This window comes from Streptomyces sp. NPDC005551 (assembly GCF_042871785.1).
GTDB lineage: Bacteria > Actinomycetota > Actinomycetes > Streptomycetales > Streptomycetaceae > Streptomyces.
Window position 1 is genome coordinate 630997 of record NZ_JBIAJE010000002.1, and the last position, 57523, is coordinate 688519.

The 57523-nt window shown below is 72.8% G+C and carries 46 protein-coding genes and 1 pseudogene (1 of these 47 cut by a window edge); 24 read left to right on the forward strand and 23 right to left on the reverse strand.

Annotated features, from left to right (window positions below):
* The 7 genes from ACFYP4_RS06945 to iolC all read right to left on the reverse strand — a co-directional run.
* Nucleotides 1-2609, reverse strand: the 5' portion of a protein-coding gene (locus tag ACFYP4_RS06945) for an alpha/beta fold hydrolase (RefSeq protein ID WP_388783440.1). The gene continues 43 nt to the left of window position 1, outside the view; 2609 of the gene's 2652 nt are visible here — the first part of the coding sequence; its start codon is at nucleotides 2607-2609; the stop codon falls past the left edge of the window.
* Between the two features lie 137 nt (nucleotides 2610-2746).
* The gene (locus tag ACFYP4_RS06950) at nucleotides 2747-4144 is read right to left on the reverse strand and encodes an APC family permease (protein WP_388783443.1); all 1398 of its coding nucleotides are present in this window, start codon (nucleotides 4142-4144) and stop codon (nucleotides 2747-2749) included.
* 376 nt (nucleotides 4145-4520) lie between these two features.
* Complete coding sequence (gene mmsA, locus ACFYP4_RS06955; RefSeq protein ID WP_388783446.1) at nucleotides 4521-6023, reverse strand: CoA-acylating methylmalonate-semialdehyde dehydrogenase; 1503 nt, start codon at nucleotides 6021-6023, stop codon at nucleotides 4521-4523.
* A 13-nt stretch (nucleotides 6024-6036) separates the two neighbouring features.
* On the reverse strand, nucleotides 6037-7911 hold the full coding sequence (gene iolD, locus ACFYP4_RS06960) for a 3D-(3,5/4)-trihydroxycyclohexane-1,2-dione acylhydrolase (decyclizing) (protein ID WP_358849850.1): 1875 nt from the start codon (nucleotides 7909-7911) through the stop codon (nucleotides 6037-6039).
* Nucleotides 7908-8732, reverse strand: coding sequence for a 5-deoxy-glucuronate isomerase (gene iolB / locus ACFYP4_RS06965; RefSeq protein ID WP_388783450.1), 825 nt, complete (start codon nucleotides 8730-8732; stop codon nucleotides 7908-7910). The genes iolD and iolB overlap by 4 nt, the downstream gene beginning before the upstream one ends.
* Before the next feature lie 7 nt (nucleotides 8733-8739).
* Nucleotides 8740-9702, reverse strand: a complete 963-nt coding sequence (locus ACFYP4_RS06970; protein ID WP_358849848.1) for a deoxyribose-phosphate aldolase — start codon at nucleotides 9700-9702, stop codon at nucleotides 8740-8742.
* Entirely contained in the window at nucleotides 9699-10649 is a 951-nt protein-coding gene (gene iolC / locus ACFYP4_RS06975; protein ID WP_388783453.1) for a 5-dehydro-2-deoxygluconokinase, read from the reverse strand. The genes ACFYP4_RS06970 and iolC overlap by 4 nt, the downstream gene beginning before the upstream one ends.
* Before the next feature lie 122 nt (nucleotides 10650-10771).
* On the opposite strand from iolC, the gene ACFYP4_RS06980 reads away from it, so the two are divergent.
* Both ACFYP4_RS06980 and ACFYP4_RS06985 read left to right on the forward strand, forming a co-directional pair.
* Nucleotides 10772-11749 (forward strand): sugar phosphate isomerase/epimerase family protein, encoded by a 978-nt coding sequence (locus tag ACFYP4_RS06980; protein ID WP_388783456.1) that lies wholly within the window; start codon nucleotides 10772-10774, stop codon nucleotides 11747-11749.
* A 232-nt stretch (nucleotides 11750-11981) separates the two neighbouring features.
* Nucleotides 11982-12182, forward strand: a complete 201-nt coding sequence (locus tag ACFYP4_RS06985; protein ID WP_358849845.1) for a MerR family transcriptional regulator — start codon at nucleotides 11982-11984, stop codon at nucleotides 12180-12182.
* An 82-nt stretch (nucleotides 12183-12264) separates the two neighbouring features.
* Here the strand turns inward: ACFYP4_RS06985 and ACFYP4_RS06990 are convergent, their stop codons facing one another.
* Nucleotides 12265-13308, reverse strand: coding sequence for a zinc-dependent alcohol dehydrogenase family protein (locus ACFYP4_RS06990; RefSeq protein WP_388783460.1), 1044 nt, complete (start codon nucleotides 13306-13308; stop codon nucleotides 12265-12267).
* 118 nt (nucleotides 13309-13426) lie between these two features.
* On the reverse strand, nucleotides 13427-13984 hold the full coding sequence (locus tag ACFYP4_RS06995; protein ID WP_358849843.1) for a YcxB family protein: 558 nt from the start codon (nucleotides 13982-13984) through the stop codon (nucleotides 13427-13429).
* 186 nt (nucleotides 13985-14170) lie between these two features.
* Between ACFYP4_RS06995 and ACFYP4_RS07000 the strand changes: the two genes are divergently transcribed.
* Nucleotides 14171-14410: a heavy-metal-associated domain-containing protein gene (locus ACFYP4_RS07000; protein ID WP_358849842.1), complete on the forward strand. Its 240-nt coding sequence runs from the start codon at nucleotides 14171-14173 to the stop codon at nucleotides 14408-14410.
* A gap of 116 nt (nucleotides 14411-14526) precedes the next feature.
* Nucleotides 14527-16803 carry a heavy metal translocating P-type ATPase gene (locus tag ACFYP4_RS07005; RefSeq protein WP_388783464.1) on the forward strand — a complete coding sequence of 759 codons (2277 nt, stop codon included), beginning with the start codon at nucleotides 14527-14529 and terminating at the stop codon, nucleotides 16801-16803.
* Between the two features lie 669 nt (nucleotides 16804-17472).
* On the opposite strand, the gene ACFYP4_RS07010 is transcribed toward ACFYP4_RS07005, so the two are convergent.
* Together ACFYP4_RS07010 and ACFYP4_RS07015 are read right to left on the reverse strand one after the other, a co-directional pair.
* Nucleotides 17473-18762 carry a citrate synthase gene (locus tag ACFYP4_RS07010; RefSeq protein ID WP_358849840.1) on the reverse strand — a complete coding sequence of 430 codons (1290 nt, stop codon included), beginning with the start codon at nucleotides 18760-18762 and terminating at the stop codon, nucleotides 17473-17475.
* A gap of 264 nt (nucleotides 18763-19026) precedes the next feature.
* Nucleotides 19027-21285 carry an ATP-dependent RecD-like DNA helicase gene (locus ACFYP4_RS07015; RefSeq protein ID WP_388783468.1) on the reverse strand — a complete coding sequence of 753 codons (2259 nt, stop codon included), beginning with the start codon at nucleotides 21283-21285 and terminating at the stop codon, nucleotides 19027-19029.
* A gap of 225 nt (nucleotides 21286-21510) precedes the next feature.
* On the opposite strand from ACFYP4_RS07015, the gene ACFYP4_RS07020 reads away from it, so the two are divergent.
* Genes ACFYP4_RS07020 through ACFYP4_RS07030 form a run of 3 tightly spaced genes read left to right on the forward strand, consistent with a single transcriptional unit; the run spans nucleotide 21511 to nucleotide 22581 of the window.
* Nucleotides 21511-21843: a hypothetical protein gene (locus ACFYP4_RS07020; RefSeq protein WP_358849838.1), complete on the forward strand. Its 333-nt coding sequence runs from the start codon at nucleotides 21511-21513 to the stop codon at nucleotides 21841-21843.
* Complete coding sequence (locus ACFYP4_RS07025; protein ID WP_358849837.1) at nucleotides 21840-22286, forward strand: MerR family transcriptional regulator; 447 nt, start codon at nucleotides 21840-21842, stop codon at nucleotides 22284-22286. Before ACFYP4_RS07020 ends, ACFYP4_RS07025 begins: the two co-directional genes overlap by 4 nt.
* A 16-nt stretch (nucleotides 22287-22302) precedes the next feature.
* On the forward strand, nucleotides 22303-22581 hold the full coding sequence (locus ACFYP4_RS07030) for a hypothetical protein (protein WP_388783472.1): 279 nt from the start codon (nucleotides 22303-22305) through the stop codon (nucleotides 22579-22581).
* Between the two features lie 2 nt (nucleotides 22582-22583).
* Here the strand turns inward: ACFYP4_RS07030 and ACFYP4_RS07035 are convergent.
* The 3 genes and pseudogenes from ACFYP4_RS07035 to ACFYP4_RS07045 form a co-directional block, all read right to left on the reverse strand.
* Nucleotides 22584-22661: pseudogene (locus ACFYP4_RS07035) on the reverse strand (DUF397 domain-containing protein); the annotation flags it as partial.
* A gap of 32 nt (nucleotides 22662-22693) precedes the next feature.
* A complete protein-coding gene (locus ACFYP4_RS07040) occupies nucleotides 22694-22882 on the reverse strand; it encodes a DUF397 domain-containing protein (protein WP_358849836.1) in 189 nt (62 codons plus the stop codon).
* Nucleotides 22883-22888: 6 nt separating this feature from the next.
* On the reverse strand, nucleotides 22889-23725 hold the full coding sequence (locus tag ACFYP4_RS07045; protein ID WP_388783475.1) for a helix-turn-helix domain-containing protein: 837 nt from the start codon (nucleotides 23723-23725) through the stop codon (nucleotides 22889-22891).
* A gap of 223 nt (nucleotides 23726-23948) precedes the next feature.
* Here ACFYP4_RS07045 and ACFYP4_RS07050 point away from each other — a divergent pair, with 223 nt between their 5' ends.
* The 13 genes from ACFYP4_RS07050 to ACFYP4_RS07110 all read left to right on the forward strand — a co-directional run bounded on the left by ACFYP4_RS07050 (nucleotide 23949) and on the right by ACFYP4_RS07110 (nucleotide 40707).
* The gene (locus tag ACFYP4_RS07050) at nucleotides 23949-24368 is read left to right on the forward strand and encodes an ATP-binding protein (protein WP_388783478.1); all 420 of its coding nucleotides are present in this window, start codon (nucleotides 23949-23951) and stop codon (nucleotides 24366-24368) included.
* Nucleotides 24369-24510: 142 nt separating this feature from the next.
* The gene (locus ACFYP4_RS07055; protein ID WP_358849833.1) at nucleotides 24511-25527 is read left to right on the forward strand and encodes a LacI family DNA-binding transcriptional regulator; all 1017 of its coding nucleotides are present in this window, start codon (nucleotides 24511-24513) and stop codon (nucleotides 25525-25527) included.
* Nucleotides 25524-27062 carry a sugar ABC transporter ATP-binding protein gene (locus ACFYP4_RS07060; RefSeq protein ID WP_388783481.1) on the forward strand — a complete coding sequence of 513 codons (1539 nt, stop codon included), beginning with the start codon at nucleotides 25524-25526 and terminating at the stop codon, nucleotides 27060-27062. Before ACFYP4_RS07055 ends, ACFYP4_RS07060 begins: the two co-directional genes overlap by 4 nt.
* The gene (locus ACFYP4_RS07065) at nucleotides 27052-29004 is read left to right on the forward strand and encodes a substrate-binding domain-containing protein (protein WP_388783484.1); all 1953 of its coding nucleotides are present in this window, start codon (nucleotides 27052-27054) and stop codon (nucleotides 29002-29004) included. Before ACFYP4_RS07060 ends, ACFYP4_RS07065 begins: the two co-directional genes overlap by 11 nt.
* 235 nt (nucleotides 29005-29239) lie before the next feature.
* Nucleotides 29240-30139, forward strand: a complete 900-nt coding sequence (locus ACFYP4_RS07070) for a ribokinase (protein ID WP_388783487.1) — start codon at nucleotides 29240-29242, stop codon at nucleotides 30137-30139.
* A complete protein-coding gene (gene rbsD / locus ACFYP4_RS07075) occupies nucleotides 30136-30525 on the forward strand; it encodes a D-ribose pyranase (protein ID WP_358849829.1) in 390 nt (129 codons plus the stop codon). The genes ACFYP4_RS07070 and rbsD overlap by 4 nt, the downstream gene beginning before the upstream one ends.
* A gap of 455 nt (nucleotides 30526-30980) precedes the next feature.
* Nucleotides 30981-31313 carry a hypothetical protein gene (locus ACFYP4_RS07080; protein WP_358849828.1) on the forward strand — a complete coding sequence of 111 codons (333 nt, stop codon included), beginning with the start codon at nucleotides 30981-30983 and terminating at the stop codon, nucleotides 31311-31313.
* Between the two features lie 22 nt (nucleotides 31314-31335).
* Nucleotides 31336-31647 (forward strand): pore-forming ESAT-6 family protein, encoded by a 312-nt coding sequence (locus ACFYP4_RS07085; protein ID WP_388783491.1) that lies wholly within the window; start codon nucleotides 31336-31338, stop codon nucleotides 31645-31647.
* A 131-nt stretch (nucleotides 31648-31778) separates the two neighbouring features.
* Nucleotides 31779-32096: a hypothetical protein gene (locus ACFYP4_RS07090; protein WP_358849827.1), complete on the forward strand. Its 318-nt coding sequence runs from the start codon at nucleotides 31779-31781 to the stop codon at nucleotides 32094-32096.
* Between the two features lie 13 nt (nucleotides 32097-32109).
* On the forward strand, nucleotides 32110-33492 hold the full coding sequence (gene eccD, locus ACFYP4_RS07095; protein ID WP_388783494.1) for a type VII secretion integral membrane protein EccD: 1383 nt from the start codon (nucleotides 32110-32112) through the stop codon (nucleotides 33490-33492).
* 9 nt (nucleotides 33493-33501) lie between these two features.
* A complete protein-coding gene (locus ACFYP4_RS07100; RefSeq protein WP_388783497.1) occupies nucleotides 33502-35172 on the forward strand; it encodes a hypothetical protein in 1671 nt (556 codons plus the stop codon).
* Nucleotides 35173-35233: 61 nt separating this feature from the next.
* A complete protein-coding gene (gene eccCa, locus ACFYP4_RS07105) occupies nucleotides 35234-39223 on the forward strand; it encodes a type VII secretion protein EccCa (protein WP_388783500.1) in 3990 nt (1329 codons plus the stop codon).
* The gene (locus tag ACFYP4_RS07110) at nucleotides 39220-40707 is read left to right on the forward strand and encodes a DUF6177 family protein (RefSeq protein ID WP_388783503.1); all 1488 of its coding nucleotides are present in this window, start codon (nucleotides 39220-39222) and stop codon (nucleotides 40705-40707) included. The genes eccCa and ACFYP4_RS07110 overlap by 4 nt, the downstream gene beginning before the upstream one ends.
* A 19-nt stretch (nucleotides 40708-40726) precedes the next feature.
* Here the strand turns inward: ACFYP4_RS07110 and ACFYP4_RS07115 are convergent, their stop codons facing one another.
* Genes ACFYP4_RS07115 through ACFYP4_RS07125 form a run of 3 tightly spaced genes read right to left on the reverse strand, consistent with a single transcriptional unit; the run spans nucleotide 40727 to nucleotide 43859 of the window.
* Nucleotides 40727-41524, reverse strand: coding sequence for a sugar phosphate isomerase/epimerase family protein (locus tag ACFYP4_RS07115; RefSeq protein ID WP_388783853.1), 798 nt, complete (start codon nucleotides 41522-41524; stop codon nucleotides 40727-40729).
* Between the two features lie 35 nt (nucleotides 41525-41559).
* Entirely contained in the window at nucleotides 41560-42711 is a 1152-nt protein-coding gene (locus tag ACFYP4_RS07120) for a dihydrodipicolinate synthase family protein (protein ID WP_388783506.1), read from the reverse strand.
* Nucleotides 42708-43859: a Gfo/Idh/MocA family oxidoreductase gene (locus ACFYP4_RS07125; RefSeq protein WP_358849820.1), complete on the reverse strand. Its 1152-nt coding sequence runs from the start codon at nucleotides 43857-43859 to the stop codon at nucleotides 42708-42710. The genes ACFYP4_RS07120 and ACFYP4_RS07125 overlap by 4 nt, the downstream gene beginning before the upstream one ends.
* 236 nt (nucleotides 43860-44095) lie before the next feature.
* Between ACFYP4_RS07125 and ACFYP4_RS07130 the strand changes: the two genes are divergently transcribed.
* From ACFYP4_RS07130 to ACFYP4_RS07140, 3 genes are all read left to right on the forward strand, one after another.
* Nucleotides 44096-45181 (forward strand): LacI family DNA-binding transcriptional regulator, encoded by a 1086-nt coding sequence (locus tag ACFYP4_RS07130; RefSeq protein WP_358849819.1) that lies wholly within the window; start codon nucleotides 44096-44098, stop codon nucleotides 45179-45181.
* 367 nt (nucleotides 45182-45548) lie between these two features.
* Nucleotides 45549-46349, forward strand: a complete 801-nt coding sequence (locus ACFYP4_RS07135) for a sugar phosphate isomerase/epimerase family protein (protein WP_358849818.1) — start codon at nucleotides 45549-45551, stop codon at nucleotides 46347-46349.
* Between the two features lie 229 nt (nucleotides 46350-46578).
* Nucleotides 46579-48426 carry a glycoside hydrolase family 3 protein gene (locus ACFYP4_RS07140; protein WP_358849817.1) on the forward strand — a complete coding sequence of 616 codons (1848 nt, stop codon included), beginning with the start codon at nucleotides 46579-46581 and terminating at the stop codon, nucleotides 48424-48426.
* Between the two features lie 148 nt (nucleotides 48427-48574).
* On the opposite strand, the gene ACFYP4_RS07145 is transcribed toward ACFYP4_RS07140, so the two are convergent.
* Nucleotides 48575-49045, reverse strand: coding sequence for a carboxymuconolactone decarboxylase family protein (locus ACFYP4_RS07145; protein WP_358849816.1), 471 nt, complete (start codon nucleotides 49043-49045; stop codon nucleotides 48575-48577).
* Complete coding sequence (locus ACFYP4_RS07150) at nucleotides 49042-49707, reverse strand: class II aldolase/adducin family protein (RefSeq protein ID WP_388783511.1); 666 nt, start codon at nucleotides 49705-49707, stop codon at nucleotides 49042-49044. Before ACFYP4_RS07150 ends, ACFYP4_RS07145 begins: the two co-directional genes overlap by 4 nt.
* 139 nt (nucleotides 49708-49846) lie before the next feature.
* Here ACFYP4_RS07150 and ACFYP4_RS07155 point away from each other — a divergent pair, with 139 nt between their 5' ends.
* A complete protein-coding gene (locus ACFYP4_RS07155; RefSeq protein ID WP_358849945.1) occupies nucleotides 49847-50236 on the forward strand; it encodes a MerR family transcriptional regulator in 390 nt (129 codons plus the stop codon).
* 257 nt (nucleotides 50237-50493) lie between these two features.
* Here ACFYP4_RS07155 and ACFYP4_RS07160 read toward each other — a convergent pair whose 3' ends face one another.
* The 4 genes from ACFYP4_RS07160 to ACFYP4_RS07175 all read right to left on the reverse strand — a co-directional run bounded on the left by ACFYP4_RS07160 (nucleotide 50494) and on the right by ACFYP4_RS07175 (nucleotide 57399).
* Nucleotides 50494-51942: a S28 family serine protease gene (locus ACFYP4_RS07160; RefSeq protein ID WP_358849814.1), complete on the reverse strand. Its 1449-nt coding sequence runs from the start codon at nucleotides 51940-51942 to the stop codon at nucleotides 50494-50496.
* A 167-nt stretch (nucleotides 51943-52109) separates the two neighbouring features.
* Entirely contained in the window at nucleotides 52110-52496 is a 387-nt protein-coding gene (locus ACFYP4_RS07165; RefSeq protein WP_358849813.1) for a hypothetical protein, read from the reverse strand.
* Nucleotides 52497-52588: 92 nt separating this feature from the next.
* On the reverse strand, nucleotides 52589-56341 hold the full coding sequence (locus ACFYP4_RS07170) for an ABC transporter ATP-binding protein (RefSeq protein WP_358849812.1): 3753 nt from the start codon (nucleotides 56339-56341) through the stop codon (nucleotides 52589-52591).
* A 134-nt stretch (nucleotides 56342-56475) separates the two neighbouring features.
* Nucleotides 56476-57399 carry a serine hydrolase gene (locus ACFYP4_RS07175; protein WP_358849811.1) on the reverse strand — a complete coding sequence of 308 codons (924 nt, stop codon included), beginning with the start codon at nucleotides 57397-57399 and terminating at the stop codon, nucleotides 56476-56478.
* Between the last annotated feature and the right edge of the window lie 124 nt (nucleotides 57400-57523).

Genomic DNA, 57523 nt, shown 5'->3' on the forward strand with positions numbered 1-57523 from the left:
CGCCGGTGGGGGCCGACCGACCGCACGGGCACATCGAGCCGTACGAGTTCGACGACCAGGTTCTCCGCGCTTGCCCCGGTGGCGAGCCGGACCAGGAGTCCGTCGTCGGTGACGGCGGCGGAGGTCACGCCGGGCAGCGCGCCGACCTTCTCGGCGAGCGGCTCGGCCACGGGTGAGCCGGTGCCGACGAGGAGGGTGTCGCCGGAGCCGATGATCTCGTGCACGGGACCGGCCTGGACCAGCCTGCCGCGGTCCATGACCACCAGGTGGGTGCAGGTCTGCTCGACCTCGGCCAGGAGGTGGCTGGAGACGATGACGGTACGGCCGGCCGCGGCGTAGCGGATCATGACCTCGCGCATCTCGCGGATCTGGGGCGGGTCGAGGCCGTTGGTCGGCTCGTCCAGGATCAGCAGGTCCGGCAGGCCCAGCATGGCCTGGGCGATGGCGAGGCGCTGGCGCATGCCCTGGGAGTACGTGCGCACCGCGCGGGCCAGGGCGTCGCCGAGGCCGGCGATCTCCAGGGCCTCGTCCAGGTGGGCGTCCTCGGGCGGGCGCCCGGTGGCCCGCCAGTACAGCTCCAGGTTCTCGCGGCCCGAGAGGTGCGGGAGGAACCCGGCGCCCTCGACGAAGGCGCCGACGCGGGAGAGCACCGGGGCGCCGGGCCGGATCGCGTGTCCGAAGACGCGGATCTCGCCGTCGTCGGGGCCGATCAGGCCCATGAGCATGCGCAGGGTGGTCGTCTTGCCCGCGCCGTTCGGCCCGAGCAGGCCGAGGATCTGGCCCCTCTCGACGCGGAAGGACAGGTCCCGTACCGCGTACCGGTCCGCCGACTTCGCGTACCGCTTGCTCAGTTCGGTGATCTGCAGGGGGACGTCGGCCAGTTCGGGGTCGGGCGGCCCGGCGGCGGCCCGGCGGCGGCCGGTGAGCAGCAGGACGAGCGCGGCCAGGGCGCCGGCCACGGGCAGCCACCACACCCAGGCGGGCAGCGGCGCCGCCGCGGTCCGCACGTCCGGCGCCGTCGGGACCCGGAGGTCGCCCTTCAGCGACACCGTGTACGTGGCGGGAGCGGCCGGGGACGCGTAGCCGAGGTCCGTGGAGGCGAGGGCCAGTCGCAGCCGGTGGCCCTTGCGCATCTCGTGGTCGATGGCGGGCAGGGTCAGCCGGACGTCCTTGCCGGCCTTCGCGCCCTCGACCCGTACGGGCGTCACCAGCTGGGCGGGCAGCGACTGCCGGGAGTCGCCGGGTCCGACGTCGTACACCTTCCCGAAGAGGACGGCGTCGTCGGTGGTCGACTTCACGTGCACGGTCGCCGTCGGAGATCCCGTGATCCGCAGGTCCTCGGTGAGCGGGGCGGAGGTGAACTTCGCGAACTGGCCCGGGAAGTCGACCGACACCCCGACGCCGAGGGAGGACAGCTGGGAGATGCCGCCGGAGTCGTCGAGGCCGGGGAGGGCGGAGATGGCGGGCGGGCTGGCCCCCGCCGGGTTGCGGACGCTCTGCTCGCGTCCGCTCAGCGCGACCTTCCGCGGTCCGCTCTCCAGGCCGGGGTAGGTGTCCGCGCTCGCGCCCCGCAGCTGTGCGGCGCCGTCCGTGGAGTCGATGCCCCCGGTGCGGGTGACCCGGAAGGCGGGGCCGGTGTCGGCGCTCTCGTCGTCCTTCAGGTAGCGGTCGAACCATGTGGCGACGCGGGCGTGGACCCGGTCGCTCTCCTTGTCGCCGCCGTCGTGGCCCCCGGAGATCCAGTCGACGCCGACCGGTGCGCCGTTGGCCCGGATCGCGTTGGCCGTCGCGTCGGCCTGGCCGAGCGGGAACAGCGAGTCGGTCTGGCCCTGCACCAGGAGCGTGGGCACCTTGATGCGGTCGCCGACGGCGGACGGGGAGCGGGCGTCGAGCAGGGCGCGCGCCCGCGCGTCCGGCTTCCCGGCCTCCGCGACCCGGTTGTACATGGCGCACAGCCGTGCCTCGAAGCGCTCGCAGCCGCCGCCGGAGTTGATGAACAGGCCGGCCCACAGCTTCTTGAGGACCCCGTTCGGGAAGAGGGCGTCCGCCAGGTTCCAGTAGGTGATCGACGAGGCGACCGCGTCGACCCGCCGGTCGTATCCGGCGGCCAGCAGGGAGACCGCTCCGCCGTAGGAGGCGCCGCTGAGGCCCACCCGCGGGTCGCCGCGTCCGTCCAGCTCGACCTCGGGCCGCTCGGCCAGCCAGTCGACGAGCCTCGAGACGTCGGCGACCTCGCCCTTGGGGTCGTTCAGGCCGATCTTCCCGGTGGAGCCGCCGAAGCCGCGCGCCGACCAGGTCAGCACCGTGTATCCGTCGCGGGCGAGCTGCTCGGCCTGGTCCCGCACGTCCGCCTTGCTGCCGCCGAAGCCGTGGGCCAGCAGCACGGCCGGGCGGCGGCCGGAGCCCGCGGTGAAGTACGACGTCTTGATCTTCACCCCGTCGCCCATGGCCATGGCACGGTCGGCGCGGTGCACGGGCGGGGGCTCGTCCGAGGCGGCGGCCGTCCAGGTGCCGGCACCGGCGAGCACGACGACGGCGGCCGCGGCGGCGGCCCACCGGCGCGGCCCTCGCGGTGCGGGCCCGTGCGGTCGGGGCAGTCGAAGATCCATGCGTCAACCGTAAGGGGGGCCGCCGGCAACCGATGCAGCCACCGGGCTGAACCCGGGCCCCTCCCCCGGGAGTACGGTCGCGCCCCCGCGTACCGCGCCCGTGGTACGCGGGGGGGGCGGGACCGCGGGGCCGCGGCTCAGGCCTCCCCGTCCTCCGGGATCGACACCAGCCAGCGGGTGTCACGGCGGGGACGCAGGTAGAAGGCCCAGTACAGGGTGGCGACGGCGGTGATGCCGCCGGTCCACAGGAGGTAGCCCGCCTCCTGCTGACTCAGGATGTAGGCGAGGACGCCGATCAGCAGGACGGGTACGGCGGGCCACAGGGGCATGCGCCAGGCGGCCGTGTGGGCGTGCGTTCCGCGCCGGGCGAGCAGGGCGGCCACCGCGACCAGCAGGTACATGGCGGTGACGGAGACCCCGGTGACGCCGTACAGGGTGTCCAGGTTCACGAAGCACAGGACGGCGCCGGGGACGCCCACGAGGAGGGTGGCGACCCACGGGGAGCCGAAGCGGCCGAGGCGGGACAGGCCGCGGTTGACCGGCTCGGGCCAGGCCTTGTCGCGGGCGGAGGCGAACAGGACGCGGGAGTTCTGGATGACCATGACGATGCCCGCGTTGATGATCGCGAGGGCCACGCACAGGCTGACGAAGGTGCCGACGGCGGAGTTCGACCAGGTGGTGACCATGGTGCTGATGTCGCCGCCGCTGAGGGCCGCCAGGTCCGGGGCGCCCATGGTGATCGCGACGACCGGCACCAGGATGATCACCGACGAGATGGCGAGGGTGGCGAGGACGGTACGAGCCACGTTGCGGCGCGGGTTCTCCAGCTCCTCGGAGAGGTAGACCGCGGTCGAGAAGCCCTGGGTGACGAAGAGGGCGATGGCGAGCCCGGAGACGATCAGCATGGCCGTGACGGTGTCCGTGTGACCGCCGGCGTCCGCGACCTGGAGGGAGACCAGGCTGCCCGCGCCGCGCTCACCGTGCGCGAAGCCGAGGACCGCCACGACGGCCGCGGCGATGACCTCGAGGACCAGGAAGACGCCGGTGATCCAGGCGTTGGCGCGCAGGTCGAGCAGACCGGCGAGGGTGGCGAGCAGCATGACCGCGGCGCCCGCGTAGGACGGGTCGAGGTGCACGATCGGGGCGAGGTAGTCCGCGGTGCCCATGGCGATCACCGGCGGCACGATCATGACGACCAGCAGGGAGAGCACGAAGACGAGCCAGCCGGCGAGGCGGCCCGCCATCGTCGAGACCATGGCGTACTCGCCGCCCGCGCTGGGGATGAGGGTGCCCAGCTCCGAGTAGCAGAACGCCACGGCGATACAGAGGAGCGAGCCGATCGCGATGGTGAGGGCGGTCGCCGTGCCGAGGGACGAGAAGAGGTCGGGGACGACCACGAAGAGCGTGGAGGCGGGGGTCACGCAAGAGAGCGTCAGCAGGGTGCCGCCGACGATTCCGATGGAGCGCTTGAGCTTGCGGGGGCTGCCCGGCGCCGTGGGGGCGGCGGTCTCGACAGGGCGGAGCGTGTCGGTCATGGAGCGGTTCCGATCGACTCGTGCGGCAGTGCTTGGGGCGGGAGCGATATCGCCTCCGGCGGCTCGCGTCGTTCATCTGTTCGTCCGCTCCCGGCGCTGCATGGAACCCCGACGAAAACCAGCACGTCAATGGCTGTTTACCTACGGAATCCGCAGTTGCGTGGCGACCGGCGTCACATGCCTTTCGCAGGCCCCAACGCGAAGAGATTGCAATCATCAAGCTCTTCACAAAGGTGACCTTGCTTTCCAAGGTCGAATCTTCTCGTGACCTGCGTCACCCGTTTCATCCCCTCTGAACGAGAACCGCAGCTCCGGCGTCAAAAAAACGTGAAGCCGTCCGCAATGCGGACGGCTTCACGGCCTGCTTCGATCACGCTCAGTGGTTGCGCGGGAACCCCAGGTCGACACCGGCGGGGGTGTCCGCCGGGTCGGGCCAGCGGGTGGTCACTACCTTGCCGCGCGTGTAGAAGTGCGTGCCGTCGTTGCCGTAGATGTGGTGGTCCCCGAACAGGGAGTCCTTCCAGCCGCCGAAGGAGTGGTATCCGACCGGCACCGGGATCGGCACGTTGACGCCGACCATGCCCGCCTCCACCTCCAGCTGGAAGCGGCGGGCGGCGCCGCCGTCCCGGGTGAAGATCGCCGTGCCGTTGCCGAACGGCGAGGCGTTGATGAGGTCGACGCCCTCCTCGTACGTGTCCACGCGCAGCACGCACAGCACCGGGCCGAAGATCTCGTCCCGGTAGGCGTCGGCGGTCACCGGGACCCGGTCGAGCAGCGAGAGCCCGATCCAGTGGCCGTCCTCGTGGCCCTCGACCGTGTAGCCGGTGCCATCCAGGACGACCTCGGCGCCCTGGGCCGCCGCGCCGCTCACGTACGAGGCGACCTTGTCGCGGTGGGCCGCCGTGATGAGCGGGCCCATCTCGGAGGCGGGGTCGTTGCCGGGACCGATCTTGATCTTCTCGGCGCGCTCGCGGATCTTCGCCACCAGCTCGTCGCCGACCGCGCCCACGGCGACGACCGCCGAGATCGCCATGCAGCGCTCCCCCGCCGAGCCGTAGGCGGCCGACACGGCGGCGTCGGCGGCCGCGTCCAGGTCGGCGTCGGGCAGGACCAGCATGTGGTTCTTGGCGCCACCGAGGGCCTGGACGCGCTTGTGGTTCGCGGCGGCCGTGGTGTGGATGTGGCGGGCGATGGGCGTCGAGCCGACGAAGGAGACGGCCGCCACGTCCGGGTGCTCCAGCAGCCGGTCGACAGCCACCTTGTCCCCGTGCACGACGTTGAAGACGCCGTCCGGCAGACCGGCCTCGGCCAGCAGCTCGGCGATCTTCATCGAGGCCGACGGGTCCTTCTCGGACGGCTTCAGCACGAAGGTGTTGCCGCAGGCGATGGCCATCGGGAACATCCACATCGGCACCATGGCCGGGAAGTTGAACGGCGTGATGCCGGCCACGACGCCCAGCGGCTGGCGGATGGACGACACGTCCACGCGGCTGGCGACCTGCGTGGACAGCTCGCCCTTCAGCTGGACGCTGATGCCGCAGGCCAGCTCGACGATCTCCAGGCCGCGCGCGACCTCGCCGAGCGCGTCCGAGTGGACCTTGCCGTGCTCGGCGGTGATCAGCTCGGCGATCGCGTCCCGGTTCGCGTCGAGCAGCGCCCGGAACCTGAAGAGGATGTTCGTGCGCTGCGCGAGCGAGGACTGCCCCCAGGTCGCGTACGCCTCCTTGGCGGCGGCGACCGCCGCGTCGACCTCGTCGGCGCTCGCGAAGGCGACCTTGGTGGTGACGGCGCCGGTCGCCGGGTCGGTGACCGGGCCGTACGTACCCGACGCGCCTTCGGTGGGCTTGCCACCGATCCAGTGGTTGACGATCTTCGTCATGCCAGTAACTCCCTCACAGATGGCGGCGTCGGGTGGAGACGTGCCGGTCGTACTCGTCGCGCGCCCTGACCGCCGACGGGCGGGTCGCGGTCTCGGCCACAGGTACATCCCACCAGGCCTGGGCCGGAGGCGCGCCCGACACTGTGTCTGCCGTTTCGGTCTCCACGTAGACACATGTGGGAGTGTCCGCGGCGCGTGCCTCGGACAGGGCGGCCCGCAGGTCGCGCACGGTCTTCGCGCGCAGCACGCGCATGCCGAGGCTGGCCGCGTTGGCGGCGAGATCGACGGGCAGCGGCGCCCCGGTGTAGGTGCCGTCGCCCGACCGGTAGCGGTACGCGGTGCCGAACCGCTCGCCGCCCACGGACTCCGAGAGGCCGCCGATGGACGCGTATCCGTGGTTCTGCAGGATCAGCACCTTGATCGGGACGTTCTCCTGGACGGCGGTGACGATCTCCGTCGGCATCATCAGATACGTGCCGTCGCCGACCAGCGCCCACACGGGCCGGCCGGGCGCCGCCATCCGCACGCCGATCGCGGCCGGGATCTCGTAGCCCATGCACGAGTAGCCGTACTCCACGTGGTACTGGTCCCGTGACCGCGCCCGCCACAGCTTGTGCAGGTCACCGGGGAGCGAACCGGCCGCGTTGATCAGAATGTCCTGCTCGTCCACCAGGGCGTCGAGCAGGCCGAGCACCTGCGGCTGGGTCGGCCGGAGGTCGGGGTCCTCCGCCTGGAACGCCGCGTCGACCCGGTACTCCCAGCGCTCCTTGTCGTCGGTGTACTCGGTGACGTAGGCGGGTGACGCGCGGTGGCCGTGCAGGGTGAGGGCCTCGGTCAGCTCCTCCAGGCCGGCGCGGGCGTCCGCGATCAGGGTCCGCCCGGCCAGCTTGTGCCCGTCGTGGGGCGCGATGTTCAGGTTGAGGAAGCGGACGCCCGGCCCCGCGAAGAGGGTGCCGGAGGCCGTGGTGAAGTCGGTCCAGCGGGTGCCGACGCCGATCACCAGGTCGGCGGTGCGGGCCAGTTCGTCGGCGGTCGCGGTGCCGGTGTGGCCGATGCCGCCGACGTCCTGGGGGTGGTCCCACCGCAGGGAGCCCTTGCCCGCCTGGGTGGAGGCGACCGGGATGCCGGTCGCCGCGGCCAGCTCCGCGAGCGCGTTCTCGGCGCGGCTGTGGTGGACTCCGCCGCCCGCGACGATCAGCGGACGCCGGGCCTCGCGGACGGCTTGTACGGCGGCGGACAGTTCACCGGAGTCGGGGGCCGGGCGCCGGACGGTCCACACGCGCTCCGCGAAGAACTCCTCCGGCCAGTCGAAGCTCTCCGCCTGCACGTCCTGCGGCAGCGCGAGGGTGACCGCGCCCGTCTCCACCGGGTCGGTGAGCACCCGCACCGCCTGGAGCGCGGCCGGGATCAGCGCCTCGGGGCGGGTGATCCGGTCGAAGTACTTCGACACGGGACGCAGGCAGTCGTTGACCGACACGTCGCCCGCGTGGGGGACTTCGAGCTGCTGGAGGACCGGATCGGCCGGGCGGGTGGCGAACACGTCACCGGGCAGCAGCAGCACCGGCAGGTGGTTGACCGTCGCGAGGGCGGCGCCGGTGACCAGGTTGGTGGCGCCGGGGCCGATCGACGTCGTCACGGCGTGCGTGGACAGCCGGTTGCGCTGCCGGGCGTACCCCACCGCCGCGTGCACCATGGACTGTTCGTTGCGGCCCTGGTGGTAGGGCATCTCGTCCGCGTACTCGACGAGCGCCTGCCCGATCCCGGCGACGTTCCCGTGGCCGAAGATGCCCCAGGTGGCGCCGATCAGCCGCTGCCGCTCACCGTCCCGTTCCGTGAACTGGGCGGCCAGGAAGCGCACCAGCGCCTGCGCGACCGTCAGACGGGTCATCGGTATCCCTCCGTGCTCTCCACGTGCTCGGGGTGGAAGCAGATCCGCCACTCCCGCTCGGGACCCGGGCCCGCCATCACGTTCAGGTAGTACATGGTGTGCCCGGGAGCCGCGACGGACGGGCCGTGCCAGCCGTCGGGCACGAGGACCGCGTCGCCGGTCCTCACCTCGGCCAGCACGTCGGCGCCCCCCTCGCGGGAGGGGAACACGCGCTGGTAGCCGAACCCGTTCGGACCCTCGATCTCGAAGTAGTAGATCTCCTCGAGCTGCGACTCGGCGCCGGGGCGGTGCTCGTCGTGCTTGTGCGGCGGGTACGAGGACCAGTTGCCGCCGGGGGTGATCACCTCGACGGCGATGAGCCGGTCGCAGTCGAAGGCGTCGGCGGAGGCGAAGTTGCGCACCCGGCGGGCGCAGGTGCCGCTGCCGCGCTCTTCGACGGGAACCTCCGGTGCGGGGCCGTAGCGGGCGGGGAGTCGGCGCTCGCACTTCGCTCCTGCCAGGGCGAAGCGGCCTCCCGCACCGGAGGCGATCAGTGTCCGGGCGTCACGGGGCACGTAGGCGAAGTCGGTGACTCCCGCGAACACGCTTTCCCTGCCGCGGAGATGGAACTCCTCGTCCTGCGTGCGCACCGTGCAGCCACCCTCCAGGGGCAGCACGATCCACTCGCTGTCGCCGCTGGTGAAGGTGTGTCCGCCGCCGGGGCCGAGTTCGACGACGCGCAGGCTGCTGTGCCGCCAGCCGGCCCGCCCGGGGTCGATGTCGACGGCGTACAGCGGGCCCGCCGTGGCGCCCTTCGGGACGTACAGGTCGTTGCTCGTCATCCGGTCCTCACAGAAGTCCTACGGCGGTGTCCACCGCTGCGGTCACGTCCCCGTCGGCCGGGTAGAGCAGGGAGCGGCCGACGACCAGCCCCCGCACGGTGGGCAGCCGGAGTGCACCGCGCCACTTCTCGTACGCACCGTCCTGGTCCTCGCCGACGTCACCGCCGAGCAGGACGGCCGGCAGGGTGGAGGTCTCCATGACGCGGGCCATGTCGTCCGGGTCGTCGGTGACGGGCACCTTCAGCCAGGTGTACGCCGAACTGCCGCCCAGGCCGCTCGCGATGGCGATGGACTTGGTGACGGCCTCCGCGCCGAGGTCGGTGCGCAGGGCGCCGCTCGCCGGGTCGCGGCGGCACAGGAACGGCTCGACGAACACCGGGAGCCGGCGCTCCGCCATCTCGTCGACGACCCGGGCGGCGGACTCCAGGGTCCGCAGCGAGCCCGGGTCGTCGTAGTCGATGCGCAGCAGCAGCTTCCCGGCGTCGAAGCCGAACCGCTCGATGTCGCGCGGACGGTGCCCGGTGAACCGGTCGTCGAGTTCGAAGGCGGCGCCGGCCAGTCCGCCGCGGTTCATGGAGCCGAGGACGACCTTGTGGTCCAGGGCGCCGAGCAGGAGCAGGTCGTCGAGGATGTCGGCGGTGGCAAGGACGCCGTCGACGCCGGGGCGGGACAGGGCGAGGCACAGCCGCTCCAGGAGGCCGGCGCGGCTCGCCATCGCGAACTTGCGGTCGCCGACGGCGAGGGCGCCGCGGGCCGGGTGGTCGGCGGCGATGATCATCAGACGGCGGCCCTCGTCCACCAGGGGGCGCCGGGCGCGGCGGACGGCGGCCTCGGCGATCGCCTCGGGGTGGTGGACGCGGGTGCGGACGAGTTCGGACACGTCCACCGGGGCGAGGACGCCCGGGGCGGCGGACCGGCCGCCACCGGCGCCCTCCTCGTGCCGCGCCCCGCCGACGTGGCCCGCCCTCACCGCACCGCTCCCGCGGCGAGCGCGTCCTCGACCTCGTCCGGGGTCGGCATGGCCGAGGAGCACTCCAGGCGGGAGGCGACGATGGCACCGGCCGCGTTCGCGTACCGCATGACGCGCTCCAGGTCCCAGCCGGCGAGCAGGCCGTGGCAGAGGGAGCCGCCGAAGGCGTCGCCGGCGCCGAGGCCGTTGAGGACGGTCACCGGCAGCGGCGGGACCTCGGCGGACGTGCCGTCGCGGTGGACGGCGAGAACACCTTTGGGCCCCTGCTTCACGACGGCGAGTTCGACGCCGGCCGCCAGCAGGGCGCGGGCGGCGGCGTGCGGGTCGCGCTCGCCGGTGGCGATCTCGACCTCGTCGACGTTGCCGACGGCGACCGTGGTGTGGCGCAGGGCCTCGGCGTAGAAGGGGCGGGCCGAGGCCGGGTCCCGCCAGAACACGGGGCGCCAGTCGAGGTCGAAGACGGTCGTACCGGCCGCGGCCCGGTGGGCGAGCGCCGCGAGTGTCGCGGTGCGGCTGGGCTCCTCGCTCAGGCCCGTGCCCGTCACCCAGAAGATCCCGGTCGCGCGGACGGCGTCCAGGTCGAGTTCGTGGGCGTCGATCTCCAGGTCGGGCGCCTTGGGCTGCCGGTAGAAGTAGAGCGGGAAGTCGTCCGGCGGGAAGACCTCGCAGAAGGTGACCGGGGTGGGCAGCCCGGCGACCGGCGTCACCCACCGGTCGTCGACGCCGAAGTCCCGCAGCGCCTCGTGGAGATACGTGCCGAAGGGGTCGTCGCCCGTACGCGTGATCACGGCCGTACGCCGCCCGAGCCGGGCCGCGGCCACCGCGACGTTGGCCGCCGAACCGCCGAGGAACTTCCCGAAGGACGAGACCCGGGCCAGCGGGACGCCCGTCTGGAGGGGGTAGAGGTCCACGCCGATCCGCCCCATGGTGATCAGGTCGTACGCCATCGAGATCCCTTCGCTTCGGCTGCCCCCAGGTCTAGCCCGGCCCGGGGAACCCTGTCAACGTTTTGTCCAGACATTCGGACCAGGCCTTGACACCTCTCCGGGGCGGTCCGAAGCTGACGGCCATGACGCCGTTGCCACCGCAGTCGCCGCCCGAGCCGTCACGCCCCGTCTCACCCCAGCCGTCGCCGCGGTCGTCGCCTCCGTCCTCACTGTCCCGCATCCGGATCGGTTCGGCCCCCGACTCCTGGGGCGTCTGGTTCCCCGACGATCCGCAGCAGGTCCCCTGGCAGCGCTTCCTCGACGAGGTCTCCGCGTCCGGGTACGAGTGGATCGAGCTGGGCCCGTACGGCTATCTGCCCACCGACCCGGCCGTCCTCGCGGAGGAGACCGCGCGGCGCGGGCTCGGCGTCTCGGCCGGCACGGTGTTCACCGGGCTGCACCGGGGGCCGGAGGTGTGGGAGTCCACCTGGGCGCACGTCTCGGCCATCGCGGCGCTCACCCAGGCGACGGGTGCCCGGCATCTCGTCGTCATCCCCTCGTTCTGGCGGGACGACAAGACGGGCACGGTGCTGGAGAGCAGCACGCTGACGCCGACGCAGTGGCGCAGCCTCACCGCGCAGACCGAGCGCCTGGCCCACGAGGTGCGGGAGCGCTACGGGCTGCGGATCGTCGTCCACCCGCACGCCGACACGCACATCGACAGCGAGGAGAACGTCACCCGCTTCCTCGACGCGACGGACTCCTCGCTCGTCTCGCTGTGCCTGGACACCGGGCACTACGCGTACTGCGGCGGCGACAGCGTCAAGCTCATCGAGACGTACGGCGAACGCATCGGCTACCTCCACCTCAAGCAGGTGGACCCGCTGGTGCTGGCGGAGGTCCGGGCCGGCGAGGTGCCGTTCGGGCCCGCCGTGGCGCGCGGCGTCATGTGCGAACCGCCGTCCGGCGTGCCGGCGCTGGAGCCCGTCCTCGCCGCCGCGCAGAAGCTCGGCGTCGACCTCTTCGCGATCGTCGAGCAGGACATGTACCCGTGCGCCCCGGACAAGCCGCTGCCCATCGCGCGACGGACGCGGGCGTTCCTGAGGTCCTGCGGGGCGTGACCCCTGGGGGCGGCTGCTCGTCCAATGCGTCACCGGTGTCACAAAAGACCGCTTCCTGTCACAGATGTCACGTATACGCGGGTCCTGGGTCACACCCGGGCGACAGGAACGGCTTCCCGGTCACGATGCGTCGCCGAACGGGCACAGGCTGGGTGATCGTCAGCGCAGTGCCCGGCTCCCCCGACGGCCGCCCCCCGGCCGCCGCTGTGGCGCGCGCAGGGAGGTGCCACCGATGACCGACAGAAGGCTCTGGTCGTACAAGGAGATCGCCGCGCACATCCGGGTGCAGGCGGACACCGTCAGGTCCTACCGCAAGCACGGTCTGCTGCCCCCGCCCGACCACGTGGAGGGCGGAAAACCGTACTGGTACGCGGACACCGTCCGCGCCTGGGTCGCCTCACGGCCACGGAACCGCGGGCGCAGAGAGGAGTGAGCGGGCCCGCGGGACCCGCCCCGCCGGTGCGGGGTACGGCCCGCGGGCCGCGGTGGATCCGGGCCCGGGGGCGGGGGCCTCGTCAGCTCCAGGGCTCGACGACCGTCACCCCGGCCCCCGGGGCCGTGCCCATCGCCGCCAGCGCCGCCGGTGCCGCGTCCAGGGGGATGGTGGAGGTGACGAGCAGGTCGGGGCGCAGCACCCCGGCCCGTACCAGCTCCAGCATCCGCGGGTAGGCGTGCGCGGCCATCCCGTGGCTGCCCAGGACTTCGAGTTCGAGGCCGATCACCCGTGCCATCGGGACGGGGGTGGAGCCGGTCGGCGACGGCAGCAGACCCACCTGCACATGGCGGCCGCGGCGGCGCAGACCGTTCACGGAGGCGGCGCAGGTGGCGGGGGAACCGAGGGCGTCCAGGGAGAGATGTGCGCCGCCGCCCGTCAGCTCGCGCACCACCTTCGCCGGGTCCGCGGTCCGCGAGGCGTCGACGCACTCGGCGGCGCCGAATCGCCGCGCCAGTTCCAGCGCCCGGCCCGAGACGTCCACCGCGACCACCCGGGCACCGCAGGCCGCCGCGATCATCACGGCCGACAGTCCGACGCCCCCGCACCCGTGCACGGCGACCCACTCGCCCGCCGCCACCCGCCCCTGCGCGGCCACCGCACGGAACGCCGTCGCGAACCGGCAGCCCAGCGCCGCCGCCGTCCCGAAGGACAGCTCCGCGGGTACGGCGACCAGATTCACCTCCGCGTGGTCCAGGGCGACGTACTGCGCGAAGGAGCCCCAGTGGGTGAAGCCCGGCTGGGTCTGGCGCTCGCACACCTGCTGGTCGCCCGCAGCGCACGCGGCACAGCTCCCGCAGGCGCAGACGAAGGGCACGGTGACGCGGTCACCGGGACGCCACCCGCTCACCCGGGCGCCCACGGCCTCGACGACACCGGCGAGTTCGTGCCCCGGCACGTGCGGCAGGGTGATGTCCGGATCGTGCCCCTGCCAGCCGTGCCAGTCGCTGCGGCACAGCCCGGTGGCCTCGACGCGCACCACCACCCCGTGCTCCGCGGGCTCCGGGTCCGCGACCTCGCGCACCTCGGCCGGCTCGCCGTACCGTTCGAACACCACTGCCCGCATCCGTCCCACCTCTCGTCCGTCGCACCTTCGCACCTCGCCCGTCGTCCGCTGTCCGTCGCGGTCGCCCGGCGCCGTCGCCCCGGGATCACGTCCGTGGGGACGCCGGCTCCGTACCGCGTCAGACGCGGGTGGTGTGCCGGTCCAGGAGGGCCCGCAGCCGGTCGACGTCGGCGGCGGTGCTCAGCCCGTGCTTGGGCAGGACCTCGAGGCACATGATGTTGGGGTCACGGCTGAGCAGGACGAAGTGGCCGCGCGTCTCCCGGTAGCCCTGGAGGACCGACCACTTCTGGATCAGCGTGCTGTGGTCGCTGCTGGTGGTGATCCCGGCCGGGGACACGGTGGTGCGGTACTCGCCCTGCCGTCCGACGATCCGCTGCACCTGGGCGGCCTGCAGCCGCGTATAGCCGCCCACCAGCAGGACGACGAGCAGGAACAGAACGGTGGAGACCACGTCGACACCGCCCCGGTTCAACGTGACCAGCAGCCACTGCCCCACCCACAGCGCCAGGAACACGCTCCGCAGCAGCAGTCCCCAGCGCTTGATCCGCTGCCGGACCCGCAGACCGGCCAGTGTGTCGGCGGGCCGCGGGCGGTACACCAGCCGCACCGCCGCCTCGTCCACGTCAGCTGCGGCGACTTCCGCAGTGTTGTCGTTGACCTCGCGGCCCTCGGCCATGGCCCCTCCCCAGTAGGACGACCCGCGGATCCTACCGGCCCCACCAGCCCCGCGGACGGTGCCACCGGGGCCACCACCCGTAGTACCCCCTAGGGGTATAGTGTGGAGTGCGTCGTGCGGGAACCCGGGTCTCATGGGTCTCCCGCCCGCACACGTACGCCCCCTGCCTCGACGAGGAGTAACGCCATGACCGCCCAGACCGGCACCCCGAACTCCGTCACGACCGTCTACCGGGTGAGCGGAATGAGCTGCGGGCACTGTGAAGGCTCCGTCTCCGGCGAGATCTCGGAGCTCGACGGCGTCGAATCGGTGAAGGCCGTCGCCGCGACCGGTGAGGTCACCGTCGTGTCCGCCGCCCCGCTCGACGACGACGCCGTGCGTGCCGCGGTCGACGAGGCGGGCTTCGAGCTCGCCGGCCGCGCCTGATCCGGCCCCGCACCGCGCCACGGGCGAGCCCGCCCGAAGCAGCTCGCACCCGCACCGGACCGTACCGGCCGGCTGATACCGGCTCCGTACGGCCCGGCTCACCGACTGGAGCCGACATGACCACCGCAGCAGCCCCGACCCCGGCGGCGGACGCCGCCGCGGCCGTCCCGGTCTCCGAGGTCGAGCTCGTCATCGGCGGAATGACCTGCGCCTCCTGCGCGGCCAGGGTGGAGAAGAAGCTCAACCGCATGGACGGCGTCACCGCCACGGTGAACTACGCCACCGAGAAGGCGAGGATCACGTATCCGGCGGGGACCCCGGTCGCCGACCTGATCGCCACCGTCGTGAAGACGGGGTACACGGCCGAGGAGCCGGCACCCCCGGCCCCCGAGGAGGAGGAGACGGCGCCCGCCGCGGACGATCCCGAACTGGCGTCCCTGCGGGAGCGGCTGACCGTCAGCGCCGTCCTCGCCCTGCCCGTCGTCCTGATGTCGATGATCCCGGCGCTGCAGTTCGACAACTGGCAGTGGCTCTCCCTCACCCTCGCGGCGCCCGTCGTGGTCTGGGGCGGGCTCCCCTTCCACCGGGCCGCCCTCACCAACGCGCGGCACGGCGCGGCCACCATGGACACGCTCGTCTCCGTCGGCACGCTCGCCGCGTTCGGCTGGTCGCTGTGGGCCCTGTTCTTCGGGGACGCGGGGATGCCGGAGATGCCGGGCATGCCGGGGATGCGGGACGGTTTCACGCTGACCGTCTCGCGCACGGACGGCGCGTCCACGATCTACCTGGAGGTCGCCGCCGGGGTCGTCGCGTTCATCCTGCTCGGCCGCTTCCTGGAGGCCCGCTCCAAGCGCCGCGCCGGCGCGGCGCTGCGGGCCCTGATGGAACTGGGCGCGAAGGACGTCGCCGTGCTCCGGGACGGCCGTGAGGTGCGCGTCCCCGTCGGCCGGCTCGCCGTCGGAGACCGTTTCGTGGTGCGGCCCGGCGAGAAGATCGCCACGGACGGCACCGTCGTCGAGGGCTCATCGGCGGTCGACGCGTCCATGCTGACCGGCGAGTCCGTGCCGGCCGACGTTGCCGTCGGCGACACCGTCACCGGCGCCACCGTCAACGCCGGAGGACGGCTCGTCGTCGAGGCGACCCGGATCGGCTCGGACACCCAGCTCGCCCGGATGGCACGGCTCGTCGAGAATGCGCAGAACGGCAAGGCCGACGTGCAGCGCCTTGCCGACCGGGTCTCCGGGATCTTCGTACCGGTGGTGCTGCTGATCGCGCTCGGCACGTTCGGCGGCTGGCTCGCCCTCACGGGGGACACGGCGGCCGCCTTCACCTCCGCCGTCGCGGTGCTGATCATCGCGTGCCCCTGCGCCCTCGGCCTCGCCACCCCCACCGCGCTGATGGTCGGCACGGGCCGCGGCGCCCAGCTCGGCATCCTCATCAAGGGCCCCGAGGTCCTGGAGTCCACCCGCCGCGTCGACACCGTCGTCCTGGACAAGACCGGAACCGTGACGACCGGCCGGATGACCCTGCACGAGGTGTACGCCGCCGAGGGCGTCGACGAGAGTGAGGTGCTGCGGGCGGCGGGCGCCCTGGAGCACGCCTCGGAGCATCCGATCGCCCGGGCGGTCGCGGCGGGCGCCGAGGAGCGAACCGGTCCCCTGCCGGACCCCGAGCACTTCGAGAACGTCCCCGGGCTCGGCGTGCGCGGGCGCGTCGACGGGCGGGACATCCGGGTGGGACGGCTGCCGCACGACGCGCTCCCGCCGGAGCTGGCCCGCGCCAAGGGGGAGGCCGAGGCACAGGGGCGTACGGCCGTCGTGGTCAGCCGCGACGGGGTGGCGATCGGCGTCCTGACCGTCGCCGACGCGATCAAGGAGACCAGCGCCGAGGCGGTACGGGCCCTGCGCGCCCTCGGGCTCACGCCGGTGCTGCTGACCGGCGACAACGGGGTGGTGGCAAGGTCCGTGGCCCGGTCCGTCGGCATCGACGAGGTGATCGCCGAGGTGCTGCCCGAGGAGAAGGTCCGCATGATCGAGCGGCTCCGCGGCGAGGGACGGACGGTCGCGATGGTGGGCGACGGGGTCAACGACGCCGCCGCCCTCGCCACCGCCGACCTCGGCCTCGCGATGGGCACCGGCACCGACGCGGCCATCGAGGCGAGCGACCTGACGCTGGTGCGCGGAGACCTGCGGGTGGCGGCGGACGCGATCCGGCTGTCCCGCAGGACGCTCTCCACGATCCGGGGGAACCTGGCGTGGGCCTTCGGATACAACGTGGCCGCGCTCCCGCTGGCCGCCGCGGGACTCCTCAACCCGATGATCGCGGGCGCCGCGATGGCCTTCTCGTCGGTGTTCGTGGTGACGAACAGCCTTCGGCTCAGGGCATTCTCATGACGGCGAAGCGGGAGTCCCTCTAGAGTCCAACGGAAGCCTCACATAAGCTCTTCACAAGGCTCGCGCAGCATCCTTACGCTTGGCCTCCGATCGACGTATCGGGGCTCTTGCGTATCTTCAGGACATATGCAAGAGACGCAGATCACAGTGATGTGAATGTAACCAACGAAGGGGTTCGTGAGTCTAAGTTGGCGATGTCAGACACGTCTTGGGGGGCGTAGCTGACATCGGGGGACGTCTTGGGGGACGTCCCCGGAAATTGCGTTGCCGGGGCACGTACACCGGAGAGCTTTGAGCGGCCCTCCCGGTCCGTACGGGTCCCGGCAGAGCGCACCGCGTCACGCGGCGGCGCACGCAGTTCTGCTCGTTCAGCTCGCAGCGGTTCAGGCGCTGTCCCACAGACGCCCGGCCGGATCCCGTGGGGGGAATCCGCACCGGGACCAGGAAAGCGCCCTGACTGCCGGCCCGTGGGGGGACCGGCAGCAGGGCGCTTTTCCGTATTTTTCAAGGCTCGGTTCGCCTCCGGGGCGCAGGAGCCTGTGCCGACAGACCGATCGTGCTCGGCCCTCCTGCGTCGGGCCTCCGCGCGTTCGGTCTGTCGGCACAGGCGCGCCCCTTCGGCTCACTCGCCGTAGGGGGCCGTGGGTGCAGTGACCCAAGAAATACCGGTCAGCGGGCCTCTACCGGGACGAAGTCGCGGAGGACCTCACCGGTGTAGATCTGGCGCGGGCGGCCGATGCGGGAACCCGGCTCCTTGATCATCTCGTGCCACTGGGCGATCCAGCCCGGCAGGCGGCCGAGGGCGAACAGCACCGTGAACATCTCGGTCGGGAAGCCCATGGCGCGGTAGATCAGACCCGTGTAGAAGTCCACGTTCGGGTAGAGCTTCCGCTCGACGAAGTAGTCGTCGGCCAGCGCGTGCTCCTCGAGCTTCAGCGCGATGTCCAGCAGCTCGTCGGACTTGCCGAGGGCCGAGAGGACGTCGTGCGCCGCCGCCTTGATGATCTTCGCCCGGGGGTCGAAGTTCTTGTAGACGCGGTGCCCGAAGCCCATGAGCTTCACGCCGTCTTCCTTGTTCTTCACCTTGCGGATGAAGGTGTCGACGTCGCCGCCCGAGGTCTGGATGCCCTCGAGCATCTCCAGCACCGACTGGTTGGCGCCGCCGTGCAGCGGGCCCCACAGGGCGGAGATGCCGGCGGAGATCGAGGCGAACATGTTCGCCTGCGAGGAGCCGACCAGCCGCACCGTGGACGTCGAACAGTTCTGCTCGTGGTCCGCGTGCAGGATCAGCAGCTTGTCGAGCGCGGAGACGACGACCGGGTCCAGGTCGTACTCCTGGGCGGGGACCGAGAAGGTCATGCGCAGGAAGTTCTCGACGTACCCGAGGTCGTTGCGCGGGTAGACGAAGGGGTGCCCGATCGACTTCTTGTACGCGTACGCCGCGATCGTCGGCAGCTTGGCGAGCAGGCGGATCGTCGAGAGGTGACGCTGCTTCTCGTCGAACGGGTTGTGGCTGTCCTGGTAGAACGTGGACAGCGCGCTGACCACGGACGACAGCATGGCCATCGGGTGGGCGTCACGCGGGAAGCCGCGGAAGAAGTTCTTGACGTCCTCGTGCAGCAGGGTGTGCTGCGTGATCTCGCCCTGGAAGGTGGAGAGCTGGTCGACGGTCGGCAGCTCGCCGTTGATCAGCAGGTACGCCACCTCAAGGAAGGTGGAGCGCTCGGCGAGCTGCTCGATCGGGTAACCGCGGTAGCGGAGGATGCCTTCCTCGCCGTCGAGGTAGGTGATGGCGGATTTATAGGCAGCGGTGTTGCCGTACCCGCTGTCGAGAGTCACCAGACCGGTCTGGGCGCGGAGCTTCCCGATGTCGAAGCCCTTGTCGCCGACGGTGCTGTCGATCACCGGGTAGGTGTACTCGCCATCGCCGTACCGCAGTACTACAGAGTTGTCGCTCACGTCATCCCTCACCGACGTTGTGCCTCTTCTTCGAGGTGCCCTGACTGTCTCTACCATCCCCCATTTGGCCCTGGAGAGTGCACTCGGGGTCGACCATTGGGCCTACTGGCGGCACTCAGTGCCGCCAACCTGCTCATCCTGCCTCCCTCCGGCCCGCTTCCGGAAGTGCAGTGTGACCTTTGTGACTCATTTGATCGATCATTTTTCGCGAGACGTGCGGCCGCGGGCCCGGTGGCCCCTTCTCACCGGGGTCCGGGCCCGCGGTCAGGGGCCGGACGGACGCGGGGCGAGGCGGTGGTCCAGGGCCGTGCACCGCCGGCCCGCGGACACCGTGCGGACCGCCTGGCCCAACGCCTTGCGGGAGCCGACGAGGACGACCAGCTTCTTGGCGCGGGTCACCGCGGTGTAGAGCAGATTGCGCTGGAGCATCATCCAGGCGCTCGTGGTGACCGGGATCACCACCGCCGGGTACTCGCTGCCCTGGGAGCGGTGGATGGTCACGGCGTACGCGTGCGCCAGTTCGTCCAGTTCGTCGAACTCGTACGCCACCTCCTCGTCCTCGTCCGTGAGGACCGTCAGGCGCTGCTCGTCCGGGTCGAGCGAGGTGACGACGCCGACCGTGCCGTTGAAGACGCCGTTCTCCCCCTTCTCGTAGTTGTTCCGGATCTGGGTGACCTTGTCGCCGACGCGGAAGACGCGCCCGCCGAAGCGCTTCTCGGGCACGTCCGGGCGGGCGGGTGTGACGGCCTGCTGGAGCAGGGCGTTGAGCGCTCCGGCGCCCGCCGGGCCGCGGTGCATCGGCGCGAGCACCTGCACGTCGCGGCGCGGGTCCAGGCCGAACCTGGCGGGGATGCGCCGGGCCACCACGTCGACGGTCAGCCGGCCCACCTCCTCGGTGTCGTCCTCGACGAACAGGAAGAAGTCGTTCAGGCCCTCGGTGACGGGCTGGTGCCCGGAGTTGATCCGGTGGGCGTTCGTCACCACGCCGGACTGCCGGGCCTGGCGGAAGACGCGGGTGAGGCGGACCGCCGGAATGGGGCTGCCGTCGGCGAGCAGGTCGCGCAGGACCTCGCCCGCGCCGACGCTCGGCAGCTGGTCGACGTCCCCCACGAACAGCAGGTGGGCGCCCTCGGCCACCGCCTTGACCAGCTTGTTCGCGAGGAGCAGGTCCAGCATCGAGGCCTCGTCCACGACCACCAGGTCGGCGTCCAGCGGCCGCTCCCTGTCGTACGCCGCGTCGCCGCCTGGCTTGAGCTCCAGGAGCCGGTGGACGGTGGAGGCGTCGGCGCCGGTCAGCTCCGCGAGGCGCTTGGCCGCCCGGCCCGTGGGCGCCGCCAGGACGATCCTCGCCTTCCTGGCGCGGGCCAGCTCCACGATCGAGCGCACGGTGAACGACTTGCCGCAGCCCGGACCGCCGGTGAGGACGGCGACCTTCTTCGTCAGCGCGAGCCGGACGGCCGCCTCCTGCTCGGGGGCCAGCTCCGCGCCCGTACGCCCCTTCAGCCAGCCGAGCGCCTTGTCCCAGTCCACGTCGTGGAACCCCGGCATGCGGTCCTCGCCGGTGCGCAGCAGCCGCAGCAACTGGGCGGAGAGGGAGAGTTCGGCACGGTGGAAGGGGACCAGGTAGACCGCGGTGACCGGGTCGCCGCCGTCGGTGGCCGGGACCCTCTCGCGCACGACGCCGGGGTCCTCGCCGTCCTCGCCGGGTGCGGCCAGCTCGGCCAGGCACTCGATGACGAGTCCCGTGTCGACCTGGAGGAGCTTCACCGCGTCCGCGATGAGCCGCTCCTCGGGCAGGTAGCAGTGGCCCTGGTCGGTGGACTGCGAGAGCGCGTACTGCAAGCCTGCCTTGACGCGCTCCGGGCTGTCGTGCGGGATGCCGACGGACTGGGCGATCTTGTCGGCGGTGAGGAAGCCGATGCCCCAGACGTCCGACGCGAGGCGGTAGGGCTGGTTCTTCACGACCGAGATCGACGCGTCGCCGTACTTCTTGTAGATGCGGACGGCGATGGAGGTCGACACCTCGACGCTCTGAAGGAAGAGCATGACCTCCTTGATCGCCTTCTGCTCCTCCCAGGCGTCGGCGATCTTCTTCGTGCGCTTGGGGCCGAGGCCGGGCACCTCGATGAGGCGCTTGGGCTCCTCCTCGATGATGCGGAGCGTGTCCGTGCCGAAGTGCCGGGTGATGCGGTCCGCGAAGACCGGGCCGATGCCCTTGACCAGGCCGGAGCCGAGATAGCGGCGGATGCCCTGGACGGTGGCGGGCAGCACCGTCGTGTAGTTCTCCACCGTGAACTGCTTGCCGTACTGGGGGTGGGAGCCCCAGCGGCCCTCCAGGCGCAGGGACTCGCCGGCCTGCGCGCCGAGGAGCGAGCCGACGACGGTGAGCAGGTCACCGGCGCCGCGGCCGGTGTCGACCCGGGCGACCGTGTACCCGGTCTCCTCGTTGGCGTACGTGATGCGCTCCAGTACGCCTTCCACCACCGCCAGGGTCACCTGGCGGGTCCCCGCCTGATTGGACATGATCCGACGGTACCCGGGGGGTGTGACAGACGTCAGCGATCGAACGCCGGGGTCTCCCTTGAGGGCTTGGAGGGCCCGGAGGCCGTTGCCGAGCCGACCAGCCTGCCGGCTCCCGGGACGCACGGCGCCGGCCCGGCCGTCTCCGCCCTTGCAACCGGTACCGAGGTACAGGTTTACCGTCGGAGGTGTCCCCGCTCCGGGGATGTGGCGACGGGAGTGAGTGCGATGAGCGATCTGGCGTGGGTGCCGCAGTCCTGCACGCTGCCCACCGAGGAGCGGCCCCTGCGGGTTGCGGAGTGGGACGCGCTGTTCACCGAGCGGCTGACCTCCTTCTCGAGACCCGGGCCGCTGCGGCTGCGCCTCCACCTGGCCGGCGGGCCGGGCGTCGAGGAGCGGCTCCGGGACCTGGTGGCGCGCGAGAGCGGCTGCTGCTCGTTCTTCACCTTCACCACCACGCCGGGCGAGGACCTGACCGGCCTGGACATCGTGGTGGACGCGGAGCACGAGGCGGTCCTGGACGCCCTCGCCGCGCGGACGGCCGACCGGGTGCAGGGATGAGCGCGGGCCTGCGCAGCGGCCAGGTCGCCGAAGCGGCCGGGGTGAACATCCAGACCCTGCGCTACTACGAGCGGCGCGGCCTGCTGGCCGAGCCGCAACGCAGCCACGGCGGCCACCGCCTGTATGCCGAGGACGCGGTGACCGCGCTGCGGGTGATCAAGGCCGCCCAGCGGCTCGGATTCACGCTGGAGGAGGTCGCCGGACTTCTGGAGGCCGGCCGGCACCGGCACGGTCGCCCCGTCGCGGGTCTCCAGGAGCGGGCCGTGGCGAAGCTCGCCGAGGTCGACGCGAGGATCGCCGACCTGACCACCATCCGCACCGCGCTGACCGCGGCCGTCGAGGCGGGCTGCGACGACCTGACACTCTGCGCCTCCAGTGCCTGCTGCCCCGTGCCCTTCACCGACCTCGCCGAGGAGAACCGCCATGCCGGGCCCTGCTGCTGACCCCCGCCCCCACCGCGTGCCGAAAGCACTCGGGGGCCTGGCCGCCCTGGCCTGCGTGGCGTGCTGCGCGGTGCCCGCACTGATCGCGGCGGGCGCCGTCGGGGCCGGCGCCGGGGCGGTGGTGGGCCGGCTGCCCGCCCTCGCCGTGGTCCTGGCCGTGCTCAGCGCCGGAACCTGGTGGCTCTCCCAGCGCCGCGGTTCCTGCTCCTGCACACCCAAGGCCGCAGGTGGGAGCAGTTGCGGCTGCAAGTCGCCCGGCGACCCGCTGAAGATCACGAGCACAGGCCGACCGTAGGGTCAGGCGTCGCGGACGGCGACGTGGGTGGATGGGGCGGCGACCTCGGCGCAGTCGTTGCCCTCACCGCCGCCGGAGCAGGACGACTTGCGTCGTCAGCCGGCGGGGCGGCTCAGGACTCCTCCACCGGCTTCTTGAGGTCTGCCAGGAAAACGGCGAAGGCCGCGGAGGGGAACGTCAGGGTGGCTCGGGCGGGGGTCTTGGAGTCGCGGACGGCGACCTGGGTGGGGCCGGCGGCGACCTCGACACAGTTGTTGCCGTCGTCGGGTCCCGAGTACGACGACTTCTGCCAGTTGCCCATGGGCGCTCACAACTCCTTCGCCAGCTGGTGAATTAAGTCACGCGACCGGTCCGGCCTCAGTGACGCGGCGTCCAGCTTACGGAAGCGCGTTCGAAAGAGCCTCAGCTGTGCCTCCGCATCAATGAAGGCCGAGCCATGCGGTACATCGCGCACCACCGTGTCCAGCTTGGGCAGGGGTCCACCCAAGTACGCCATGGCGCTCGCAGCCTGGGCGAAGTTGTCCAGGTCGAAAGGGATGACGCGCACCGTGACGTGGTCGGCCTCGGAAAGCTCAAGAAGCCGCCCGAGCTGAGATCTGCACGCGGCACGATCGCTGACCCGGATTCGCAGCGCAGACTCGTGGATCACTACCTCGTAGGGGATGGTGATCTTTTGTCGTGCCATCCGGTGAAGCACCCGCAAATCCACTTCTTCCTGCGTCAGTTCGGGCACCCGCGCCGCGAAGACGGAACGGGCGTACTCCCTCGTCTGCAACAGGCCAGGTACGTACAGGATGGCCACTTCGTTCTGGAACACAGCGTGATGCTCCAGTTCAGCCAGGTCCAGAAACGACGTGGGCAGCAATCTCCGGTACTCCTCCCACCAACCCCGCGTCCGGTCCGTCGCCATGGCCACGAGCGCGTTGACGAACTCCTCGTCCGTGCAGGCGTAGTGGGAGGCCAGGCGGCGCAGTCTCTGCTCGCTCACACCGGCGAGGCCGGCTTCGATCTGGCTGATCTGCACCCTGTTGACCCCGAGCAACGCGGCCGCCTCCATCGCGGTCAACCCTGCCGCCTCGCGGAGTCTGCGCAGTTCCACCCCCAGACGCACCTGGCGTGCCGTCGGTTCACGCCTCAATGCCATTGACCGCTCCCGTTCAACAAGCGCGCCTGTGCGACTCGTTCGGGGTCAGATTACGCGATCCGCTTGCTCCGTCTTACCTGTAAGACCTACCGTCGGTGACGCGACGCACACCCTGCGGCACCACCGGGTCCCCGGAAGCGCACCGCTCCGTCCTGCCATGACGGGCGCGACACTGCCACCGCCGATCTGCCGTAACTCCCCTTCCAGCGAACGGAGTTCACGCATGCCCGAAAACGAGTCCTGGGAGTACTCCCTGCACGTCCCCAACGACCTGCGCGCCGTCACCGTCAGTCGCCGCACCATCCGCCTGATCCTCACCATGCACGGGCTGATCGGCCTCACCGACGTCGCCGAGCTGCTCGCGACCGAGCTGATCTCCAACGCCGTGCGCCACACGAAGGGACCCGCCGCCCTGCGTGTGCACTGGTCGCCGCCGGGGACGCTGCGGATCGGGGCCTGGGACACGGGCCCCGAGCCGCCCGAGCCGCCGGCGCCATGCGGGTCCGAGGGGCGCGACGAGCACCCGGAACAGGGGCGGGGGCTCGCCCTGGTGAGGGCCTGCTCCACGGAGTGGGGCTGGCACCCGCTCGCCCGGCACGGCAACCGCGGCAAGTACGTGTGGTGCGAGCTGGCCGCCGCCTGAGCGTGCACCTCCGGAGAACCCAGGGGGCGGAATCGCGCCGTGGGTCACGGTTCGATCTCGGCCACGGTCGCCCCCTTGCCCTTCCTCGTGTAATCGATTCCAATCCTCCGTGTAATCGATTCCACGAGGAGGTGGAGCGACGATGGCGAGCATCAAGGACGTCGCTGCCGAGGCGGGCGTGTCCGTCGCCACGGTCTCGCGCGTCCTGAACGACCATCCGTCGGTCAGCGCGGACGCACGCGCCCGTGTCCTGACCGCCGTCCAGACCCTGGGCTACCGCCCGAACGCCGTCGCCCGCTCCCTGCGCACCGACCAGACCCGCACCCTCGGCCTGGTCATCAGCGACGTGCTCAACCCGTACTTCACCGAGCTGGCCCGCTCCGTGGAGGAGGAGGCCCGCGCCCTCGGCTACAGCGTCATCATCGGCAACGCCGACGAGCGGCCCGACCTTCAGGACCACCACGTCCGTACGCTGCTCGACCGCCGGATCGACGGGCTGCTCGTCTCCCCCGCCGACGGCGGCTCACCCGCCATGCTGGACGCCGTCCGCGCCGGGACCCCGATGGTCTTCGTGGACCGCTGGATCCCGGGCGTGGACGTGCCGGTGGTGCGGGCGGACGGACGCGCCGCGGTGCGCGACCTGGTCGCGCACCTGCACGGGCTCGGCCACCGCAGGCTCGCCATCATCGCGGGCCCGGCGGCGACCACCACCGGCAGCGAGCGCGTCGAGGCGTTCCGGGAGGCGCTCGCCGAGTACGGCATCGCGCTGCCCGACGCCTACACGGGACAGGGCGACTTCCAGGCGGAGAGCGGACGCCGGGCCACCGAGGGGTTCCTCGCCCTGGACGAGCCGCCCGAGGTCGTCTTCGCCGCGGACAACCTGATGGCGCTCGGCGCGCTGGACGCCATCAGGGCGCGCGGGATGCGGGTCCCCGAGGACATCGCGCTCGCCGCCTTCGACGACATCCCGTGGTTCGTCCACACCGATCCGCCGATCACGGCGATCGCCCAGCCGACCGGCGCCCTGGGCCGGGCCGCCGTCCGCGCCCTGGTCGACCGCATCGAAGGGCGGCCCCCGCAGTCCGTCACCCTCCCCGCCCGCCTCGTCGTGCGCCGCTCGTGCGGCGAGAGCGCCCCCGTGCAAAGGAGCAACCCGTGAGCCACCCGGACGAGTTGCTGCGTATCGAAGGGATACGCAAGACCTTCCCCGGCGTCGTCGCGCTCGACAGCGTGGACTTCGACCTGCGCCGCGGTGAAGTGCATGTGCTGCTCGGCGAGAACGGCGCCGGCAAGAGCACCCTCATCAAGATGCTCTCCGGCGCCTACCGGCCCGACGCCGGACGGATCCTCGTCGACGGCGAGGAGACGCGCATCCACGGGGCGCAGGACTCCGAACTCCTCGGGATCGCCACCATCTACCAGGAGTTCAACCTCGTCCCGGACCTGACGGTCGCCGAGAACATCTTCCTGGGCCGCCAGCCGCGCCGCTTCGGGCTGATCGACCGCAGGACGATGGAGGCCGACGCCGCCGCACTGCTCGAACGGGTCGGCGTGCACGTGTCCCCGCGGGCGCGGGTGCGTGAACTGGGCATCGCCCGCCTCCAGATGGTCGAGATCGCCAAGGCGCTCAGCCTGGACGCCCGCGTCCTGATCATGGACGAGCCGACCGCGGTGCTCACCTCCGAGGAGGTGGAGAAACTCTTCACCATCGTGCGCCGGCTGCGCGAGGACGGCGTCGGCATCGTCTTCATCACGCACCACCTGGAGGAGATCGCCGCCCTGGGCGACCGGGTCACGGTCCTGCGGGACGGCCGCAGCGTCGGCCAGGTGCCCGCCACCACCCCCGAGGACGACCTCGTACGCCTCATGGTGGGCCGGTCGATCGAGCAGCAGTACCCGCGCGAACGCCCCGACACCGGCGCCGCGTTGCTGACCGTCGAGGGGCTCACCCGGGACGGCGTCTTCCACGACGTGTCCTTCGAGGTGCGGGCCGGTGAGGTCGTCGGCATCGCCGGGCTGGTCGGCGCGGGCCGCACGGAGGTCGTCCGGGCGGTCTTCGGCGCCGACCCGTACGACAGCGGGTCCGTCGAGGTCGCCGGGGCACGGCTGCCGCGCCACGACGTCGGCGCCGCCATGACGGCGGGCATCGGGCTCGTCCCCGAGGACCGCAAGGGCCAGGGGCTGCTGCTCGACGCCTCCGTCGAGGAGAACCTCGGCCTGGTCACCCTGCGCCGGGCGACCCACGGCGGGCTCGTCGACCTCAAGGGCCAGCGGGCGGCCGCCGCCCGCATCGCGAAGCAGCTCGGGGTGCGGATGGCCGGACTCGGCCAGCACGTACGCACCCTGTCCGGCGGCAACCAGCAGAAGGTCGTCATCGGCAAGTGGCTGCTCGCCGACACCAAGGTGCTGATCCTCGACGAGCCGACGCGCGGTATCGACGTCGGCGCCAAGGTCGAGATCTACCAGCTCGTCAACGAACTGACCGCCGCCGGCGCCGCCGTCCTGATGATCTCCAGCGACCTGCCCGAGGTGCTCGGCATGAGCGACCGGGTGCTGGTCATGGCCCAGGGCCGGATCGCCGGCGAACTCCCGGCCGCCGAAGCGACCCAGGACGCGGTGATGGCACTCGCCGTCAGCACGTCCGCCCCCGCCCAGACCGGAACTACCGCAGTGGAGGACTCCCGTGGCCACTGACACGCTCAAGAGCTCATCGGGCGCCGGTGGCGCCTCGGCGGTCCGCCGCCTTCTCCTGGACAACGGCGCGCTGACCGCGCTCATCGTCCTCGTCGTCGCGATGTCGGCGCTGTCCGGCGACTTCCTGACGACCGACAACCTGCTCAACATCGGCGTCCAGGCGGCCGTGACCGCCATCCTCGCCTTCGGCGTCACCTTCGTGATCGTCTCGGCGGGCATCGACCTGTCGGTCGGTTCCGTCGCCGCGCTGTCGGCCACCGTCCTCGCCTGGACGGCGACCTCCCAGGGTGTCCCGGTGTGGCTGGCGGTGCTCCTCGCGGTCGCCACCGGCATCGCGTGCGGCCTGGTCAACGGCGTGCTGATCTCGTACGGGAAACTGCCGCCGTTCATCGCGACGCTCGCCATGCTCTCGGTGGGCCGCGGCCTGTCCCTGGTGATCTCGCAGGGCAGCCCGATCCCCTTCCCCGACTCCGTCTCGCACCTCGGCGACACCCTCGGCGGCTGGCTGCCGGTGCCGGTGCTCGTGATGATCGTGATGGGCCTGCTCACGGCCCTGATCCTCGGCCGCACGTACATCGGACGCTCCATGTACGCCATCGGCGGCAACGAGGAGGCGGCGCGCCTGTCCGGGCTGCGGGTGAAGAAGCAGAAGCTCGCGATCTACGCGCTGTCCGGTCTGTTCGCCGCGGCGGCGGGCATCGTGCTCGCCTCCCGGCTGTCCTCCGCGCAGCCGCAGGCCGCGCAGGGCTACGAACTCGACGCGATCGCCGCGGTCGTCATCGGCGGCGCCTCGCTGGCCGGCGGCACGGGCAAGGCGTCCGGCACGCTGATCGGCGCGCTGATCCTGGCGGTGCTGCGCAACGGCCTCAACCTGCTGTCCGTGTCGGCCTTCTGGCAGCAGGTCGTGATCGGTGTCGTCATCGCGCTGGCGGTGCTGCTCGACACGGTGCGGCGCAAGGCGGGAGCGACCCCGGCGGCCGCCGGTACGGGCACCCCGGGCGGCCGGGCGCGGCAGGCGGGCACGTATGTGCTGGCGGCCGTGGTCGCGGCGGCCGTCGTGGGCGCGATGTCCTTCCTGCACAACGGTTCGTCGGGCGGCACGACCCAGAAGGTGGGGCTGTCCCTGTCGACCCTGAACAACCCCTTCTTCGTCCAGATCAAGGCGGGCGCGCAGGAGGAGGCGAAGAAGCGGGGCGCGGACCTGACCGTCACGGACGCGCAGAACGACGCCTCGCAGCAGGCCAACCAGCTGCAGAACTTCACCAGCGAGGGCCTCGGCTCGATCGTCGTCAACCCGGTGGACTCGGACGCGGCAGGTCCCGCGGTGCGCGCCGCCAACAAGGCCGGCATCCCCGTGATCGGCGTCGACCGGGGCGTCAACAAGGCCGACACGGCCGCGCTGGTCGCCTCCGACAACGTCGCGGGCGGCAAGCTCGCCGCCGAGGCCCTCGCCGACAAGCTCGGCGGCCGGGGCACCATCGTGATCCTCCAGGGCCAGGCGGGCACCTCCGCCAGCCGGGAGCGGGGCGCCGGGTTCGCCGCGGGCCTGAAGGAGCACCCCGGCATCAAGGTCGTCGCGAAGCAGCCCGCCGACTTCGACCGCACCAAGGGCCTCGACGTCATGACCAACATGCTCCAGGCCCACCCGGACGTGCAGGGCGTCTTCGCCGAGAACGACGAGATGGCGCTCGGCGCGATCAAGGCGCTCGGTTCGAAGGCCGGCAAGTCGGTCGCCGTCATCGGCTTCGACGGCACCCCCGACGGACTGAAGGCGGTCGAGGCGGGCACCCTGTACGCCTCCGTGGCGCAGCAGCCCAAGGAGCTCGGCCGGATCGCGGTGCGCAACGCGCTGGCCGCCGCCGAGGGCGAGAAGGTCGACAAGACCGTGAAGGTGCCGGTGAAGGTGGTCACGTCCAAGAACGTGGCCGGGTTCGGCGGCTGACGGACGGGCCGGGTCGGGGGCGCCTCGCTCCGGACCCGGCCCGCATCGACGTATGGGGGCCGGACCCGGCCCTCATCGACAGACGGGGCCGGACCCGGTCCCCGTCGGCATACGGGGCCCGGACCCGCTCCCGTCGACGTACGGGGTACGCCCCGTGGACGTGGACGTACGGGGTGCGCCCCGTGGACGTGGACGTACGGGGTGCGCCCCGTGGACGTACGGAAAGAGTGTGCTGATGTACGACTACGACCTGCTGGTCGTGGGATCGGCCAACGCCGATCTGGTGATCGGGGTCGAGCGGCGGCCCGCGGCCGGGGAGACGGTGCTCGGCTCCGACCTCGCCGTGCACCCCGGCGGCAAGGGCGCCAACCAGGCGGTCGCCGCCGCCCGGCTCGGCGCCCGCACGGCTCTGCTCGCGCGGGTCGGCGACGACGCGCACGGACGGCTGCTGCTCGGCTCGCAGCGCGCGGCCGGTGTCGACACGGCGGGCGTGCTCGTCGGCGGGGCGCCGACGGGGGTCGCACTGATCACGGTCGACCCGTCCGGGGACAACAGCATCGTCGTCTCACCCGGTGCGAACGGGCGGCTGGCCCCTGGGGACGTCCGCGCGGCCGGGGACCTCTTCCAGGCCTCCCGCGTGGTCTCGGCGCAGCTGGAGATCCCGCTGGAGACGGTCGTGGAGACCGTACGGAGCCTGCCGGCCGGCAGTCGCTTCGTCCTGAACCCGTCACCGCCGGTGCCGGTGCCCGCCGAGGTGCTGGCCGCGTGCGACCCGCTGATCGTGAACGAACACGAGGCCCGCGTGGTGCTCGGCGACGCGGCGGGGGACCGGCCCGAGGACTGGGCGCGGGCCCTGCTCGCTCTCGGGCCGCGCTCGGTGGTCGTCACGCTCGGTGCCGACGGCGCGCTGGTGGCGGACGCGGAGGGCACGGCCCGGGTCCCGTCGGTGCGGGTCGACGCGGTGGACACCACCGGGGCGGGCGACGCGTTCACCGCGGCGCTGGCGTGGCGCCTGGGGGCCGGCTCTTCCCTGGCCGAGGCCGCCGCGTACGCGGCCCGGGTGGGGGCCGCCGCCGTGACCAGGGAGGGCGCGCAGGTGTCGTTCCCCACCGCCGAGGAGGTCGCCGCGCTGTGAAGAAGGCCGGGATACTGAACCGTCATCTCGCGGGCGCCATCGCCGAGTTGGGGCACGGTGACGGAGTGCTGGTGTGCGACGCGGGGCTGCCGGTCCCGGACGGGCCGCGCCTGGTGGACCTGGCCTTCCGGGCCGGGGTGCCTTCGTTCGCGGAGGTCCTCGACGGGCTGCTGGCGGAGCTGGTGGTGGAGGGCGGCACGGCCGCGCACGAGGTCCAGGAGGCGAATCCGGAGGCAGCGGCCCTGCTCCGGTCGCGCCTGCCCGCACTGGAACTGGTCTCGCACGAGGAGCTGAAGTCGCGGTCGGCGGGTGCGCGGCTGATCGTGCGCACCGGGGAGGCACGGCCGTACGCGAACGTGCTGCTGCGGTGCGGGGTGTTCTTCTAGGCGGGCCCGCGGTCCCGGGACCCCGTGGCGGTGGGGCGCCCGCCCGGCTGTCCGGCGGGCGGGGCGTCAAGAGGCCGGGTTCCGGTGGTGATTCGGGGCCGCCGGGGCCCGCTGGAGCGGTGGTCAGTGGGAATTCGAAGAGGCCCGGTCCGTCGACCGGGCCCCTTCGGCTTTCCCTCCCCCGTCAGAACCCCCGCGATCCCCCCGGATCCCCCTCCAAGAGTCCTGACGCAAACAAGACCCGCCGGCCCGCGGAAGGGTTGCACGCTCTTCCGAAGATTTTTTCCCGGGACCGTCAACACCCCGCGCGGGCGCGGAAACCCGGAGTCGCGAACAAGTCCGCGTTACGTCCTGATCGTGTCACTTGGCGTCCAACGGCGTTGCCGCTGCAACGCGTCATGGGTCACGATGTTCGACGTACTGGTGAGTCATACGCGATACACGGGGGTGAATGCATGAAGTTCGACATGGGCTCCACGACCCTGGCGGACCTCGGCAAGAGCACGGTCGGTTCCAGTGACGACCTCGGCACTCTGATCAAGTGGCTCGTGCAGGCCGCGGAGCCGCTGGAAGGAAAGTTCAACGGCGCGGGCAAGGCCGCGTTCGACTCGTTCAAGAGCCGCGCGGACGAGATCACCGACGCGCTGAACGGTTCGCTGGGCGCGATCCTGGGCGGCCAGAGCGGCATGGACACCGCCTTCGGCACCGGTGACACCGAGCAGCAGGACAACGCCCACCAGAACATGGGGCAGGCCAACTTCGACGCGGCCCGCTTCGGCGCCCGATAGACGACTCAGGGGGATTTCGATCATGGGTCAGAACCAGGACCGCCGCTCGTACGACACCGGCGCCTCCACCGAGGTGCAGGGCAGTCTGCAGGGCATCATCGGCCAGTTGGAGCGGGTCCTCGGCGACCGCGACCGGGCGGTGCAGGCCGTGATGGCCGAGTTCCAGGCCGACGGCGTCTCCGACGACTACCACGGCAAGGAAGTCCGCTGGAACCGCGCGGCGAACGAGGTCCGCGACATCATCCGGCTCGTGCGCACCACGCTGGAGCAGAACGACGGCACCGCCCAGGCGACCCTTGCCAAGGCCCGCGCCGCCGTCGACAACATCGGCTGACACACGCCGGTGCCGGGCCGCGGTGACCGCCGCGGCCCGGCACCCGGCACGTCCGTGTGCCACCGCGCGTGGGACGCGCCCGCCCGGGAAAGCACCGTGATCGCCAGCACTCCTGGCAGGAAGGGTTCGTCGTGACGGCCCAGGAGTACGACAGCCAGCTGCTGGAGTCCGTGTCGGTACGCCGACGGCGGCTGCGCGACGCCCTGTTGTTCGGGGCGCAGCGCCAACGCCGTTCGGTGGACGAGCGGCTGGGCAAGGTGTTCGCCGGGGTGGTGATCGCGGCGGTGCTGTGCGCGGGCTGCGTGGGGTGGTCGTTCGTATCGCACCGGATCATCGGCAAGAACCCGAACGGCGGTCCCGTACAGCCCTCTTCGGGGGTTTCCGCGCCGTCGTCACCCGGGCCCTCGGCGGGGCCCTCCGCGTCCTCAGTGACCCCTTCTACCCGGTGATAGGTTCGAATTCGTGATATCTGCGGGGGCTTCGATTCAGCAGGGTCCGGGTGACCGCGCGGCGCTGAGCAGGGTCACCCTGGTCGGCGAGCGGCGGCGGGTGGACCTCGTACTGCCGTCCCGGGAACCCGTCGGGCTGCTGCTGCCCGAGGTTCTGCGGCTGCTCGGCGACCGCGTCTCCGATCGTCCCCAGCTGCGGCACCTGGTCACCGCGGACGGCTCCGCGCTCGCGCACGACAGCACGCTGGAGTCCGCGGGGGTGCCCGACGGTGCCGTGCTGCGGCTCGTACGGGCCGAGGACGCGCCGTCCGCACCGGTGGTGCACGACGTCAGCGACGAGACCGCCGACGACCTCGACGGACGTGCCTGGCGCTGGCGGCCCGCCGTCCGGCGGGTCGTGGCCGGACTCGCGACGGTCGGCTGGGCACTCGTCACCGGGCTTGTGGCACGCGGCGCGTACGGGCACGGGCCCGTCGGCGGGGGGCTGCTGGCCGTCGCCGCGGTCGCCGCGGTCGCGGGTGTGCTGCTCGGGCGGGCCGGGCGGCGCGGGGTGGCCGCCACCCTGATCACCACCGGCGGGGCGCTGGGCGCGCTCGGTGCCTGGACGCTTGGCGACGCCCGTGACTGGCCGACGGCGGTGCAGTCGGGGGGACCGGCCGCGGCCCTCGTCGTGACGCTCGTCCTGCTCGGCCGGTTCACGCCGCTCGGGCGCGGCGGGCTGGTCGGTGGCGCCGCGCTCGCCGCGACGGGCGTGTGCTGGGAGGCGGCCGTCGCCCTCCAGTCGGGGGCGGCGAGCGCCGGGGAGCAGGCCCGGGCCGGCGCGCTGCTCGCCGTCGGGTCCGTCGTCGTGCTCGGGCTGCTGCCCCGGCTGGCGCTGATGGCCTCGGGGCTCTCCGGTCTCGACGACCGGCGGTCGGGCGGCGCCTCGGTGAGCAGGTACCAAGTGACGGCGGCGCTCGCCGCCACGCACCGGGGGCTGGCGCTGGCGACGGTCACCGTCGCCGTCTCCGCGGCGGCCGCGGGTGTCCTCGCCCTGCGGGAGCCCACCGTGTGGACGGTGCTGCTCGCCGCCGTCACGACGGCGGTGCTCGCGCTTCGGGCCCGCGCCTTTCCGCTGGTCGCGGAGGTCGTGGTACTGCTGCTCGCCGGGGCCGTGCTCGCCGTGCGGCTGATCTCCGTGTGGCTGGACCGGTCCGGTGCGGCCGGGCCGCTGGCCGTGCTGGCCGGGCTCGCGGTGCTGCCGCTCCTGGTGCTCTCGGTCCAGCCCGCCGAACACGTGCGCGTACGGTTGCGGCGCGCCGGCGACGTACTCGAATCCGTCGGGGTGATCGCCCTGTTCCCGCTGGTCCTCGGCGTGTTCGGCGTGTACGGACGACTGCTCGACACCTTCGCATAAGGGGCGGACATGGCGCACGAACAGGGACAGGGACAGGGAGGGGACTGGCAGCGGGACGTGCTGCGCCGCCTGCAACAGGCGGAGACGACCGCACCCGCCGGGACACCGGCCACGGGCCCGGCGGCACCATCGCGTACGGAGCGGCCCGACGCCGGGGAGCCGTCCCGCGCGGTGGGGCACTCGGGCCTGACCGCGGGGCCCGGCGGGGCGGGTGACGCCGGGGAGCCGTCCGTCGGACCCTCCGGTGCCGTCGGGCATGTGGGGGCCGTAGGACAGTCCGGTACTGCCGGAAAGCAGCCCGGTGTCGCCGTAGGGCACGCCGGTGCTTTCGGGCAGGGCGGGGTTCCGGTCCCCGCCGGTTCCGGTGCGCGCCGGGGCGAGCCCGCGCTGCGTCTCGTGCATCCGCCCCGGTCCACCGGGCCGACGGCCCCCGAACCCGGGCAGCCCGCACATCCGGCCGCCCCCCTGCACCCCGAAGCCGGGCAGCCCACGGCTCCCGCCGCCCCCGTGCACCCCGCACCGTCGGCGGAGTCCGCGTTCCCCGCGCCCGGGCACCCCGCCACGCCCGCGCGAGCACCGCTTCCCGCCCCCGTGCCCGCGGAGTCCGCCGGCCCCGCGCCCGTGCCCACCGGGTCGTCCGACGGGCAGTCGCCCGGCGGCGGTCCGCCGGCCGCGGTCCTGTCGGCCGCGGCGGGCCAGGGGCCGCCGGCCGGGGGCAGTCCCGTGCCGGGCGGCTCGCGGGATCCCCGGCTGCCCGCGTCCGCGCCGGAGTCCGTGCCCACCGTCGACCCCCGGCTCGCGCGGGCCCTGGGCCGGCCGCAGCACGGGGACTCGATCACCCGGCGCACCGGACGCTCGCTGCGCCGGCTGACCGCGTCGGCCGCCCAGGACGTGACCGAAGAGACCCGGATCGCCCGGGAGTTGCAGCAGCCGGTCACCACCGGCCGGGTCATCGCGGTGACGTCGATCCGCGGTGGCGTCGGCAAGTCCACGGTCTCCGCGCTGCTGGGCCGCACCTTCAACCACTACCGGCACGACCCGGTGCTCACGCTGGAGGCGGACGCCGCGCTCGGCACCCTGCCCGTGCGGATGGGCGCGGAGTCCGTGCGCTGGGCGTGCGCCGACCTGGCGCAGGTCCTCAGCCCGTCCATGCGGCTGAACGACGTCACCGGCTACCTGGTGCCGGTCGCGGACGGCGGCTGGCTGCTGCCCGCGAGCCGGGGCCGTGTCGGCGCCCCGCTGGACGTGCCGACGTACCGCACGGTGACGCTGGCGCTGCGCCGCTACTTCGCGGTGACGGTCGTGGACTGCGAAAGCCTGCCCGGCGAGGTGTCCCGTACGGCGATGGACACCGCGCACGCCCGGGTGGTCGTCTCGCCGACGACGGCCGAGGGCGTCAACGGAACCCGCCAGGTCCTCAACTGGCTGGCCCAGCTGCCGCACGCCGCGCTCGCCTCCACGGTCGTCGCGCTCACCGCGGGCTCGCCCGACCTCGTGCTGGACGTCAAGGCGGCCACCGCACACCTGAAGGAGACGGGCGTCACCGTCGTCCCGCTCCCCTACGACCGGCATCTGGCGGGCGGCGGCCCCATCCGCACCGATCTGCTCGGGCAGGCCACCCGCGACGCCACCGTCCGCCTCGCCGCCGAGGCCATGCGGCGCGCCACGAGGGTGCGATGACCACCCGCCGCAGCGCCGCAGCACGTCACGACACCGGAGCCGTCCGAGAAGGGGTCCGTCCGTGACCCAGAGTCTGATACACCGGCCCGCCCGCTCGACCCGGCCGCTCGCGCCCGCCGGGCCGCGCACGGTCGAACCGCCGCCGAACCTGCCGGAGGGCAAGCTCGGCAACGCGGCGACGGCCCTGCTGCCCATGGCCGGCGTGATGGGTTCGGTCGTCATGATGACCGTCATCCGCAACAGCCAGTTCGCGGCGCTCGGCGCGATGGTGCTGGTCCTCGCGCTGCTCGGCGCGGTCGCCCTGTTCCTGTCCCAGCGCGGCAAGGCGCAGCGCACCCGGCGGGCCCAGCGCGAGCGGTATCTGGAGTATCTGGAGGAACTGCGCGAGGAGTTCGGTGCCGCCGAGCGGGAGCGGCGCCGGCTGGCCCGGGTCCTCAACCCGCCCCCGGAGGGGCTCTACGACCTCGTACGGGATCCCGCCCGTCTGTGGGAGCGGCGGCGTCAGGACCCGGACTTCCTGCGGGTGCGGGTGGGCACGGGCGACGTGCCGGTGCAGGAGCTGGCCATCGACTCGAACTCCGGCGGGGTGATGACACCGCCGGACCCGTTCATGCTCAACGAGGCACGGGCGCTGCTGGCCCGGTACTCGGTCGCCAGTGACTGTCCGCTGACGGTGCCGCTGGACCGCGCGGGCAACGTGAGCATCGTCGGCGACCGCGAGGGCGTGCTGCGGGTCGCCCGCGCCCTGCTGATCCAGACGGCCGTCACGCACGCCCCGGACGACGTGGCCCTCGCCCTCGGCGTCCCCGGGGAGCGGCTGGCCGACTGGGAGTGGGCCAAGTGGCTGCCCCACGTGCTCGATCCGCAGGAGCAGGACGGGCCGGTCGCCGCCCGCCGGATCGCCCCGAGCCTGCCGCAGCTCGCCGCGCTGTGCCGGCCCGAGCTTGACCGGCGCGCGTCGTACGCGGCGGAGGTGCGGCGGGGTCTGTCCGGCCGGGACGCGCTGCGGATGACGAGCCGGCTGCTGGTGGTGAGCGACGAGTACGGCGAGACGGCCGCCGAACTCCCGCGGCCGGACACGGTGGTCGAGCTGCCGGACATGGGCGTCACCGTGCTGCACCTGCTGGAGCGGCAGGTGCACGAGCCGGACCAGGTCGGCGTCCGTATCCGCGTCGACGGCGAGCAGGTGACGGTGGAGGACCTGCGCGAGCCGTCCGCGCCGGCGCAGGGCACGGCGGACGCGGTGAGCCCCGCGGGCGCCGAGGGGCTGGCGCGGCTGCTCGCCCCGCTGCGGCTGTCGGCGGAGTCCGCGGCCGAGGGGACCCCGGTGTCCGGGCCCGTCGACTTCCCCGGTCTGCTCGGGGTCGAGGATCCGGCGGCGCTGGACATGGCCCGGCTGTGGGCGCCGCGCGGCGAGCGTGAGTTCCTGCGCGTGCCGATCGGCCTGACGGACCGTCACGAGCCGGTGCTGCTGGACCTGAAGGAGTCCTCCGAGCTGGGCATGGGGCCGCACGGGCTGTGTGTGGGCGCGACCGGCTCCGGAAAGAGCGAGCTGCTGCGCACGCTGGTGCTGGCGCTCACCGCCACCCACTCCCCGGAGGACCTGGCCCTGGTCCTGGTCGACTACAAGGGCGGTGCCACCTTCGCGCCGTTCACCGAACTCCCGCACGTGGCCGGGGTGATCACGAACCTGGAGAACCAGGCCGGTCTCGTCGAGCGCGTCCACACCAGCCTCGCCGGCGAGGTCAAGCGCCGCCAGCAGGTGCTGAAGGACGCGGGGAACGTCGCCGACATCGGGCACTACGCGGCCCTGCGCGCCGCCGCGCGGCCCGATCTGGAGCCGCTGCCGCACCTGTTCGTCGTCATCGACGAGTTCGGCGAACTCCTCACGGCCAAGCCGGACTTCATCGATCTGTTCCTGTCGATCGGCCGCATCGGCCGCTCCATCGGCGTGCATCTGCTGCTGTCCAGCCAGCGCATCGAGGGCGGCAAGCTGAAGGGGCTGGACACCTATCTGTCGTACCGCCTCGGTCTGCGCACCTTCTCCCCCGACGAGTCGCGCACGGTGCTGGACACCACGGACGCCTTCCATCTGCCGCCGCTGCCGGGCTTCGGCTATCTGAAGGTCGACACCTCGGTGTACGAGCGGTTCAAGGCGGGGTACGTGTCCGGCGCCCACCGGGGCCCGGCCCCGCGCGACCAGCGGGACGACGAGCCGCTCGCCTGGCCCTATCCCGCCTTCAACACCCTCGGCACGGCGCCCGCCGAGGGCGGCTCCGAACCCGCCGCGACCAAGCGGGAGACCGGACCGACCGTGATGTCGGTGATGGTCGACCAGCTGACCGGGGCGGCCCCGCCGGTGCGCCGGATCTGGTTGCCGCCGCTGCCGGCCGCCGTCACCCTCGACGCGGCCGCGGGGCCCGTCCAGGTCACCGAGCGCGGGCTGCACCTGGCCGACGGCCGGGCCGGGGCGATGCGCGTGCCCCTCGGCGTGCTCGACGACCCGGCCGGCCAGTGGCAGGGCAAGTGGCTGCTCGACCTGACCGTCGCCGGCGGGCACGCCGCCGTCATCGGCGGACCGCAGTCCGGCAAGACCACGCTGCTGCGGACCCTCGCGCTGGCCCTGGCGGCCACGCACACCCCGTACGACGTCGCCGTCTACGGGCTCGACCTGGTCGGCGGCGGTCTGTCGGCGCTGGCCGGGCTGCCGCACGTCGGCGGGATCGCCGGGCGCGCCGACCACGAGCGGGCCGCCCGGACGGTCGCCGAGGTGCGGGCGATGCTGGCCGAGCGCGAGGAGCTGTTCCGCGAGCACGGCATCGACTCCGTCGAGCAGCTGCGCCGGCTGCGGGCACAGGGCCGTCTCGCGGAGCTCGGCTCGACCGACGTCGTCCTGCTCGTCGACGGATTCGGGGCGCTGCGCGACGAGTTCGCCGAACTCGACGACTCGGTGACCGACCTGCTCAAGCGCGGCGGCGGGTACGGCATCCACGTGGTCGCCGGCATGCTGCGCTGGAACGACGTGCGGATCGCCACCCAGTCCATGTTCGGCACGCGCGTCGAACTGCGGCTGAACGACCCGGCCGACTCCTCCGTCGACCGCAAGCTGTCCGAGACGCTCGCCGCGGACACCCCGGGCCGGGTCCTCACGGACGGGAAGCTGTTCGCGCAGGTCGCGCTGCCGCGCATCGACGGTTCGCCGTCCACGGACGACATCGGGCCCGCGCTGGAGGAGGCCGCGCGCACGATCCGGGCCACCTGGCACGGTGACGTGGCGCCGCCCGTCCGGGTGCTGCCGACCCGCCTGCCGGCGGCGCGGCTGCCCTCCGTGGCCGCCGAGCCGCGACGGGTGCCGCTCGGCGTGGACCAGGACGCGCTGGCGCCCGCCCTCCTCGACCTGTTCGGGAGCGACCAGCATCTGCTGATCCTGGGCGACAACGAGTGCGGCAAGACGAACCTGCTGAAGCTGATCGCCGGACAGCTCGTCGAGCGGTACGGCGACGAGGAGCTGGTCTTCGGTGTCTTCGACCCGCGCCGCGGGCTGCGCGGGGTGATCCCGGAGGCGTACCGCGGCGGCTACGCGCACAACGCGAAGCTGTCCGCCGCGCTGGCCGGCGGCATCGCGACCGAACTCGAGAAGCGGCTGCCGGAGAGCGCGGACCCGGACGCGCTGAGCGCCGAACCCGCGTTCAGCGGGCCGCGGATCGTGATCCTGGTCGACGACTACGACATCCTCACCACGGCGGGCCAGCAGCCGCTGACGCCCTTCCTGCCGTACGTCTCCTCCGCCCAGGACATCGGGCTGCACTTCGTCATCGCCCGGCGCGTCGCCGGGTCCTCCCGCGCCCTGTACGAGCCGCTGCTGACGACGCTGCGCGAGACCGGCACCGCCGCGCTCGTGATGGCCGGTGACCGCACCGAGGGCCAGCTCTTCCCGGGGCTGTACGCCTCGGCGCAGCCGCCGGGACGCGGCACGATGGTCCGCCGCGGCCGCCACCACCAGCTCATCCAGACCGCACTCTCCGACACCGAGGAAGCCGAACGCCCGTGACGAAGGACGTCATCGCTCTCACTCCGAAGATGCCCGACGTCTGGGCCCTGCTGACCGGCCTGTACGCGGGCGGCCCCGACCTCGGGGTGTCCGCGGCGGCCGACGGGGCGGTCATCCAGCTCCACGGCCCGGGAGGCCGCCCGCTCGTCTCCGTCGAGGCGCCGGTCCTCGTCCAGGTGCCGGGCGAGGCACAGCGTCTGCTCGGGCCGTCGGCCGCGGGTGTGCCCCTGCCGTTCTGGTGGACCGAGGCCCGGGCCTCCACGGCGGTGCCGGAGGCGGAGCGCCTCGCCGCTGCCGTCTGCGGCCGGCTCAACGCCCTGCTGGGCGGCATCACCTGGCCGGCGGGCGCGGCGCGTACGGAGGTGGTGGACACCTCCGCCGTACCGGCACCGGAGACCGCGGAGCCCGGTACCGGCGGGGAGCCGCAGGCCGCCGCCGGGAGCGGCCGGACGGAGGGCGGGGACGCCTCCGTGACGGCGCGCGCGGCGGTCGGTCTGCCGGCCGTCGACGTGCTCACCGACAGCACCGCCGTCGTCCTGGCCGACCGGCCGGTGATCGCCCTGACCTCGTGGCTGTCGGAGATCCTGCGGGAGGCGTCCGGCTCGCGCCGCGCCCTGCAGATCGTGACCCCGCCGCACGTCCGGCTGAGTCCGGCGGCCCGCACCACGCTGGCCCGGGTACCCAACCGCTGGGTCGTCGAGGACCCGGACTGCGGGTACTACGACGGGCTGTCCGGTGCCGTACTGCGCTGGCAGGGCGGCACCTTCACGCCCGCCCTCACCGCCGACGGGAGGGCGACGGTGGCCCGCGCGTTCTCCGCCACCGGGCCCACCGCCGAGCGGCAGCTCCACGTCGCGTTCCGCACCCGGCACGCCGCCGACCCGAACCTGCTCCTCGGCGGGGCGCTGGAGACGGCCTGGCGGGCTTTCACCGGGGCGCCGCCCGCCGGCTGGGGCACGGCCGAGCCGGTCAACCTGCCCTGGTCGCCGAGGCAGTTGACGGACCTGGCGCACGGGCGGGCCCCGGCCGCCACCCATCTGATCGCCGTGGGCGACCCGGCGCGGCCCGCGGCCGGAACCCTGCGGGTGACGCGTACGGCTGCGGGTGTGGAGGAGGACATGCTCCTCATCCTCGGCTTCGGCGAGGACGAGGAGCTGCCCCTCGACGCGGTCCAGGACCTCGCCGGGGTCCTCGTCGGCGACCACGCCCTGGTCAGCCTGCTCGTCTCGGTCCGCCCGGCCCGCCGGGACCTGACCGCGCCCCCGCTGCTGGAGGCACCGCCCGTGCCCTTCTCCCTCACCCTGGGCCCGGAGGAGGTGCGCGGCATCGGTCTCGCCCACGCGCGGCGCCCGCCCGTCGCCGTCCGCCCGGTCCCGCTGGGTCCCGCGGCCGGGCCCGCCCTGCACTACCCGCTCGGCGACGGGAGGGACCCCCGGTCCTGGGCGACGTTCCAGCAGCTCACGCAGCACCTGAAGCGGGGATAGCGGCCGGGGCGGCCCGGGCCTACAGGGCGTGCGCCACGAACCGGGCCACCGTCTCGGCCAGCACCTCGCGTCCGTCCCGCGCCCACAGCCCGTCGTTGAACAGTTCGACCTCGATGGGACCCGAGTAGCCGGCCGCCTCCACGTACCCGCGCCACTCCCGCAGGTCGACGGCGCCGTCCCCGAGCTGGCCACGCCCGTTGAGGACGCCCTCGGGCAACGGGGTCACCCAGTCGGCGAGCTGGAAGGTGTGGATGCGGCCGCCGGCGCCGGCCCGGGCGATCTGCCGCGGCGCGGTGTCGTCCCACCAGATGTGGTACGTGTCCACCGTGACGCCCACCTGGTCCGCCGGGAAGCGTTCCGCCAGGTCCAGGGCCTGGGCGAGGGTGGAGACCACGCAGCGGTCGGCGGCGAACATCGGGTGCAGCGGTTCGATGGCCAGCCGTACGCCGCGCTCGGCCGCGTAGGGGGCGAGCTCACCGAGGGCGTCGGCGATCCGCTCCCGCGCGCCGTGCAGGTCCTTCGAACCCGCGGGCAGCCCGCCCGAGACCAGCACGAGGGTGTCCGTGCCGAGGGCCGCCGCCTCGTCGACGGCCTCCCGGTTGTCGTCCAGGGACCGCGCCCGCTCGTCCGGGTCGGTCGCGGTGAGGAAGCCCCCGCGGCACAGCGTGGTCACGGCGAGTCCCGCGTCGCGCACCAGTTTCGCCGCCGCCCCGACGCCGTACGACCGGACGGGTTCGCGCCACAGGCCGACTCCGGGCACGCCCGACTCGGCGCACGCGTCGACCAGTTCCGGCAGGGAGAGCTGCTTCACCGTCATCTGGTTGACGGAGAGGCGGGAGAGGTCCTGGGCGGTCACTGGGCGACTCCGTACACGGCGAGCAGGTTACTCATACGGGACTCCGCGAGCGCCGGGTCCGGGAACAGGCCGAGTCCGTCGGCGAGTTCGTAGGCGCGCGCGAGGTGCGGGAGTGAGCGGGCCGACTGGAGTCCGCCCACCATCGTGAAGTGGGACTGGTGGCCCGCGAGCCACGCCAGGAGGACGACCCCGGTCTTGTAGAAACGGGTCGGCGCCTGGAAGAGATGACGCGACAACTCCACCGTCGGGTCGAGGAGTTCACGGAACCCCTTCGCGTCCCCCGTGTCCAGGACGCGTACCGCCTCGGCGGCGAGCGGGCCCAGCGGATCGAAGATGCCGAGCAGGGCATGGCTGAAGCCCCGCTCGTCGCCCGCGATCAGCTCGGGGTAGTTGAAGTCGTCGCCGGTGTAGCAGCGCACGCCGTGCGGGAGCCTGCGGCGCAGGTCGATCTCCCGCTGCGCGTCCAGCAGGGAGACCTTGACCCCGTCGACCTTGTCGGGGTGCGCGGCGATGACCTCGAGGAAGGTGCCGGTCGCCGTGTCCAGGTCCGCCGAGCCCCAGTAGCCCTCGAGCGCCGGGTCGAACATCGGGCCCAGCCAGTGCAGGATCACCGGTTCGGCGGACTGGCGCAGCAGATGCCCGTACACCTCCAGGTAGTCCTCGGCGCCCGACGCCGCCGCGCACAGCGCCCGGGACGCCATGAGGATCGCCTGCGCGCCCGTCCCCTCCACGAGCGCGAGCTGTTCCTCGTAGGCGGCCCGGACGCCGTCGAGCGAGCCGGAGACGAGCTGGTCGGTGCCGACCCCGCACGCGATCCGCCCGCCGACCGCCCGCGCCTCGGCGGCGGAGCGCCGGATCAGCTCGGCGGCGCCCGCCCAGTCCAGGCCCATGCCGCGCTGCGCGGTGTCCATCGCCTCGGCGACCCCGAGGCCCTGGGCCCACAGGTGGCGGCGGAAGGCGAGGGTCGCGTCCCAGTCGACGGCGGCCGGGGAGTCGGGGGTCGTGTCGGCGTACGGATCGGCCACGACGTGCGCGGCCGAGAAGACCGTACGGGAGGTGAAGGGGGCGCCCGGGGACAGGGCGAGCGGCTCGGAGCGCGGGGTGTAGGCGCGCAGTTCCCCGTCCGCACCGGGCAGTCGGATCGTCACAGCGAGATCTCCGGTACGTCGAGACGGCGGCCCTCGGCCGAGGACCTCAGGCCCAGTTCGGCGAGCTGGACGCCGCGGGCGCCGGCCAGCAGGTCCCAGTGGTAGGGCGCGTCGGCGTAGACGTGCCGCAGGAAGAGCTCCCACTGGGCCTTGAAGCCGTTGTCGAACTCGGCGTTGTCCGGGATCTCCTGCCACTGGTCGCGGAAGGAGTACGTGGCGGGGATGTCCGGGTTCCAGACCGGCTTGGGCGTGGAACTGCGGTGCTGGACACGGCAGTTGCGCAGCCCGGCGACGGCCGAGCCTTCCGTGCCGTCGACCTGGAACTCGACCAGCTCGTCCCGGTTCACGCGCACCGCCCACGAGGAGTTGATCTGGGCGACGGCGCCGCCCGCCAGCTCGAAGACGCCGTACGCGGCGTCGTCGGCGGTGGCGTCGTACGGCTTGCCCTGCTCGTCCCAGCGCTGCGGGACGTGCGTGGCGGTGAGCGCCTGGACGGAGGTGACCCGGCCGAAGAGCTCGTGCAGCACGTACTCCCAGTGCGGGAACATGTCGACGACGATGCCGCCGCCGTCCTCGGCGCGGTAGTTCCAGGACGGCCGCTGCGCGGACTGCCAGTCGCCCTCGAAGACCCAGTAGCCGAACTCGCCGCGGACGGACAGGATCCGTCCGAAGAAGCCCCCGTCGATGAGCCGCTTCAGCTTCAGCAGTCCGGGCAGGAACAGCTTGTCCTGGACGACGCCGTGCCTGATGCCCGCCGCGTCGGCGAGCCGGGCCAGCTCCAGGGCGCCGTCGAGGCCCGTCGCGGTCGGCTTCTCGGTGTAGACGTGCTTGCCGGCGGCGATCGCCTTCCTGATCGCCTCCTCCCGGGCGGAGGTGACCTGCGCGTCGAAGTAGATGTCGACGGCCGGGTCGGCGAGCACCGCGTCCAGGTCCGTCGACCAGTGCTCCAGGCCGTGCCGGTCCGCGAGCGCCGCGAGGGCGTGCTCGCGGCGCCCGACGAGCACCGGCTCGGGCCACAGCACGGTGCCGTCGCCGAGGTCGAGACCGCCCTGCTCGCGCAGGGCGAGGATCGAGCGGACGAGGTGCTGGCGGTAACCCATGCGTCCCGTCACGCCGTTCATGGCGATACGCACCGTCTTGCGTGTCACGTCGTTCCCTTCGTACGCGTCCGGCGCCGCGTACGCTCGCAGGCGAGCGAGACAGCAAGCGCTTTCTATACGAGTGAGAAGCTAACCGCTGCGCAACCGTTCGGACAAGACCGCGGGGACCGCGAGATGTTCGACGGGGCGGACAAGAGGTACGGTCACGCGGCGGGGGCAGGGCATCGCACGGCCGATCACGGCCCCGGACCGACTGAGCGACGCGCGACCGGAGGAACGACGAGATGACGGTGACCCTGGCGGACGTGGCGGCCCGCGCGCAGGTCTCGCCCGCGACGGTGTCGCGTGTGCTGAACGGGAACTACCCGGTGGCGGCCTCCACGCGGGAGCGGGTGCTGCGGGCCGTGGACGAGCTGGACTACGTGCTGAACGGGCCCGCGAGTTCACTGGCCGCCGCCACGTCCGACCTGGTCGGCATCCTCGTGAACGACATCGCCGACCCCTTCTTCGGGATCATGGCCAGCGCCGTCCAGGCGGAGATCGGGGGACCCCTCGGGCTGCCCGCGCACTCCTCGCAGGTGCTCGGGGGCGGGCGCGCGGGCGGTGAGCGCCTCGCCGTCGTCTGCAACACGGGCGGCTCCCCGGAGCGGGAGCTGACCTATCTCACGCTCCTGCAGCGCCAGCGGGCCGCCGCGGTGGTGCTGACCGGCGGGGCCGTCGAGGACGCGACGCACGGGGCCGCGGTCGCCGCGAAGCTGCGCAGGCTGGCGGAGGCGGGAACCCGGATCGTCCTGTGCGGACGGCCGCCCGCTCCCGAGGACACCGGGGCGGTCGCGCTCACCTTCGACAACCGCGGGGGCGGGCAGCGGCTGACCGAGCACCTGATCGGGCTCGGGCACCGGCGGATGGGCTACATCGCGGGTCCCGAGGAGCGGACGACGACCCGGCACCGGCTGGAGGGGCACCAGGCCGCGCTTGCCGCGCACGGGATCGAGGACGACCCGCGGCGGATCGTGCACGGTCCGTACGACCGGCGGGCCGGGTACGAGGCGACCCTCGAACTCCTGCGGCGCGAACCGTCGTTGACCGCGGTCGTCGCCGCCAACGACACCGTCGCGCTCGGGGCGTGCGCGGCGCTGCGGGACTCCGGGCTGCGGATTCCGCAGGACGTGTCCGTGGCCGGGTTCGACGACCTGCCCTTCAGCATCGACGTGGTGCCCGCGCTGACCACCGTACGGTTGCCGTTGTCCGAGGCGGGGGCCCGGGCGGGGCGGATCGCGATGGGCCGGGAGGAGGCGCCGCCGGGGGGTGTCGCGACGGTCGGCGGCGAACTGATGGTGCGCGGCTCCACGGCGGCGCCACGCACGTGACCGGACCGCCGCGTGCCGTGTGACGCCGGTGCACGGGGTTCCCAGGGGGTCCCCGACCTCCCCAGCAGCCAGCCGGGAGCGACACGACGTACGACCCGCCCGCACCGCAATACGTACGGTCCGCACCCGCCCTCCCGGCTGAGGGGCCGTGCCGGTACATCAGATGCCCGTTGCAGGTCGGGCGGACATCCCCGGTTCACCCCCGTGACCAGCGTGCACGCCCGGCATGCGGCGGGCGGATGCACCGGCGCGGCCCCGACCCACCCACCGGGCCAAGGCGCACAACGCCCGCACCATCCGGGTAGGGTCCGCCTCAAGCCGTGCTGTTCCGGGGCCGGGCCCCGGGTCCCGTAGCGAGGTGCACCACATGAAACTGGCCTTCTCCACCCTCGGCGTCCCCGGACTCCCCGTCCCCGACGTCGTACGACTCGCCGCGACCCACGGCTACCACGGCGTGGAGCTGCGCGTGCATCCCGAGGAGCCGGTGCACCCGGGCCTCACCCTCGCCGAACGGGCGGACGTCGCGGCCGAGTTCAGGGGCTCCGGTGTCGAGATCCTCGGCCTCGCCGGATACCCGCGGGTCGCGGCCCCCGGCGACGACGCCCCCGTCCTCGCCGAGATCCGGGAACTCCTGGAGCTGGCGAGGGACCTGGGCGCCCCCTTCGTCCGGGTCTTCCCCGGCGGCGGCCGGGACCGGAGCCCGGACGAGGCGGACGCGACGGCGGCCCGCCGCCTCGGCACGGCGGCGGAGTACGCCGCCGACGTCGGCGTACGGATCCTGCTGGAGACCCACGACTCCCACCGCACCGGCACCGACGCGATCCGCGTCCTGGGCCCGGTCGGCCACCGCCAGGTCGGCGCGCTCTGGGACGTCATGCACACCTGGCTGGGCGGCGAGCAGCCGTCCGCCACGTACGCCGCACTCGCCCCGCACCTGGGCTACGTCCAGGTCAAGGACATCGCGTCCCCCGACGACACGACCCCGCTCCTCCTCGGCACGGGCGTCCTCCCGCTCACCGAGTGCGTGGAGCTCCTCTCCCGCGAGGGCTGGGACGGCTGGCTGTGCTGGGAGTACGAGAAGCGGTGGTACGAGTCCGCGGCCCCGCTGGAGCCCCTGCTCACCCCGGGCCGCGACCACCTCGCCCGCCTGCTGAACGAGTCGGCGTGACGGAACGCGGAAAGCTCACGTTCCTCCACGACCGCGGCGTCACTCCAGCCGCCCGGACGATCGGAACGGAACGGGTTTCCACCGGCCCCCGCCTGCGGCCGACAGCACGTCGCCACCGGCGCGTCCCGTTCCGACCGCGCCGGTGACGGCCACTTCCCGGTTACTGTGCACACCCTTGACTGGAAGAAACTTCCCGGATATTCGTGACTCCTCGGAAGTTTCCTTCATCATGGAAGGAGCGCACGTGCGCGACTCCGGCACGGGAAGCACCGCACAACCGTCCAGACGTTCCGTTCTCACCGCCACGGCGGGCGTCACCGCCGCTCTCGCCGCCGGGGGCAGCGCGTACGCCGCCGCCGGCGCACCGCACGACGACAGGAAGCTGCGGACCCTCATCTCCCGGATGACCCTGGAGGAGAAGGTCGGCCAGCTGTTCGTGATGCGGGTGTACGGTCACTCGGCCACCGCGCCCGACCAGGCCGACATCGACGCCAACCTCAAGGAGATCGGCGTCAGGACGGCCGCGGAACTGGTCGCCAGATACCGCGTCGGCGGCGTCATCTACTTCGCGTGGGCGCACAACACCCGCAGCCCGCAGCAGATCGCGGACCTGTCGGACGGCATCCAGAAGGCCTCGCTCGGGCTGCCGCGCGGGCTGCCGGTCCTCATCTCCACGGACCAGGAGCACGGGATAGTGGCACGCGTGGGCAAGCCCGCGACGCTCTTCCCCGGTGCGATGGCACTCGGGGCCGGAGGGTCGCGGGAGGACGCCCGCACGGCGGGCCGCATCGCGGGCGCGGAGCTCCGCGCGCTCGGCATCCGCCAGGACTACGCGCCGGTCGCCGACGTGAACGTGAACCCCGCCAACCCGGTCATCGGCGTACGGTCCTTCGGCGCCGATCCGGACGCGGTCGCGGGGCTGGTGGCCGCCCAGGTGAGGGGCTATCAGAGTGCCGGGGTCGCGGCGACCGCCAAGCACTTCCCCGGGCACGGGGACACCGCCGTCGACAGCCACACCGGCTTCCCGGTCATCGGGCACAGCCGCGAGCTGTGGTCCGAGCTGGACGCCGTGCCGTTCCGGGCGGCGATCCGGGCCGGCATCGACTCCATCATGACCGCGCACATCATGGTCCCCGCGCTCGACCCGGCCGGCGACCCCGCCACCCTCTCCCGTCCGATCCTCACCGGCATCCTGCGCGGCGAACTCGGCTACGACGGCGTGGTGGTGACGGACTCGCTGGGCATGGAGGGGGTCCGCACGAAGTACGGCGACGAGCGGGTCCCGGTGCTCGCGCTGAAGGCGGGCGTCGACCAGCTGCTCAATCCGCCGTCCCTGGACGTCGCGTGGAACGCGGTGCTCGCGGCCGTCCGGGGCGGCGAGCTGACGGAGGCCCGGCTCGACGAGTCGATCCTGCGCATCCTGCGACTGAAAGCCCGGCTCGGCCTCCTCAAGGACGCCTACGTCCCCGACTCCGCCGTCGAGCGCACGGTCGGCACCCCGGCCCACCTCAGGGCGGCCGACCGTATCGCGAACCGCACGACGACCCTGCTGGTGAACAAGGAGGATCTGCTCCCGCTGTCCCGGCGCACCCACGGGAACGTCCTCGTCGTGGGCGCCGACCCGGCCTCGCCGTCCGGTTCCGACGGGCCCCCGACGACCGTGCTCGCCACGGCGCTCACCGGGCTCGGCTTCTCGGCGACCGCGCTGTCCACCGGCACGGCGCCCTCGCAGGCGACCGTCGACCGGGCGGTGGCGGCGGCCGAGGGCAAGGACGCCGTGGTGGTCGGCACGTACAACGTGACGGCGACCAGCGCCCAGAAGAAGCTGGTCGCGCAGCTGACCGCGACCGGTGTCCCGGTGATCGCCGTCGCCATCCGCAACCCGTACGACGTGGCCCAGCTCCCGGACGTCGGCGCGTGTCTGGCCGCGTACTCCTGGACGGACGTCGAACTGCGCGCGGCGGCACGGGTGATCGCGGGTGCGGTGTCCCCCACCGGGAAGCTGCCGGTCCCCGTGCAGCGGGCGGACGACCCGGCGCAGGTGCTGTACCCCGTCGGGTACGGGCTGTCGTACTAGCTTGGCTCTGTCGGGGATCTTGGTGTCGTCTGCTCAGTCTCCGGCGGACCGCCAAGACCCCGGCCGGGTCCTTGGCCAGAGCCGGGCATGCCCGTTGATCACGCTGCCCCCCTCGGCGGCGAGACCGGCCGCGCCGGCACGAGGGGTGTCAGGGGGCGGTGGTCGCCAGGAGGTCGATGACGATCTCCGTACCCAAGGCGTACGCCGGGACACCCGAGGTGATGAGTGCGGTTTCGGCGACTCCGATGAGGTCGACGACGGTGGCGCCGGCGTGCAGGGCGCCCTGGGCATGGATGCGGGCGGGGTGTTCCCGGCCCAGGGACAGGAGCTGGCCGAAGTGGACGAGTTGCTGCACGCGCGCGCCGAGCGGGTTTTCGGTCAGCACGATGTGCCGCAGCGCCGCGAGTGCCTCCTCCGTGGGCAGCCGGTCGAAGTCCCGCGCCAGGCGCAGCCGGTCCCGCACACCGTCCGGAACGCCTCCGAGGGTGGAACGGTATCGGGCGCGCACCGCCTCGGCGCGCCGGGCGAGGGCGTCGTCGACGGTCGTCCCGTCGGCCGCCGCGTCGCCGGCGATCGCGTTGTCGGCCGTCATGTCGTCGGCCGTCACGTGGTCGCTCATGACGCGACCCGGGCGATCGAGGCGCGTACGGCGGCCAAGGCGCCCTCCGGGAAGTCCACGGCCCCGCCGATCGCCGCCGCCGCGATCTCCGCCTCGGCGCTCTCCTCGATGGCCACCACGAGGTGGGCGGTCCCCACCGAGTCCGGACCGAAAACGATGAGGCCGTGGTTGGCCAGCAGGGCCGCCGAGGTCGTGGGGCGCTGTTCCAGGACATCGACGATGCCGCGCACGGACACGTCGGACCCGCGCGGGCCCCAAGGCACCACCGGGACCTCCTCGGGCTGCCCGAAGCGCAGCATCGGCTCGGTCCGGCACGGCAGCGGCCGGTGGGCGACGGCGAAGGCCGTCGCGGAGGGCGAGTGGGTGTGGATGACGGCGCCCACGTGCGGGCGGGCACGGTAGACGGCGCTGTGCATGGAGATGATCTCGGCGCTGACGGACCGCAGCTCTCCTTCCAGGACCCGTCCGTCGAGGCTGACGGCCGCCAGGTCCTCGGGGCGCAGCCCGCGGACGAATCCCGGCGTCAGCAGGAAGCTGTCGGCGTCGAGCCGAGCGCTGAGGTTGGCGTGCCCCGAATGGGACATCACCCCCGCCGTGAAGAGCGCCTCCGCCGCTGCGACCAGCTCGTTCGCTCGTTCGTTCGCCACCTGCGTGGTTGCCATCCGGCACCTCCGAAGTCCACTGCCGACGGCTCTCGATCGCCGCCGTGCTCGCGTACCTCACTCTTCAACTTAAACTTGGGTTCAAGTCAAGCGGCCGGTGGCCGGAGCGGGCGGGAACGAGAGGAACGGCTGCGTGCGCATGACCATCGGACAGCTCGCGGAGATCACCGGGGTGCCTGCGTCGGCCATCCGGTTCTGGGAACGCCACGGTTTGCTGCCCACGCCCGAGCGCAAGAGCGGGCAGCGGCGCTACCCGCCGGAGGCCGCGCAGCGGATCGTGGTCCTGCGCAAGTGCCAGCAGGCGGGGCTGACCCTGGCGGAGATCGGCGAGTTCCAGGGGGACCAACCGCGCAGGCAGGCCATGATCCGCGCGAAGATCGCCGAGGTCGAGCAGCGCGTGATCGACCTCGGCCACGCCCATCAGCTCCTGGTCCACGCCCTGCAGTGCGGCGAGGCGGACATCGTCGGTTGCCCCAAGTTCCGCGAGCAGATGGCCGCCTGGGAGACGAGCGCCCCGGCCGCGCCGTAGTCCCGGCCCACAAGACCTCTGTTTGCACCACCTCGCAACAGGCCCGGACGCGCGTGCAACTCCAGCCGGAACCCGCCCCGGCACCCGGCTGTGGGTGACGGCGTTCGCGGCGAACCCGGCGGCGATGGCGCGGGGCGCGTCCAGGAGGCCCCCACCGGACTGCCCGACCGCCGCCCGGCACAGGTCCGGTCCGACGGGGCGCCGGACCGGGGTGCCGCGTCCGCCCGTCGCGTGGGCGGGCGGACGCGGCGCGGGTGTTACGGCCGCAGCGCGGGCTCGCGCTCGACGTCCCGCCTGTCCAGCCTGGCGTCGAACCTCGCCAGCGGCTTCGCCTCCGACGGGTCCGCCCGGACGGCCGCCGAGGCGACTCCCGCCCAGTTGAGGATGCGCGCGGTGGCGAACGCCTTCTCGTCGGCGACGAGACCCGCCACGTTGGCACCGTGGTTCAGCCCCGGGGCCGTCATGACGTACGCGTCACGCGCGCCCGCCCCGAGCCGGAAGCGCTCGGCACCCCACGGGTCGTTCTCGCCGTAGACGAACAGCATGTGGCGGGCGTTGTGCCGCACCCAGGTGTCGACGTCGCGCATCGCCCACGGCTGGAACCTCATGGAGATGTCGCGCGGCACGAAGTTGCGCGGGGGCTGGTACCCGTAGCGGATGAACTTCTTCTCGATGTACGGGAAGTGGATCGTGGGCGCTCCGAGCTGCGTACCGGCCTGGTAGTAGTACGGCGTGTACGTGGTCAGGCCCTGGTCCGTGTAGGCGGAGAAGCCGGAGATCGTGTCCACGGAGGTCCAGATCTCGTCGTCGGTGGCGTGCGCCGCGTCCGCGGGGATGTCGTCGCAGTCGGACAGCAGGCTGTACTGCCAGAAGCCCCAGACGTAGTCGAGGACGACCGCCTCGTACGCCCGGTCCAGGCCGCCGATGGTGGTGAAGGTGTAGCCCTCGGCGGCCGCCAGGTCCGCGTACTTCTTCTCCAGCGGCTCGCGGCGGACGAGCGCCTCGCGCTGCACCGCGTTCAGGCGGTCGCGGCACTCCTTGGTGCCGACGTTCTCGAAGAAGCGGTCGTAGGCGGAGTCCTCGTGGTTGACCACGTCGTTCGGGGCGACGTACGCGACGACGCCGTCCATGTCGTGCGGGTAGAAGCGCTCGTAGTACGTGGCGGTCATGCCGCCCTTGGAGCCGCCCGTGGACAGCCACTTCTTGCCGTAGAGCGGCTTGAGGGCCTTGAAGATGCGGTGCTGGTCGCTGGCGGCCTGCCAGATGTCCAGCTTGCTCCAGTCGGCCGGGGCGGGACGGGACGGCGTGAAGAAGCGGTACTCCATCGAGACCTGGTTGCCGTCGACGATCTGGGTCGGCTCGCGGCGGCTCGGGTTCGTGGAGACGTTGTAGCCGCCGGTGTAGAAGACCGTCGGACGCGAGGTGTCCTTGTGCAGCACGGTGACGCGCTGCTGGAACGTGCCCCTGGACGGGTGCCGGTGGTCGACGGGCTGGGTGTACGTGAGAACGAAGAAGCGGTACCCGGTGTACGGCTTCTCCTCGACCAGGCTCATGCCGGGTATCGCGAGCAGCTGGTCCTTGATGTCCTCACCGGTGGTGCCGGTGGTGGCGGTGGCCTCCGGCTGGGCGGCGGTGGCCGCCCCGGCCGTGCTCAACGTGCCGATCAGCACCGTGAGCGCCAGCAGCCATCTGAGCGCCTTGCGCATGCACCCTCCCCTGGGAAATACGCGGATGTCCGCCGGAACCTAGCGGAGCAACACCCGGTGCACCAGGGGATGTTGGGGCGGCCTGCCGGAATTGTCGCGGATCGGACCCTATCGGCCCACGCATCGGGGCCGGAGCGGTCCCCCGTGGGCGGGGGTCCGGGGCCGGTTCAGCACAGGATCCAGCCCGAGCTCACCGAGCCCGTGCCGACGGAGCCCTTGACCCACACGCAGCGGCGTCCGGCGTGCACGGTCACCGGACCGGCGTGGTGCGTGTAGCGCCCCCGGTCGGCGACGGGCCGGCTGCCGCGCGCCTGCACGCTCACCGACATCGACTTGGCGGCGCCCCGCTTCTTGGGGAACGTCACCGCGCACACGTAGCCGCTCCGCTTGTAGACCTGCACGGAGCCGGTGGCGAAGGGCAGCGTCCGGACCTTGCGCCCGGAGCAGTAGGAGGCGGCCTCCGCGCTGCCCGGGACGGCGAGGGCGAGCAGCCCGGACGCGGTCAGCACGGCCGTGCCGAGCGCCAGCCGCCGGCGTATCGCACCACTGTCCACTGTCGTCCCTCCCGCAGCCATCAGCGTACTGGTGTACGGACGCAGGACCTACGTCGGATGGTTGCGCGGCCGGGAGCCCCGGTACCGCCGGGTCAGGCCGTGGAGCGGACCGGCTTCCCGGACTCCGCCTCCCCGGACTCCGGCGTGCCGGTGAAGGTGCGCCACAGCTCGGCGTACCGCCCGTCCAGCCGCAGGAGTTCCTCGTGGGTGCCGTCCTCGGCGACCTGCCCGTGGTCCATCACCACGACCCGGTCGGCGCGGGCGGCCGTGGTCAGCCGGTGGGCCACGACCAGGGTCGTACGACGGCCCGCGATCCGGTCGGTCGCCTGGTTGACCAGGGCCTCGGTGGCCAGGTCCAGCGCGGCGGTGGCCTCGTCGAGGAGCAGGACGTCCGGGTCGACGAGTTCGGCCCGGGCGAGCGCGATCAGCTGGCGCTGGCCCGCCGACAGGTTGCGGCCGCGTTCGGCGACCTCGTGCAGATAGCCTCCGTCGAGCGTGGCGATCATGTCGTGCGCGCCGACCGCGCGGGCCGCGGCCTCGACCTCGGCGTCGGTGGCGCCGGGACGGCCGTAGGCGATGGCGTCGCGGACCGTGCCCTGGAAGAGGTACGCCTCCTGCGGGACGACTCCCAGCCGGTGGCGGTAGGAGGTGAGGTCGAGGGCGCGCAGGTCGGTGCCGTCCACCGTGACGCGCCCGCCCGTCGGGTCGTAGAAGCGGGCCACCAGCTTCACCAGGGTCGACTTGCCCGCGCCGGTCTCGCCGACGAAGGCGACGGTCTGGCCTGCGGGAATGGCCAGCGTGACGCCGGTCAGGGCCTCCTCGTCGTCGCCGTAGGCGAAGTCGACGTCCTCGAAGGCGATCTCTCCGCGCAGGGACGGGACTTCTAGCGGTTCGGCGGCGGTCTTCGTGGAGGTCGGCTCGCGGAGCAGCTCCTGGATGCGGCCGAGCGAGACGGTCGCCTGCTGGTAGCCGTCGAAGACCTGGGAGAGCTGCTGCACGGGCGCGAAGAACAGGTCGATGTACAGCAGGTAGGCGACCAGGGCGCCGGTCGTCAGCGTGCCCGCGTCCACGCGGCGGGCGCCCACGATCAGGACGGCCGCCGCGGCCACCGAGGACAGCAGCTGCACGAACGGGAAGTACACGGAGATCAGCCGCTGTCCGCGGATGCGCGCCTGCCGGTAGCTGTCGCTGCCGTCCGCGAACCGCTTCCGGCCGCTCTCCTCGCGCCGGAAGGCCTGGAGGATCCGCAGCCCGGAGACGGACTCCTGGAGGTCGGCGTTGACCACCGAGACGCGCTCGCGGGCGAGTTCGTACGCCCTCACGCTCGCCCGGCGGAAGAAGAAGGTGCCGACGACCAGCGGCGGCAGCGTCGCGAAGACCACCAGGGCCAGCTGCACGTCGATCACCAGCAGCGCGCCCATGATGCCGAAGAAGGTGACGACGGAGACGAAGGCGGTGACCAGGCCGGTCTGCAGGAAGGTGGACAGCGCGTCCACGTCCGTCGTCATCCGGGTCATGATCCGGCCGGTCAGCTCGCGCTCGTAGTAGTCGAGCCCGAGCCGCTGGAGCTGCGCGAAGATCTTCAGCCGGAGCGAGTAGAGGACCCGCTCGCCCGTGCGCCCGGTCATCCGGGTCTCGGCGATCTGCGCCGCCCACTGGACGAGCACGGTGAGCAGGGCGAGCGCGGCGGCCGTCCACACGGCGCCGCGGGCGAGCCGCGAGACTCCCTCGTCGATGCCGTGCCGGATCAGCACCGGCAGCAGCAGTCCCATGCCCGCGTCGACGGCGACGAGGCCGAGGCTCACCAGCAGGGGCAGCCCGAAGCCGCGCAGCAGCCGGCGCAGCCCGTACGACTCCTCGGGCGTGACCGCGCGCGCCTCGTCGATGCCGGGGGTGTCGGTGGCCGGGGGCAGCGCCTCGACCTGCGCCAGGAGTCCGGGGGTGGCGGGCATCCCGGCGATCGCGTGGTCCTTCGGCTCGCGGTCGCCGGTCCACAGGTGCGGGGTGACGCCCCGTTCGGCGTCGAACTCCGCGTCCAGCTCGTCGCGTACGGAGGTGTCCTCCCGCACGGCGGCGGGCCCGGCGTGGCCGGGTGAGACACCGCCGAGTTCGTCCGGGTCGGTGAGCAGCCGCCGGTACAGGGCCGAGCGCTTCTGGAGCTCCTCGTGCGTGCCGAGGTCGGCGAGCCGTCCGCCGTCGAGCACGGCGATGCGGTCGGCGAGGTTGAGGGTGGAGCGGCGGTGGGCGATGAGGAGGGTGGTGCGGCCCCGCATGACGTGCGCGAGGGCCTCGTGGATCTCGTGCTCGACCCGGGCGTCCACGGCGGAGGTGGCGTCGTCGAGGACGAGCAGCCGCGGGTCGGTGAGGAGGGCGCGGGCGAGGGCCATCCGCTGGCGCTGGCCGCCGGAGAGGGTCAGTCCGTGCTCGCCGACGGTGGTGTCGTACCCGTCCGGCAGCTCGGCGATGAAGCGGTCGGCCTGGGCGGCGCGGGCCGCGGCCTCGATCTCCTCCCGGGTGGCGTCGGGGCGGCCGTAGGCGATGTTGGCGCGGACGGTGTCGGAGAAGAGGAAGGAGTCCTCGGGGACCAGTCCGATCGCGGCGCGCAGCGACTCCTGCGTCAGCTCGCGGACGTCGTGGCCGCCGACGAGGACGGCGCCGCGCGTCACGTCGTAGAAGCGCGGCAGCAGCAGCGAGACCGTGGACTTGCCGGACCCGGAGGAGCCGACGACGGCGAGGGTCTCGCCGGCGCGGATCTCGAAGGAGAGGCCGTCGAGGACGGGGCGCCCCTCCTCGTAGCCGAAGGACACGTCGTCGAACTCGACGGTGGCGGGCGCGTCGGCGGGCAGCGTCTTCGTGCCGTCCTCGATGGACGGCTCGGTGTCGATCAGCTCCAGGACGCGCTCGGCGCCGGCGCGGGCCTGCTGTCCGACGGTGAGGACCACGGCGAGCATCCGTACGGGGCCGACGAGCTGGGCGAGGTAGGACGAGAACGCGACGAAGGTGCCCAGGGTGATCTGTCCGCGCACCGCGAGCAGACCGCCGAGGGCGAGCATCGCGACCTGGCCGAGGGCGGGCACGGCCTGGAGCGCCGGGGTGTACCGGGAGTTGAGCCTGATGGTGCGCATCCGGCCGGCGAAGAGCCTGCGCCCCACCTCCCGCAGCTTCCCGGTCTCCTGGTCCTCCTGGCCGAAGCCCTTCACCACCCGGACGCCGCTGACGGCGCCGTCGACCACCCCGGCGACGGCGGCGGCCTGGGCCTGCGCGTACCAGGTGGCGGGGTGCAGCCTGGTGCGGCTGCGCCTGGCGACGAACCAGAGGGCGGGGGCGACGGCGAGCGCGACGCCGGTGAGCGGCAGGGACAGCGCGGCCATGATCCCGAGCGAGATCAGGAAGAGCAGGATGTTGCCGATGGTCATGGGCAGCATGAAGAGCAGGCCCTGGATCAGCTGGAGGTCGCTGGTGGCGCGTCCCACGACCTGTCCGGTGGACAGCTCGTCCTGACGCCGGCCGTCGAGCCGGGTGATCGTCCCGTACATGTCGGTGCGCAGGTCGTGCTGGACGTGCAGGGCGAGCCTGCCGCCGTAGTAGCGCCGGATGTACGTCATCACGTAGACGAGGACGGCGGCACCGATCAGGGCGCCCGCCCAGGGGGCCATGTCCCTGGTGTGGTCCCCCACGACGTCGTCGATGATCACCTTGGTGACGAGCGGTACCAATGCCATGACGGCCATGCCGCCGAGGGAGGAGCCGAGCGCGAGCACGACGTCCTTGGGGTAGCGCCAGGCGTACCCGGCCAGTCGCCGCACCCAGCCGGGCTCGCCCGCCCCGCCCTGTTCCGCTGCCACGCAGATGCCTTCCGTAGATCCGCTTCCACCGGAAGGCACCAACGCGGATCGGAGCGGATTTCATCCCTCCGCAACATTTCCCGTCCCGGCGGCGCGCGGCACGCGCACCGCCGGGCGGCGGGAAGGCGCGGGCGTCAGCCGCCGGACGGGACCGCCGGGAAGGCCTCCCGCGGGGTGTCCGTCGGCGTGTAGCGCTGCGCGGCGGCGGCGGTCGGCACCAGGTCCTTGTGGATGGCCCTGGCCACGCCCTGGATGGTGGCGACGCCGTAGTCCATGGTGCTGTTTCCGTGGGTGAGGACCGAGATCGTGTAGTCGTGTCCCGCGCCGTCGAAGGTGCCGACGCTGTGGACGCGCCAGCCGTACGTGGACCGCGACAGCCAGCCGTTCTTGACGTGCACGGCCACCGAGGAGGGGGCGCCTGCCGGGGTGCCCCAGCGCTGCGAGGAGACGACCTTGCCCATCAGCTTCAGGACGTAGGCGCGGGAGTTGTCGCTCAGCACGGAGTTCTTGGCGGTGAGCAGCGCGAGCAGCTTCTGTTCGTCGCGCACGGTGATCTGGGTCAGGCCCCAGTAGCCGTCGGCGCCGGGCTTGGTCTGGGTCATGCCGGCGGCGGTGAGGAAGCCCTTGATCTTCGTCGTGCCGAGCTGGCGCCACAGGGTGCTGGTGGCCGCGTTGTCCGACTGGGTGATCATGGCCGTGGCGAGGTCGGCCTCGCGGTCCGTGAGGTAGCGGTTGTGCTTCTTGGCGTCCCACAGCAGCGTGGCGAGCACGGTCACCTTGACGACGCTGGCGGAGTCGAAGGCGGACGTGCTCCGCAGGGTGCAGGTGGTGCCGGTCGTACGGTCGCGGAGCCCGACGGCGATGGCGCCCTTGCGGCCGGCCAGCGCGGCCGTGATGTCGCGCTGGAGCTTCTCGGCCAGGCCGGCCCGGTCCGACGTGCAGGTGACCTGCGCCGGCGCGGCGGCGGCCGGCGTGGCGGCGGCGGCCAGCGGTACGAGCACGCCGATGCCGAGGCCGGCCGCGAGCACGCGGGCGCGCCCGGATATCCGGTGAGTCATGAAGGCTTCCCATCCCATGAGGCGATACGAGTGCGCCCCCTGCACACTCGCCCCCCTTGACCACGCAGGGGTGCGAAAAGTTGTACGAGCCGCGCAGAGCGGGCGGTCGCGCGGTGGCCGGAGG

Excerpts from the sequence above, each read along its gene's own strand:
- ACFYP4_RS06950 (WP_388783443.1), bottom strand. The coding sequence starts at position 4,144 with ATGACCGACACGCTCCGCCCTGTCGAGACCGCCGCCCCCACGGCGCCG.
- ACFYP4_RS07040 (WP_358849836.1), bottom strand. The coding sequence starts at position 22,882 with ATGGGCAACTGGCAGAAGTCGTCGTACTCGGGACCCGACGACGGCAAC.
- ACFYP4_RS07015 (WP_388783468.1), bottom strand. The coding sequence starts at position 21,285 with ATGTCCAATCAGGCGGGGACCCGCCAGGTGACCCTGGCGGTGGTGGAA.
- ACFYP4_RS07005 (WP_388783464.1), top strand. The coding sequence starts at position 14,527 with ATGACCACCGCAGCAGCCCCGACCCCGGCGGCGGACGCCGCCGCGGCC.
- ACFYP4_RS07085 (WP_388783491.1), top strand. The coding sequence starts at position 31,336 with ATGGGTCAGAACCAGGACCGCCGCTCGTACGACACCGGCGCCTCCACC.
- ACFYP4_RS07020 (WP_358849838.1), top strand. The coding sequence starts at position 21,511 with ATGAGCGATCTGGCGTGGGTGCCGCAGTCCTGCACGCTGCCCACCGAG.
- iolD (WP_358849850.1), bottom strand. The coding sequence starts at position 7,911 with ATGACCCGTCTGACGGTCGCGCAGGCGCTGGTGCGCTTCCTGGCCGCC.
- ACFYP4_RS07025 (WP_358849837.1), top strand. The coding sequence starts at position 21,840 with ATGAGCGCGGGCCTGCGCAGCGGCCAGGTCGCCGAAGCGGCCGGGGTG.
- ACFYP4_RS07000 (WP_358849842.1), top strand. The coding sequence starts at position 14,171 with ATGACCGCCCAGACCGGCACCCCGAACTCCGTCACGACCGTCTACCGG.
- iolB (WP_388783450.1), bottom strand. The coding sequence starts at position 8,732 with ATGACGAGCAACGACCTGTACGTCCCGAAGGGCGCCACGGCGGGCCCG.
- ACFYP4_RS07155 (WP_358849945.1), top strand. The coding sequence starts at position 49,847 with ATGACCATCGGACAGCTCGCGGAGATCACCGGGGTGCCTGCGTCGGCC.
- ACFYP4_RS07100 (WP_388783497.1), top strand. The coding sequence starts at position 33,502 with ATGGCGCACGAACAGGGACAGGGACAGGGAGGGGACTGGCAGCGGGAC.
- ACFYP4_RS07160 (WP_358849814.1), bottom strand. The coding sequence starts at position 51,942 with ATGCGCAAGGCGCTCAGATGGCTGCTGGCGCTCACGGTGCTGATCGGC.
- ACFYP4_RS07050 (WP_388783478.1), top strand. The coding sequence starts at position 23,949 with ATGCCCGAAAACGAGTCCTGGGAGTACTCCCTGCACGTCCCCAACGAC.
- ACFYP4_RS07150 (WP_388783511.1), bottom strand. The coding sequence starts at position 49,707 with ATGGCAACCACGCAGGTGGCGAACGAACGAGCGAACGAGCTGGTCGCA.
- ACFYP4_RS07055 (WP_358849833.1), top strand. The coding sequence starts at position 24,511 with ATGGCGAGCATCAAGGACGTCGCTGCCGAGGCGGGCGTGTCCGTCGCC.
- ACFYP4_RS07045 (WP_388783475.1), bottom strand. The coding sequence starts at position 23,725 with ATGGCATTGAGGCGTGAACCGACGGCACGCCAGGTGCGTCTGGGGGTG.
- ACFYP4_RS07145 (WP_358849816.1), bottom strand. The coding sequence starts at position 49,045 with ATGAGCGACCACGTGACGGCCGACGACATGACGGCCGACAACGCGATC.
- ACFYP4_RS06985 (WP_358849845.1), top strand. The coding sequence starts at position 11,982 with ATGACCGACAGAAGGCTCTGGTCGTACAAGGAGATCGCCGCGCACATC.
- ACFYP4_RS07115 (WP_388783853.1), bottom strand. The coding sequence starts at position 41,524 with ATGACGGTGAAGCAGCTCTCCCTGCCGGAACTGGTCGACGCGTGCGCC.
- ACFYP4_RS07140 (WP_358849817.1), top strand. The coding sequence starts at position 46,579 with ATGGAAGGAGCGCACGTGCGCGACTCCGGCACGGGAAGCACCGCACAA.
- iolC (WP_388783453.1), bottom strand. The coding sequence starts at position 10,649 with ATGGCGTACGACCTGATCACCATGGGGCGGATCGGCGTGGACCTCTAC.
- ACFYP4_RS07080 (WP_358849828.1), top strand. The coding sequence starts at position 30,981 with ATGAAGTTCGACATGGGCTCCACGACCCTGGCGGACCTCGGCAAGAGC.
- ACFYP4_RS07135 (WP_358849818.1), top strand. The coding sequence starts at position 45,549 with ATGAAACTGGCCTTCTCCACCCTCGGCGTCCCCGGACTCCCCGTCCCC.
- ACFYP4_RS06980 (WP_388783456.1), top strand. The coding sequence starts at position 10,772 with ATGACGCCGTTGCCACCGCAGTCGCCGCCCGAGCCGTCACGCCCCGTC.
- ACFYP4_RS06995 (WP_358849843.1), bottom strand. The coding sequence starts at position 13,984 with ATGGCCGAGGGCCGCGAGGTCAACGACAACACTGCGGAAGTCGCCGCA.
- ACFYP4_RS07130 (WP_358849819.1), top strand. The coding sequence starts at position 44,096 with ATGACGGTGACCCTGGCGGACGTGGCGGCCCGCGCGCAGGTCTCGCCC.
- ACFYP4_RS07070 (WP_388783487.1), top strand. The coding sequence starts at position 29,240 with ATGTACGACTACGACCTGCTGGTCGTGGGATCGGCCAACGCCGATCTG.
- ACFYP4_RS06990 (WP_388783460.1), bottom strand. The coding sequence starts at position 13,308 with ATGCGGGCAGTGGTGTTCGAACGGTACGGCGAGCCGGCCGAGGTGCGC.
- ACFYP4_RS07175 (WP_358849811.1), bottom strand. The coding sequence starts at position 57,399 with ATGACTCACCGGATATCCGGGCGCGCCCGCGTGCTCGCGGCCGGCCTC.
- mmsA (WP_388783446.1), bottom strand. The coding sequence starts at position 6,023 with ATGACGAAGATCGTCAACCACTGGATCGGTGGCAAGCCCACCGAAGGC.